This is a genomic window from Rhizobium sp. 01T437, assembly GCF_056398505.1.
In genome coordinates, this window is sequence record NZ_JBFTPM010000016.1 from 57,672 (window position 1) to 113,705 (window position 56,034).

59 protein-coding genes, 1 tRNA gene and 2 pseudogenes (2 of these 62 running past the window's edge) are annotated in these 56,034 nt (G+C 56.1%); 29 read left to right on the forward strand and 33 right to left on the reverse strand.

Annotated elements, in window-relative coordinates; translation table 11 throughout:
* The 12 genes from AC1DM5_RS26765 to AC1DM5_RS26820 form a co-directional block, all read left to right on the forward strand.
* On the forward strand, positions 1–236 hold the end of the coding sequence (locus AC1DM5_RS26765; protein ID WP_477976046.1) for a glycosyltransferase family 4 protein. Its footprint begins 1,006 nt before the window's first position; only the last 236 of its 1,242 coding nucleotides appear in the window; the start codon falls outside the window, past its left edge; the stop codon is at positions 234–236.
* The gene (locus tag AC1DM5_RS26770; protein ID WP_477976048.1) at positions 233–2,428 is read left to right on the forward strand and encodes a glycosyltransferase; all 2,196 of its coding nucleotides are present in this window, start codon (positions 233–235) and stop codon (positions 2,426–2,428) included. Before AC1DM5_RS26765 ends, AC1DM5_RS26770 begins: the two co-directional genes overlap by 4 nt.
* A gap of 5 nt (positions 2,429–2,433) precedes the next feature.
* On the forward strand, positions 2,434–3,252 hold the full coding sequence (locus tag AC1DM5_RS26775; protein WP_477976173.1) for an ABC transporter permease: 819 nt from the start codon (positions 2,434–2,436) through the stop codon (positions 3,250–3,252).
* On the forward strand, positions 3,242–4,630 hold the full coding sequence (locus tag AC1DM5_RS26780; RefSeq protein ID WP_477976050.1) for an ABC transporter ATP-binding protein: 1,389 nt from the start codon (positions 3,242–3,244) through the stop codon (positions 4,628–4,630). Before AC1DM5_RS26775 ends, AC1DM5_RS26780 begins: the two co-directional genes overlap by 11 nt.
* Positions 4,631–4,738: 108 nt before the next feature.
* Positions 4,739–5,791, forward strand: a complete 1,053-nt coding sequence (locus tag AC1DM5_RS26785; protein WP_477976052.1) for a glycosyltransferase — start codon at positions 4,739–4,741, stop codon at positions 5,789–5,791.
* Complete coding sequence (locus AC1DM5_RS26790; RefSeq protein WP_477976054.1) at positions 5,792–7,024, forward strand: glycosyltransferase family 4 protein; 1,233 nt, start codon at positions 5,792–5,794, stop codon at positions 7,022–7,024.
* Positions 7,021–7,911, forward strand: a complete 891-nt coding sequence (locus AC1DM5_RS26795; RefSeq protein WP_477976056.1) for a dTDP-4-dehydrorhamnose reductase family protein — start codon at positions 7,021–7,023, stop codon at positions 7,909–7,911. The genes AC1DM5_RS26790 and AC1DM5_RS26795 overlap by 4 nt, the downstream gene beginning before the upstream one ends.
* Positions 7,904–8,911 (forward strand): polysaccharide biosynthesis protein, encoded by a 1,008-nt coding sequence (locus tag AC1DM5_RS26800; RefSeq protein WP_477976058.1) that lies wholly within the window; start codon positions 7,904–7,906, stop codon positions 8,909–8,911. The genes AC1DM5_RS26795 and AC1DM5_RS26800 overlap by 8 nt, the downstream gene beginning before the upstream one ends.
* Before the next feature lie 44 nt (positions 8,912–8,955).
* On the forward strand, positions 8,956–10,086 hold the full coding sequence (wecB, locus tag AC1DM5_RS26805) for a non-hydrolyzing UDP-N-acetylglucosamine 2-epimerase (RefSeq protein ID WP_477976060.1): 1,131 nt from the start codon (positions 8,956–8,958) through the stop codon (positions 10,084–10,086).
* Between the two features lie 45 nt (positions 10,087–10,131).
* Positions 10,132–11,232, forward strand: a complete 1,101-nt coding sequence (locus AC1DM5_RS26810) for an acyltransferase (protein WP_477976062.1) — start codon at positions 10,132–10,134, stop codon at positions 11,230–11,232.
* Between the two features lie 78 nt (positions 11,233–11,310).
* Positions 11,311–11,571: a hypothetical protein gene (locus AC1DM5_RS26815; protein WP_477976064.1), complete on the forward strand. Its 261-nt coding sequence runs from the start codon at positions 11,311–11,313 to the stop codon at positions 11,569–11,571.
* A gap of 434 nt (positions 11,572–12,005) precedes the next feature.
* The gene (locus tag AC1DM5_RS26820; RefSeq protein ID WP_477976066.1) at positions 12,006–12,959 is read left to right on the forward strand and encodes an NAD-dependent epimerase/dehydratase family protein; all 954 of its coding nucleotides are present in this window, start codon (positions 12,006–12,008) and stop codon (positions 12,957–12,959) included.
* 287 nt (positions 12,960–13,246) lie between these two features.
* Here AC1DM5_RS26820 and AC1DM5_RS26825 read toward each other — a convergent pair.
* The 8 genes and pseudogenes from AC1DM5_RS26825 to AC1DM5_RS26860 form a co-directional block, all read right to left on the reverse strand.
* Positions 13,247–13,423: pseudogene (locus AC1DM5_RS26825) on the reverse strand (transposase); the annotation flags it as partial.
* Between the two features lie 157 nt (positions 13,424–13,580).
* Complete coding sequence (locus AC1DM5_RS26830; RefSeq protein ID WP_477976068.1) at positions 13,581–15,680, reverse strand: hypothetical protein; 2,100 nt, start codon at positions 15,678–15,680, stop codon at positions 13,581–13,583.
* Entirely contained in the window at positions 15,677–16,822 is a 1,146-nt protein-coding gene (gene rffA / locus AC1DM5_RS26835) for a dTDP-4-amino-4,6-dideoxygalactose transaminase (RefSeq protein ID WP_477976070.1), read from the reverse strand. Before rffA ends, AC1DM5_RS26830 begins: the two co-directional genes overlap by 4 nt.
* Entirely contained in the window at positions 16,819–17,709 is an 891-nt protein-coding gene (gene rfbA / locus AC1DM5_RS26840) for a glucose-1-phosphate thymidylyltransferase RfbA (protein ID WP_477976072.1), read from the reverse strand. The genes rffA and rfbA overlap by 4 nt, the downstream gene beginning before the upstream one ends.
* 37 nt (positions 17,710–17,746) lie before the next feature.
* A complete protein-coding gene (locus tag AC1DM5_RS26845; protein WP_477976074.1) occupies positions 17,747–19,387 on the reverse strand; it encodes a hypothetical protein in 1,641 nt (546 codons plus the stop codon).
* Positions 19,388–19,435: 48 nt separating this feature from the next.
* Positions 19,436–19,822, reverse strand: a complete 387-nt coding sequence (locus AC1DM5_RS26850) for an EamA family transporter (RefSeq protein WP_477976075.1) — start codon at positions 19,820–19,822, stop codon at positions 19,436–19,438.
* 7 nt (positions 19,823–19,829) lie between these two features.
* On the reverse strand, positions 19,830–20,609 hold the full coding sequence (locus AC1DM5_RS26855) for a phytanoyl-CoA dioxygenase family protein (RefSeq protein WP_477976077.1): 780 nt from the start codon (positions 20,607–20,609) through the stop codon (positions 19,830–19,832).
* A gap of 2 nt (positions 20,610–20,611) precedes the next feature.
* Positions 20,612–21,439: a class I SAM-dependent methyltransferase gene (locus AC1DM5_RS26860; protein ID WP_477976079.1), complete on the reverse strand. Its 828-nt coding sequence runs from the start codon at positions 21,437–21,439 to the stop codon at positions 20,612–20,614.
* Between the two features lie 619 nt (positions 21,440–22,058).
* Between AC1DM5_RS26860 and rfbB the strand changes: the two genes are divergently transcribed.
* Both rfbB and AC1DM5_RS26870 read left to right on the forward strand, forming a co-directional pair.
* Entirely contained in the window at positions 22,059–23,111 is a 1,053-nt protein-coding gene (gene rfbB, locus AC1DM5_RS26865) for a dTDP-glucose 4,6-dehydratase (RefSeq protein ID WP_477976081.1), read from the forward strand.
* On the forward strand, positions 23,108–23,800 hold the full coding sequence (locus AC1DM5_RS26870) for a WbqC family protein (protein ID WP_477976083.1): 693 nt from the start codon (positions 23,108–23,110) through the stop codon (positions 23,798–23,800). Before rfbB ends, AC1DM5_RS26870 begins: the two co-directional genes overlap by 4 nt.
* A gap of 34 nt (positions 23,801–23,834) precedes the next feature.
* On the opposite strand, the gene AC1DM5_RS26875 is transcribed toward AC1DM5_RS26870, so the two are convergent.
* Positions 23,835–24,344 (reverse strand): GNAT family N-acetyltransferase, encoded by a 510-nt coding sequence (locus AC1DM5_RS26875; protein ID WP_477976085.1) that lies wholly within the window; start codon positions 24,342–24,344, stop codon positions 23,835–23,837.
* A gap of 48 nt (positions 24,345–24,392) precedes the next feature.
* Between AC1DM5_RS26875 and AC1DM5_RS26880 the strand changes: the two genes are divergently transcribed.
* Positions 24,393–25,352 carry a glycosyltransferase family 2 protein gene (locus AC1DM5_RS26880; RefSeq protein WP_477976087.1) on the forward strand — a complete coding sequence of 320 codons (960 nt, stop codon included), beginning with the start codon at positions 24,393–24,395 and terminating at the stop codon, positions 25,350–25,352.
* A 613-nt stretch (positions 25,353–25,965) separates the two neighbouring features.
* Here AC1DM5_RS26880 and AC1DM5_RS26885 read toward each other — a convergent pair.
* Positions 25,966–26,226 (reverse strand): annotated as a pseudogene (locus AC1DM5_RS26885) (integrase core domain-containing protein); the annotation flags it as partial.
* A gap of 139 nt (positions 26,227–26,365) precedes the next feature.
* Between AC1DM5_RS26885 and AC1DM5_RS26890 the strand changes: the two are divergent.
* Complete coding sequence (locus AC1DM5_RS26890; RefSeq protein WP_477976089.1) at positions 26,366–26,746, forward strand: DUF4376 domain-containing protein; 381 nt, start codon at positions 26,366–26,368, stop codon at positions 26,744–26,746.
* Here AC1DM5_RS26890 and AC1DM5_RS26895 read toward each other — a convergent pair.
* Positions 26,697–26,858 (reverse strand): glycosyl hydrolase 108 family protein, encoded by a 162-nt coding sequence (locus AC1DM5_RS26895; protein WP_477976091.1) that lies wholly within the window; start codon positions 26,856–26,858, stop codon positions 26,697–26,699. The two genes, AC1DM5_RS26890 and AC1DM5_RS26895, sit on opposite strands and share 50 nt — an antisense overlap.
* A 131-nt stretch (positions 26,859–26,989) precedes the next feature.
* On the opposite strand from AC1DM5_RS26895, the gene AC1DM5_RS26900 reads away from it, so the two are divergent.
* The 3 genes from AC1DM5_RS26900 to AC1DM5_RS26910 all read left to right on the forward strand — a co-directional run bounded on the left by AC1DM5_RS26900 (position 26,990) and on the right by AC1DM5_RS26910 (position 30,335).
* Complete coding sequence (locus AC1DM5_RS26900) at positions 26,990–28,051, forward strand: acyltransferase family protein (protein WP_477976093.1); 1,062 nt, start codon at positions 26,990–26,992, stop codon at positions 28,049–28,051.
* A gap of 67 nt (positions 28,052–28,118) precedes the next feature.
* The gene (locus AC1DM5_RS26905) at positions 28,119–28,310 is read left to right on the forward strand and encodes a hypothetical protein (RefSeq protein WP_477976095.1); all 192 of its coding nucleotides are present in this window, start codon (positions 28,119–28,121) and stop codon (positions 28,308–28,310) included.
* 210 nt (positions 28,311–28,520) lie between these two features.
* Positions 28,521–30,335 carry a hypothetical protein gene (locus AC1DM5_RS26910; RefSeq protein ID WP_477976097.1) on the forward strand — a complete coding sequence of 605 codons (1,815 nt, stop codon included), beginning with the start codon at positions 28,521–28,523 and terminating at the stop codon, positions 30,333–30,335.
* A 193-nt stretch (positions 30,336–30,528) separates the two neighbouring features.
* Here the strand turns inward: AC1DM5_RS26910 and AC1DM5_RS26915 are convergent, their stop codons facing one another.
* The 10 genes from AC1DM5_RS26915 to AC1DM5_RS26960 form a co-directional block, all read right to left on the reverse strand.
* Positions 30,529–31,485: a hypothetical protein gene (locus AC1DM5_RS26915; RefSeq protein ID WP_477976099.1), complete on the reverse strand. Its 957-nt coding sequence runs from the start codon at positions 31,483–31,485 to the stop codon at positions 30,529–30,531.
* Between the two features lie 101 nt (positions 31,486–31,586).
* Positions 31,587–31,958: a thermonuclease family protein gene (locus tag AC1DM5_RS26920; protein ID WP_477976175.1), complete on the reverse strand. Its 372-nt coding sequence runs from the start codon at positions 31,956–31,958 to the stop codon at positions 31,587–31,589.
* Positions 31,959–32,048: 90 nt separating this feature from the next.
* The gene (locus AC1DM5_RS26925) at positions 32,049–32,243 is read right to left on the reverse strand and encodes a hypothetical protein (RefSeq protein WP_477976101.1); all 195 of its coding nucleotides are present in this window, start codon (positions 32,241–32,243) and stop codon (positions 32,049–32,051) included.
* A gap of 105 nt (positions 32,244–32,348) precedes the next feature.
* Positions 32,349–32,618, reverse strand: coding sequence for a hypothetical protein (locus AC1DM5_RS26930; RefSeq protein ID WP_477976103.1), 270 nt, complete (start codon positions 32,616–32,618; stop codon positions 32,349–32,351).
* A gap of 378 nt (positions 32,619–32,996) precedes the next feature.
* Positions 32,997–33,314, reverse strand: coding sequence for a hypothetical protein (locus tag AC1DM5_RS26935; protein WP_477976105.1), 318 nt, complete (start codon positions 33,312–33,314; stop codon positions 32,997–32,999).
* Entirely contained in the window at positions 33,311–33,745 is a 435-nt protein-coding gene (locus AC1DM5_RS26940; RefSeq protein ID WP_477976107.1) for a hypothetical protein, read from the reverse strand. The genes AC1DM5_RS26935 and AC1DM5_RS26940 overlap by 4 nt, the downstream gene beginning before the upstream one ends.
* 349 nt (positions 33,746–34,094) lie before the next feature.
* Complete coding sequence (locus AC1DM5_RS26945; RefSeq protein ID WP_477976109.1) at positions 34,095–34,694, reverse strand: hypothetical protein; 600 nt, start codon at positions 34,692–34,694, stop codon at positions 34,095–34,097.
* Between the two features lie 61 nt (positions 34,695–34,755).
* Positions 34,756–35,046, reverse strand: coding sequence for a CopG family transcriptional regulator (locus AC1DM5_RS26950; RefSeq protein WP_477976111.1), 291 nt, complete (start codon positions 35,044–35,046; stop codon positions 34,756–34,758).
* A 159-nt stretch (positions 35,047–35,205) separates the two neighbouring features.
* The gene (locus tag AC1DM5_RS26955; RefSeq protein WP_477976113.1) at positions 35,206–35,685 is read right to left on the reverse strand and encodes a hypothetical protein; all 480 of its coding nucleotides are present in this window, start codon (positions 35,683–35,685) and stop codon (positions 35,206–35,208) included.
* 871 nt (positions 35,686–36,556) lie between these two features.
* Positions 36,557–36,632 (reverse strand) — tRNA-Val (locus AC1DM5_RS26960).
* A 159-nt stretch (positions 36,633–36,791) separates the two neighbouring features.
* Between AC1DM5_RS26960 and AC1DM5_RS26965 the strand changes: the two genes are divergently transcribed.
* Positions 36,792–37,409 carry a class I SAM-dependent methyltransferase gene (locus AC1DM5_RS26965; RefSeq protein ID WP_477976115.1) on the forward strand — a complete coding sequence of 206 codons (618 nt, stop codon included), beginning with the start codon at positions 36,792–36,794 and terminating at the stop codon, positions 37,407–37,409.
* An 11-nt stretch (positions 37,410–37,420) separates the two neighbouring features.
* Here AC1DM5_RS26965 and AC1DM5_RS26970 read toward each other — a convergent pair whose 3' ends face one another.
* The 7 genes from AC1DM5_RS26970 to AC1DM5_RS27000 form a co-directional block, all read right to left on the reverse strand.
* Positions 37,421–38,446 carry an NAD-dependent epimerase/dehydratase family protein gene (locus tag AC1DM5_RS26970; RefSeq protein WP_477976117.1) on the reverse strand — a complete coding sequence of 342 codons (1,026 nt, stop codon included), beginning with the start codon at positions 38,444–38,446 and terminating at the stop codon, positions 37,421–37,423.
* Between the two features lie 451 nt (positions 38,447–38,897).
* Positions 38,898–39,254 (reverse strand): hypothetical protein, encoded by a 357-nt coding sequence (locus tag AC1DM5_RS26975; protein ID WP_477976119.1) that lies wholly within the window; start codon positions 39,252–39,254, stop codon positions 38,898–38,900.
* Between the two features lie 301 nt (positions 39,255–39,555).
* Positions 39,556–39,678 (reverse strand): hypothetical protein, encoded by a 123-nt coding sequence (locus AC1DM5_RS26980; protein WP_442207655.1) that lies wholly within the window; start codon positions 39,676–39,678, stop codon positions 39,556–39,558.
* A complete protein-coding gene (locus AC1DM5_RS26985) occupies positions 39,675–39,986 on the reverse strand; it encodes a hypothetical protein (protein ID WP_477976121.1) in 312 nt (103 codons plus the stop codon). Before AC1DM5_RS26985 ends, AC1DM5_RS26980 begins: the two co-directional genes overlap by 4 nt.
* Positions 39,987–40,156: 170 nt before the next feature.
* Entirely contained in the window at positions 40,157–40,402 is a 246-nt protein-coding gene (locus tag AC1DM5_RS26990) for a hypothetical protein (RefSeq protein WP_477976123.1), read from the reverse strand.
* A 438-nt stretch (positions 40,403–40,840) separates the two neighbouring features.
* Positions 40,841–40,984, reverse strand: a complete 144-nt coding sequence (locus tag AC1DM5_RS26995; RefSeq protein ID WP_477976125.1) for a hypothetical protein — start codon at positions 40,982–40,984, stop codon at positions 40,841–40,843.
* Positions 40,985–41,109: 125 nt separating this feature from the next.
* Positions 41,110–41,388: a hypothetical protein gene (locus AC1DM5_RS27000; protein WP_477976127.1), complete on the reverse strand. Its 279-nt coding sequence runs from the start codon at positions 41,386–41,388 to the stop codon at positions 41,110–41,112.
* Positions 41,389–42,083: 695 nt separating this feature from the next.
* Between AC1DM5_RS27000 and AC1DM5_RS27005 the strand changes: the two genes are divergently transcribed.
* From AC1DM5_RS27005 to AC1DM5_RS27015, 3 genes are all read left to right on the forward strand, one after another.
* A complete protein-coding gene (locus AC1DM5_RS27005; RefSeq protein ID WP_477976129.1) occupies positions 42,084–42,545 on the forward strand; it encodes an ATP-binding protein in 462 nt (153 codons plus the stop codon).
* Positions 42,546–42,600: 55 nt separating this feature from the next.
* The gene (locus AC1DM5_RS27010; RefSeq protein ID WP_477976131.1) at positions 42,601–43,479 is read left to right on the forward strand and encodes a DUF3313 domain-containing protein; all 879 of its coding nucleotides are present in this window, start codon (positions 42,601–42,603) and stop codon (positions 43,477–43,479) included.
* 549 nt (positions 43,480–44,028) lie between these two features.
* The gene (locus tag AC1DM5_RS27015) at positions 44,029–44,364 is read left to right on the forward strand and encodes a hypothetical protein (protein ID WP_477976133.1); all 336 of its coding nucleotides are present in this window, start codon (positions 44,029–44,031) and stop codon (positions 44,362–44,364) included.
* A gap of 72 nt (positions 44,365–44,436) precedes the next feature.
* Here the strand turns inward: AC1DM5_RS27015 and AC1DM5_RS27020 are convergent, their stop codons facing one another.
* The 4 genes from AC1DM5_RS27020 to AC1DM5_RS27035 all read right to left on the reverse strand — a co-directional run bounded on the left by AC1DM5_RS27020 (position 44,437) and on the right by AC1DM5_RS27035 (position 48,522).
* Complete coding sequence (locus AC1DM5_RS27020) at positions 44,437–45,198, reverse strand: ABC transporter ATP-binding protein (protein WP_477820378.1); 762 nt, start codon at positions 45,196–45,198, stop codon at positions 44,437–44,439.
* Positions 45,195–46,235, reverse strand: a complete 1,041-nt coding sequence (locus tag AC1DM5_RS27025) for a FecCD family ABC transporter permease (protein WP_477976135.1) — start codon at positions 46,233–46,235, stop codon at positions 45,195–45,197. Before AC1DM5_RS27025 ends, AC1DM5_RS27020 begins: the two co-directional genes overlap by 4 nt.
* The gene (locus AC1DM5_RS27030) at positions 46,232–47,254 is read right to left on the reverse strand and encodes an ABC transporter substrate-binding protein (RefSeq protein ID WP_477976137.1); all 1,023 of its coding nucleotides are present in this window, start codon (positions 47,252–47,254) and stop codon (positions 46,232–46,234) included. The genes AC1DM5_RS27025 and AC1DM5_RS27030 overlap by 4 nt, the downstream gene beginning before the upstream one ends.
* A 221-nt stretch (positions 47,255–47,475) precedes the next feature.
* Positions 47,476–48,522, reverse strand: coding sequence for a LacI family DNA-binding transcriptional regulator (locus tag AC1DM5_RS27035; protein ID WP_477976139.1), 1,047 nt, complete (start codon positions 48,520–48,522; stop codon positions 47,476–47,478).
* Between the two features lie 165 nt (positions 48,523–48,687).
* Here AC1DM5_RS27035 and AC1DM5_RS27040 point away from each other — a divergent pair, with 165 nt between their 5' ends.
* Together AC1DM5_RS27040 and AC1DM5_RS27045 are read left to right on the forward strand one after the other, a co-directional pair.
* Entirely contained in the window at positions 48,688–49,635 is a 948-nt protein-coding gene (locus AC1DM5_RS27040) for a dihydrodipicolinate synthase family protein (RefSeq protein WP_477976141.1), read from the forward strand.
* Positions 49,636–49,870: 235 nt separating this feature from the next.
* The gene (locus AC1DM5_RS27045; protein ID WP_477976143.1) at positions 49,871–51,253 is read left to right on the forward strand and encodes an MFS transporter; all 1,383 of its coding nucleotides are present in this window, start codon (positions 49,871–49,873) and stop codon (positions 51,251–51,253) included.
* Positions 51,254–51,522: 269 nt separating this feature from the next.
* Here the strand turns inward: AC1DM5_RS27045 and AC1DM5_RS27050 are convergent, their stop codons facing one another.
* Complete coding sequence (locus AC1DM5_RS27050) at positions 51,523–52,506, reverse strand: zinc-dependent alcohol dehydrogenase family protein (protein WP_477820373.1); 984 nt, start codon at positions 52,504–52,506, stop codon at positions 51,523–51,525.
* 188 nt (positions 52,507–52,694) lie between these two features.
* On the opposite strand from AC1DM5_RS27050, the gene AC1DM5_RS27055 reads away from it, so the two are divergent.
* The 4 genes from AC1DM5_RS27055 to AC1DM5_RS27070 all read left to right on the forward strand — a co-directional run.
* Complete coding sequence (locus AC1DM5_RS27055) at positions 52,695–53,051, forward strand: SPW repeat protein (protein ID WP_477976145.1); 357 nt, start codon at positions 52,695–52,697, stop codon at positions 53,049–53,051.
* Positions 53,052–53,080: 29 nt separating this feature from the next.
* On the forward strand, positions 53,081–54,343 hold the full coding sequence (locus AC1DM5_RS27060; RefSeq protein WP_477976147.1) for an MgtC/SapB family protein: 1,263 nt from the start codon (positions 53,081–53,083) through the stop codon (positions 54,341–54,343).
* Between the two features lie 112 nt (positions 54,344–54,455).
* Positions 54,456–55,280, forward strand: a complete 825-nt coding sequence (locus AC1DM5_RS27065) for a universal stress protein (RefSeq protein ID WP_477976149.1) — start codon at positions 54,456–54,458, stop codon at positions 55,278–55,280.
* Positions 55,281–55,293: 13 nt separating this feature from the next.
* Positions 55,294–56,034, forward strand: the beginning of a protein-coding gene (locus AC1DM5_RS27070) for an acetyl-CoA hydrolase/transferase family protein (protein ID WP_477976151.1). It continues 750 nt past the right edge of the window; 741 of the gene's 1,491 nt are visible here — the first part of the coding sequence; the start codon lies at positions 55,294–55,296; its stop codon lies off the right edge, out of view.

Here is a 56,034-nt window from a genome sequence, read left to right on the forward strand (position 1 = left end):
GAACGTCGCTTCCGGGAGTAACCTTTGCGCCGGAAGCTGGCATAGCAGTGAGCGATGCCGACGACCGCGTGCTCGCGGACGCTATCGATCATCTTGCGCGAAATCCTGCCATTTGCGAGCAGCGTGGCAAGCGTTCGCGTGAACTGGCCGAGCGTCACTACGATATTCGCGAGCAGGCGCGATTAACGGCCAACCTCTATCATCGAACGCTTGAGCGTGTCGGGAGCATAAAGTGAACTCGACCAATACCATTCTGGAAAGTCGCAAGATGAAAGTGTTGTTGCTTTCAGATATTCCACCATGCAGCAATTTAACCGCTGGCTTGGTCTTATCCGCGATGACGCGATTTCTCCCGCGGGATTCCATATGCTGTTTTGCGGTAGTGAATTCGACCTTGGATATAAAAATTCCTCCGGAGTTCGGGAATATTCCAGTCGAATTTCACGCTAAGCCGAACGAGAACTGGGCGTGGCTACCGCAGCGACGCCTATTTCGTAAGCTCTCGTCACTTATCTCCTTTTTGGGCGAAAGGATCATTGAGACAACATCGGTTAGATCGCTAACAAACAAAGCGGTCAAATTTGGAAAAGAGCAGAACGTCGACCGAGTTTGGGCGGTCCTTCAGGGCCAGACCACGATTAGGATGGCTAAGCAAGTCGCCGACGAACTCCAAGTACCGCTGCACACTCATGTATGGGATCCCTTCAGCTGGTGGGCGGAAGCAAACAAGATTGATGGCATAAGCACGCGCCGAATACAGGCACTCTTCGATGACGCAATCAGCAGCAGTGCCGCGGTGGCAACCGCTTCGGCGTATATGGCAGACAATTATCGCGAACGGTTCAACGTCGATGCCTTGCCGATTATATCCAGCCATCCAAAATCACTGGCCAGAACACCTGACATCGCCAGGGGTGTCGGAGATTCGATCTTAATTGGCATGGCGGGGCAGTTTTATGCTGCCAGCGAGTGGCTACAACTGATCAGAGCGATGGATGCCGCAAACTGGCGCGTGGCTGGAAAAGACGTTCGCATTGTTGTCCTCGGGCCGCAAAAACCACCTCAAGCATCCGCAGATCGCGTTGCTTTTCTTGGCTGGAAGTCGCAGCAGGATGCTGCAGAAATATTGTCTCATTGCGACTTGCTGTACTGTCCCTATCCGTTTGACCCGAAGATGAGAGAAGTTGCTATGTACAGCTTTCCTAGCAAGCTCGTCTTGTATCTTGCAGCGGGCCGACCGATCGTGTTTCACGGCCCGGATTATTCATCTCCTTGCCACTACATTAGGCAAAAGGAATGTGGGGTTGTTGCGGATCGTCTGGTCGCAACCGCCGTTTTCAACGAGATCGAGCGACTTGTGGCCGACGTGGAGCTTTACAAAAAAACAGCCAGGAATGCACAGGCTGCGTTCGTCGAGGATTTCACGCTGGAATCGATGGCGAAGTCCTTTCACCATTTTATTGGAACCCAGTCGAGTTCGAGCGAGATGGGTGGTTTGCTGCATCACCACGGGGTAGCTGCAAGGGATGCAGGCTACCCGACGGGACTTTCAGAACACAGCAAGCATCGTTCGTTTGCCTGGTCTGTCTTGAAATATGGACGACTAGCTCGTGATTGCCGTAACCAAGTTCGAAATCAGCTGACTCATGCCGTTCGTGTGCTGGCGTTGAAGGTTTCGAGGCTAAAGAGCTCACGTCATGAGATTTTGTCCCTCTATGCCGAAAAGGAGAGGCTCACAAAGAATGTCGCAGAACTAAGCCGAGACAATGCTCGCCTTAAGGATATGCTGCGGAACGTGGAGACACCATCGGATATTGCGGCCACTGGCGCGTCTAAAATATTCGAAGAGGTTCTCAATGCAGCTACCGCATGTGAGCGCGTTGCTGACATTCAGCAGCAGGGAAGAAAGCGGACCTTCGTAAGCTCGCTCGAGCGGCTTGTCGGAATTGGAGCCGAACTGGCTGTAAAGTCGGCTGCGCCGAACGAGAATGGATTTGATGCGAGGCTAATGTCGCTGGGAAGCGTAAGTTACATTTGCTTGTCAGAACACGGGACTAGTGGATTGGATGCCGGCCGCGCCACATCTGAGATCGACGCTGTTCTGGATCAAGGTCGTAGAGGTACGCTGTTGCGGTTGATGCTTCAGGACGGTGCTGGTGAGATAGCAGTGTTTGCGGATGATCGCCCCGCAATTGAGGCGGTATTAGCTATTGCCGAACTGATTGGTCTGCCGGTTACGGTTCTCTCGAAGGGAGGTAAGCGTCTTGAAGACGAGGATTTGTTCAAAAAAAGACATGACTTTGTGAAGTTTTTGGAGATATCAGATTTGCCCGAACCAAAATTCGCGCCACCGGAAGCGCCGCCGACCGAAGATCGAGAGATTCCGTTGTCACCGATCGCTAAGAACCACGTCGTGAAGGCTTTGTGATAGAGATGATTTCTCGCCAAAAGATAGTGTTGTCAGCTTTTTCGGCCCTTTGGAAACACAGGGGACTTCTCTTTCAGCTTTGGAAGCGCGATTTTTCTTCGCGTTATAGGTCTGGATTACTTGGAGTTACGTGGGCTCTAATAAATCCGCTGTTGATGCTGGCGCTATATTCATTCGTATTCGTGGGTGTATTTAAGATGCGTTGGGGCTCTGGCCCAAATGTCCAGGGAAATTTTGTAATATTGTTGTTCACAGGTCTAATCGTTCATGGGTTCTTTGCTGAGTTCGTGACCCGGGCACCACTTCTTATATCGTCAAATTCATCTTATGTGAAAAGGGTCATATTTCCGCTGGAACTATTGCCTCTCGTGCCATTGATGGCTGCGATGATCAATATTCTTATCGGTGTCTTCCTTATCGTTTGTCTTTTATTTTATGTCCAAGGCTCTATCCCGGTAACCCTGTTATTGCTACCGTTCGTGTTGGTTCCCTATGCGATCCTCATAGTCGGTTTCAGCTATTTTTTGAGTGCTACCGGTGTGTTTGTACGTGACCTGAATCAGGTGGTCGGAATAGTCACAACTGTCGCAATGTTTGCGTCCCCCGTACTTTTCCCAATTGAAAATGTTCCTGAGAGCTACCGCTGGATCTTGTATGCTAATCCTTTGACGCTTGTCGTTGGACAATTGCGAGAGGTGGTGGTTATTGGGGAGATTCCGGACCCTCGATCATGGCTTCTATATTTTGCAGTCGCCGTTTCTATATTTCTGCTGGGATTTGCTTGGTTCCAGAAAACTCGGAAGGGATTTGCCGATGTTCTCTGAGAATTTAATTGAGGCTCAATCTCTCAGCAAAGTGTATCTTCTTTACAAGAAGCCTGAAGACCGTTTGACGCAAATGCTTGTTCCACGTCTTAAGCGGCTGGTCTCTTGGCCATTTGGCAAAATTTTCCCGCAGTTGCTTATCGATTTACCGCGCTATGAAGAGTTTTGGGCGCTAAGAAATGTCTCTGTCACGCTTGCCCGCGGAGAGACGTTAGGTATCATAGGCCAGAATGGCTCTGGAAAATCAACTTTACTGCAAATTATTTGCGGAACTCTTACGCCGACGAGCGGGAGTCGTAGCACGAGCGGTCGTGTAGCCGCACTCCTCGAACTAGGCGCAGGTTTCAATCCAGATTTTACCGGGCGTGAAAATGTGTATCTCAATGCGGCAATTTATGGCTTGACCGGCGCGGAGATCGAGGCCCGAATGCAAGCGATTGTCGATTTCGCTGAGATTGGTGCGCACATAGACCAGCCAGTCAAGACCTATTCAAGCGGAATGTTTGTCCGATTGGCGTTCAGTGTGATCGCAAATGTCGACGCAGATATCCTTATCATCGATGAAGCGCTAGCGGTAGGGGATGCGTACTTCCAGCAGAAATGTATGCGTTTCCTAAGGAAATTTCAGGAAAACGGCTCGGTTTTTTTCGTAAGTCACGACACGAGTGCAATGATGAATTTCTGTGATCGCGTGATTTGGCTCGATCACGGCGTTGTCCGCGCTGAGGGGGATCCAAGGCTTGTCTGTGAAGAGTACCTTGCGTTTCTCTATCAACAGCACACCGGGGGATCGGCGGAAATTGCTAACACCGATGTCGTCTCATTGGACGCGGAGGCAGTAATACCAAGCAGAGCTGACGCCGTACCTTCAGTCGTAGAAGGTCAAGGTGAGGATGCGCCGTCTTTCAATCTAGCAAGTCGGAGCTTTGGCGATGGGGCAGCGCAAATTACGAGAGTCGAACTGAGCGGTGCCGATGGGGGAAGACTAGCTTCCATCAGAGGCGGGGAGGCCGTCGAACTAAAGATATCGTTTCGTGCACTAAGTGAGATTCGGTCGGTTATTTCTGGTTTTATAGTGAAAGACCGTCTCGGCCAATATCTATTCGGAGATAACACGTTTGCTTCCACCGCGGCGGCACCTTTGCGAATGTCGGCTGGTGAGTTCGGGACTGCTAGGTTTCGCTTCGTGATGCCATTGCTCGCACCTGGAACGTATAGCGTGGCTCCGTCTGTCGCTAGCGGGACGCTACGTGAACATGTTCAGCACCATTGGATGCACGAGGGGCTGATTTTTACGGTACATTCCACGATAGAAACTGGAGTGCTCGTGGGAATCCCCATGGAACAAATTGAGCTTAAGATCGCGTCCGGTGGTTAAGCGGCTTGTAGCCGCATTAAACTAGTTAAGGTCGGGAAGCGGATTGGTGTAATGTCGGGGTACTCTCTGACCACTATGGTACGTGACGCAAGTCGGTTAGGAGGGGGCATGGCGGAAGTCGCGATGGCCGTTCATTCCGGACTTGGTCAAACGTTCGAAAACAGGAATTTCGTTTGTGCCAACAGTCCCGAAGCCGATATTTATAATCTCCTTAATGCGGGAACAGCCGGGCGGGGTCTGAACAATCTAGGGTGCGCCGCTGGAAAGATTGTTCACGTCCATGGCATTTGGACGGGCTTCGAGTGGCGAGCTTACCGCTGGGCGAGGAAGCATCGGGCGAAAGTTGTCATTAGCCCCCATGGCGCGCTCGAACCTTGGGCGCTTGGCCACAAGTTGATAAAGAAGCGTATCGCCTGGTGGGGATATCAAAGATCTATTCTGCAACATGCAGATCTAATTGTCGTAAACTCCGGCCAAGAACTTAACCACCTCAGGAACCTAGGCCTTGGGGGGCGCATCGCTGTTATACCAAATGGCGTAAATCCACCAACGACGCCAAGTACCGCAACTGATCGTAAGAAAAAGGTAGTACTCTTCTTTTCGCGAATTGCTCCGAAGAAGGGGATTCCGGATCTACTGAACGCATGGCGGGATCTGCGTGCCAAGAATGGCTACATCCTGCGGATATCCGGCTTCGGCGAAACTGGCTATATGCAAAAGATATCGAGCCTTATTGCGGAAATGCCGAATAGTGCTGATGTCGAGCTAGTGCCCGCGGCTTTTGGCGAGGAAAAGTGGCATATGTACAATGCCGCTTCGCTCTACGTCCTCCCATCTTATAGCGAGAATTTTGGAATCACCGTTGTTGAGGCGATGATTTCCGGCCTTCCCGTGATAACCACTAGAGCTACGCCTTGGTCGGAACTTGAGGTTGAGAAAGTGGGTTGGATTGTTGATAATAACGTTGATCAATTGAGGCAGGCGCTTCACACCGCTGTGCATTTGGATCAGCGGGATTTGATCCAAATGGGAGAACGGGCAAAAACCTATGCCAAATCCAGATTTATGTGGCCTCAAATTATTAAAATGTACGAAGAGACGTATGCATGGGTTGCCAATCCTAGTTCGCCATTTCCGTCGTGGGTGTCGGTCGAAGCATAAATGAAAATACTTATTGTTTCGCAGTATTTCTTTCCTGAGAGTTTCCTAATCAATGACCTGACCCTCAAACTTGCGGAATTAGGTCATTCAGTAACTGTCGTAACTGGAAAGCCCAATTACCCGACTGGTAAGATCGCGCCGGGCTATCGACGAAAGGGTATCCAGCGCGAGACGTTTGGTGAGAACATCCAGGTCTTTCGCATACCGTTGCGGCCGCGAGGCGCTAGTTCGGCGACGGCTTTGTTCTTGAACTATATGTCATTTGCAATCTCGGGCTTGTTAAGAACACCACTTCTTTTGCGCGGACGTGAATATGACGTGGTGTTCGTATTCTGTACTTCACCAATAACCGTTGCGATTCCGGCGATTTTCATTGGCAGGTTGAAGAACGCTCATGTCGCGCTTTGGATCCAGGACCTCTGGCCCGAAAGTTTGTCATCAACAGGCTTCATTCGAAATCGATTTATATTAGCTTTGATTGGAAAGATGGTACGCCTGATATATCGTTTTTCCGATACTTTGCTCGTACAATCCGAGGCGTTCACCAAGCCGGTGGCTTCCTACGCCGATCAATCCAAGATCCATTATTTCCCAAATTTCTCACCGCCCATGCGCGCTTCGGATGCTGCCGGACTACCCGATGACGTGCGAGAATTGATGTCTAATTGTTTCAGCGTCGTGTTTGCCGGTAACCTCGGAAAAGCTCAAGCTTTGCCAACGATCGTTGAAGCTGCCCAAAGGCTGAAAGCTTACCCGGATATCCGAATAATATTGGTTGGTACGGGAAGCGAAGCGGCGAGATTGGCGAGAAGATTGGAGGAAGAGCATCTTTCGAACGTTAAGCTAACCGGTCTGCTTGATCGCAAACTGATGCCCGCCGTCTTCCAACGTGCTTCCGTTTTGATGATAACTCTTCGCGATGATCCGTCACTCGGAATGACGATACCCAGCAAAATTCAAGCGTATCTGCAGGCTGGGCGGCCCGTAGTTGGTGCTTTGAATGGGGAAGGTGCACGCCTCATATCAGCCTCAGGTGCCGGTCTGACGGTAGCCGCTGAGGATAGCGAGGGACTTGCTAATTCAATCTTGACCTTGCATTCGATGCCAGCCATTACACGGGATAATATGGGAATGTCCGGCAGAAGGTATTTTGACGATCATTTTGAATTGGACAAATCAGCTAGGCAACTGGTTGAGATTCTAAACTCGAGAATGAGGAAGCGGTCACAGTGAGTAAAGCAAAGGTCCTAATCCTCGGTGCGAGCGGGATGCTTGGAAGTGCGATGTTTCGCAGGCTTCATGCGGCCGGCACTTATCATGTGAGAGCCACGACGCGTAGCGCGTCGCAGTTTCACTTCTTTTCGGAAGACGAGAGGCAGTGCCTGCTCGCAAATGTCGATGTGTTAGACAATGATGCGCTGGTTTCCCTCCTCGAGAGCACTAAGCCCGATGTCGTGATTAATTGCATCGGTCTGATCAAGCAGTTGACCTCAGCTAAGGATCCTTTGGTCGCCTTGCCGATAAACGCCCTTTTTCCGCACAGATTGGCTCGGCTTTGCCGTTTGGTGGGCGCGCGGATGATTCATGTCAGCACCGATTGTGTGTTTTCGGGATCGATCGGCAACTACTCGGAACAAAGCAAGGCGGATGCCGATGACCTCTACGGCAAGTCAAAGCTGCTGGGTGAGGTTGTCGAATACGACAACGCTGTCACCTTGCGAACCTCAATTATCGGAAGAGAACTAGCCACGGCAAATTCCCTCGTAGATTGGTTTCTCTCGCAAGAAGGCGAGGTCCGCGGATTCACAAAGGCCATTTTCTCTGGTTTGCCGACCAACGAACTGGCGGATGTTGTTTCAAGGGTGGTTATACCGAATGCTGGTCTGACAGGTCTATTCCATGTCTCGGCAGAACCGATTTCCAAGTATGATCTCCTTCGACTTATTGCCGCCGAATATAAAAAGGATATCAAGATCTTGCCTGACGATCGCGTAGTGATTGACCGGTCTCTGAATTCCTCCAAATTTCTCGCCGCCACCGGTTACAAAGCAGCAAATTGGAGCAAGCTTATCGAACAAATGCGCAATACCGATTTCCGCGGAGGCTACAAAGATGTTTGACAATAGAACGTTGCTTATAACGGGCGGAACCGGTTCCTTTGGCAACGCAGTCCTTCGCCGCTTCCTGAATACTGCCGTTAAGGAGATCCGCATCTTCAGCCGGGACGAGAAGAAGCAAGAAGATATGCGGATTGAGCTGAACAATGAAAAATTGAAATTTTTCATTGGTGATGTGCGCAACTACGACAGCATTCGCGAAGCGATGACCGGTGTCGACTATGTTTTTCACGCTGCTGCTTTGAAGCAGGTTCCATCTTGCGAGTTTTATCCAATGGAAGCGCTTCGTACCAATGTACTTGGCACAGAAAACGTGTTGACCGCCGCAAGCGAGAAGGGCGTGAAGAGGGTTGTCTTTCTGAGCACCGACAAGGCGGTCTACCCCATCAACGCGATGGGAATATCGAAGGCGATGGCAGAGAAGGTTGTCGTCGCAAAATCTAGAATCATGTCGGATGGACCAATTTTTTGTGCGACACGCTACGGCAATGTAATGGCGTCGCGCGGATCAGTCATCCCGCTTTTCGTAAGCCAAATTAAAGCAGGGCTTCCGTTGACTGTTACTGATCCTCACATGACGCGATTCCTCATGTCGCTAGAGGATTCGGTCGATCTGGTCATCCACGCGTATGAGAACGGCAGTCAAGGAGATATCTTTGTCCAAAAAGCGCCTGCTTCAACGTTGGAAGACCTCGCAGCAGCGCTAAAAGATATTTTCAATGCGAGCAATCCAATCAAAATAATCGGTACACGTCACGGTGAGAAGCTCTACGAAACCCTCGTCGCTCGCGAAGAGATGGCGAAGGCTGACGATCTGAATCGCTACTACCGTATTCCGGCAGATAATCGCGATCTGAATTACAACAAGTATTTTGTTGAAGGGGAGCAGAAGATCTCTGAGATTGACGATTATACATCCCATAATACTGAGCGTCTGGATATCGCGGGCGTCAAAGAATTACTGCTGAAGCTTGACTATGTTAAAGACGCACTTCGTTCGTAAGATGAAATTCTGAGATATCTTTAAGTAGAAAGCGGATTTGGCCAATGCTGAAGGTCATGACTCTGGTCGGAACGCGACCCGAACTCATCAAAATGAGCCGCGTCATCGCGGAGTTCGATACGCAGGTGAATCATGTTCTCGTTCATTCGGGCCAGAATTACGATTACGAATTGAACCAGGTATTCTTCGACGACCTGGGCATTCGCAAGCCGGATCACTTCCTGAATGCCGCCGGCGAGACGCCAGCCAGGACAATCGCGGACGTGATCGCAAAGGCCGACGAAGTGTTCGAACGCGAGAAGCCGGATGCACTTATGCTTTACGGCGACACCAACACTTGTCTTGCGGTTATCGCTGCGAAACGAAGGAAAATCCCGGTTTTCCATATGGAGGCCGGTAACCGCTGCTTTGACCAACGGGTTCCCGAGGAATTGAACCGTAAGGTTCTTGACCACCTGAGCGACATCAATTTGGTGCTGACGGAGCACGCGCGGCGATACCTGATCGCTGAAGGGATTCGCCCGGAGACAATCATCAAGAGCGGTTCCCATATGCGGGAAGTGCTGGACTATTACATGCCGAAGATTGCTGCCTCTGAGGTGTTGAAGCAAACCGGGCTGCAAGCTGGAAAATTCTTCGTCGTCAGCATCCACCGGGAGGAAAATGTCGATACCCCGGAAAATCTGCGCGATATATTACAGACACTCAAGGACCTCGCTGACCGGTATGGTTATCCGGTTTTGATATCGACCCATCCGAGGACGCGTAAACGTCTGGATGCGTTGGGTGAGCCGGTCGATCATCCTCTGTTGACCTTCATGAAGCCTTTTGGCTTCATTGATTATATTCATCTGCAGATGTCGGCCTTCTGCGTGCTGTCTGACAGTGGCACCATCACAGAAGAAGCTTCACTTCTCAATCTTCCGGCAATTACACTAAGAAATGCGCATGAACGCCCAGAAGGTATGGACGTGGGAACACTCGTTATGAGCGGGCTGAGCAGCGTGCGTGTGTTGGAAGCTGTGCAGATTGTCACAGCACAGCATGACCGAAAAAGCCGCGTCTTCAAGACGGTTGGCGATTATGAGGCCGGCCCGGTTTCGAAGCAGGTTTTGCGTGTAGTGCTAAGTTACGTTGATTATGTCAATCGAACAGTTTGGCATAAAAGCACCTAGAAATTATTCAGAATCTCCAGCGCGCGGGCATGTAGGTAATCGAAGATGGACGAACTTATTTCTCCGAGCGTCGAAAGATACAAGAGTTCTTCAAAACGCTTCAATGAGATCGATGTCATCCGGGCGATTGCGATTATTCTCGTCGTACTGCTGCACTCGTCGTCGCCCGTAATGTACCAGATAGCGACCACACCGCCTGCGGTGTGGGACGTCCATAACCTCATAGATTCGGCGGCACGCATTTGCGTACCGCTCTTCTTCATGGTCAGCGGATATCTGCTGCTCGGATCAACGGAGGCGACCAAACCGTCAGCTATCCTGTCAGACCTGCCGAAACGGATGGTGAAACTGCTTTTACCGCTTCTCGTTTGGAGCGTCATCTATCGCGTGGGTATGGTATATGTGAACGGAAGCTGGCCGACCGTCCATGACGTGCTGTCCGCTGTCCGGGATATGATGCAGGGAGCGGTCGTTTATCATCTCTGGTTTCTTTATGAACTTGCCGCGCTATACCTGCTACTTCCTTTCCTGAGACGGCTATTCCAGCCCACAGACCTTCCCGCGAAGTATTTTGTCTGCTTGTGGTTTGTATTGTTGTCAGCGCGGCTCATTTCCAGCCTCACAGGGTGGTCGTTTCCGATTGGTAACTACATTAATCTCGGGAGCGCTGGGTATCTGGTAGCCGGTTACCTGATAAGGCGTAACTGCGCAGCCCCAAGCGCTCGTATGGCCGCGATTGCATTAGCCGCGTATCTCATCACCACAATGGTGACGGTCTATCTGACCGACGCTTATAGCGTTGCTGCCCATACCTACGTTGAGAGTTTCCATGTCTACACCACGCCGAATGTCGTTATAATGTCCATATCGGCCTTTGTCGCTCTTCTTTACTTGGGAAGGCGGATATCCCAGCTACCACTTCTTACTGCAGCACTATCACTTATAGGCACCCACAGTTTCGGGATATATCTGGTCCATGTGATCTTTCTCGAACGGACAAACTACAATGTCTTGGGAACGCCGGCGTCAACATCATTCGGTGCCTTAGTCCGGATCATTTCAACCGCAGGGTTTGTGCTGGCGATCAGTTTCGCAATAGCGTGGTGCCTTCGGCGTTTTGCATTGACGCGCTGGATGGCGCCGTGAGCAGGGGTAATCTTCCCCCTGCAAAATAACTGGCTTCAAAAATAGAATTTTCTCGGCAATTTGATCGAGGAGATTTTGATGCCCATGGCACCGACCTCTCGTTTCAAGATTTTCTTAAACGGTGCACGAGCTCTACGTAAGCATACGGTGAAGGCCAACGATCCGGGCCGCAGGGGCGCACTCCAATATAAGGGTCAGTTTTGTGCACCGGTTGACAGACGTGGAGCAGATGGCGGGGACGTCATTCCCGACCCAGAGCAACGCAACCCGAAACCGCTAGGTGAACTGGCTGACATTGATACCGACCACAACAGCAATCGCGGCGGACGCGAACATTAGAACTCAAGGTGGTAGGCACCGGCGCCGCGCTATTCCAACGTCAGTCATCTTCGCTTGGCTTAGAATCTGGTCTGGGCTAAAAACGCTTCGGGCGGCTGAGAAATCCACTGCCATTTTATCGGGAGGTTTTTTCTTGAGTATCTTACTTCGCAAGGGGATGATCGCTTTTTTTCTGGTAATAGCTTACGCGCTCTTTTGCGTCGCAAGCGGAAGGTCAATAAGTCCGCTCCTTGCCGCAATAGCGACACTAGTCTTTATGAGCTTCGATTATATTGTGAGCTTTTTTTGTTTCGCGTATTTACTTTTGGCTGACGAGAAACGTACCGAAGATGGTTCGGATGACTATACCTATTAAAAGGCGCGGATAGCCGCGACTGGAATTTTCGTTGTGATCCTGATCAACTCCTATCCAATGGATTTTTGAGAGCCGCCCAGTGGTGATAGCGAATAGAGTTTTTATAACCGGTGCTAGCGGTTTTGTCGGCCGTTCTACCGTAGAGTATTTTCTAAAAATGGGTTGGCATGTTCGAGCAGCTGTTCGTTCACGATCTGACCTCGCCGCTACAGAGCATGCTTATCTCGAATACGAAGCAATTGGGGATATCGCTCAAATTTCGGATTGGCGCCGCCACCTTAACAAGTGCGGTCTCGTTGTTCACCTGGCGGCAAGAGCGCATAATACCGATGAGGCACCAAACGATTCGGCCGTTGAGTTCGACAAGATAAATGTTCAGGCAAGTACTAGGCTTGCCGCAAATGCGGCTGCGATGGGCGTCAAGCGCTTCGTTTTTATAAGTTCTGCGGGCGTAATGGGGGAAGCTTCCGAAGTGCCATTCACAGAGCTGCATGCTCCGCACCCGGTGAGCGAATATGCCATCAGCAAATACAAGGCGGAGTTAGCAATCGCCGCTATTTGCGAGAAATTCGGCATGGAACTCGTTATTCTGCGACCAACTCTGGTCTATGGTCCCGGCAATCCTGGAAATCTTGAACGTCTATTAAAACTCGTTGAGAGCCGTTTACCCCTTCCATTGGGTCGCATTGATAACAAACGAAGCCTTGTACATGTAGAACATTTGGCCAAAATTATTTACCACGCTTCTATAGCCCCGGAATCAGCGGGGACGACACTTTTGGTGTCCGATGGCGAAGACTTGTCAACATCCGAGCTCACTACGTCTTTAGCCGAAGCAGCCGGTGTGAAGCTGAGGCTATTTTACATCCCGAAGACATTGCTGTTCCTATGTGGTACTGTCACAGGTAAGCGACGAGAAATCGAAAAGTTGCTAAGCTCCTTTCAGGTGGATAGCTCGCTAATGCGCACTCGACTTGGCGTGGAATCCATATCAACCAGAGACGCGATAAGGGAACTTCCCCTCGACGATTAAATTGCGCATGCTGGGGATCCATAAGCAGAGTCAACGTGGCTGAGGGCTAAGTCTCCGCACAGATGAACAATGTTGGCTTTGGTGGGTTTTGAATGGTTTGCCGTGTGTAGCTCATGCTCTGGAGCTCATTAGCAACGTCACGCTAAGGGATAGGTAGGTAATGGAACCGCTCGGCGAATCCGTCCTCAACTCACCGGGCGGATCGCTGTGGAATCTTTACTGCTAGCCAGTACTATAAACAGCGAACTTCTCGGAAAAGAGGGGCTCTTCCGCAATTTCGGTGCAACTCAGGTTCCGATGATGCGTGAGCGCAGGAGGTCCATCCCAGCTCTTCCGTACATAGAACGCTTGATGAGCTTTAGCTTGTTAATCTTCCCCTCGACCGGGCCGGTACTCCAAGGCATCGTCAAGGCCGCTCGAACCGCCTCCACATCGCGACAAATCCCACGGGCGAACGACGACATCGGTAACCGGTGTTCCGCTCCCACATTGTCCCGCCGATCCTGATCTGTGATCGCCTATCCATGGACGAGCAACGGGAGTTTCTCCATGGAGAGTACATTGGAGGTTCTCACGACCAGGAAGCTCCACGAGCTATCTGCCCGGCAAAAACGGCGTGCGCTATGGCGGCGCGTGACCGAAGCCGCCAAACCCGCGTCGCTTCCAGCTGTCGCGCCAGTCCGGCGGGAACCATGCGATAAGATGCGGTGGAAGCGGCGTGTGGCCGATGATCCGTTCGAGCCGCGCATCGCAGCCAGGCGAAAGCGGAGTGACGGTGACGCGCGCGAGGTTCTGCGTTGGCCTATAGAATGCCGGCAGCAGCACCTGTGTCGGGCCGTTGGCGCTGACATCCAACGGAACCGTGTAGTCGAGCGGCTGCCATATCCCAGGTCTTTTTTCATAGGCGGCATTGATCGCATAGGTGCCGGGCGCGCACCCATCCAGAGTCAAAATCAGCCTGTCGGCCTGCGCACGGACATCCCATGCAAGCCCTCGTATCGGTAGCAGGTCGGCGAGTGCGTCCTGCGGAGCTGCGATTATCTCGCGGCGGTTTTCCGGGACGGCGACTGCAAACGAGCCTAGCGGTTTGCCGTCTTCGCCAACCTGCCTGTCGAGGGGCGCCGCGGGCTCTCGGGGGAGGGCGAGCAGGTTCGCGAACGCGACCGGGAGAACTCGGTCCTGATAGGCAATGGACGCGCCATAGATCGATGCGCCCAAAATCAGCACGGCCACGGTGCTACGCGCGAACCAAGGTGTGACACTACGCAGCCGCTCACGAACCGGCCACGTGGAAAACAAGGCGAGCAGCGCGGTGACCCAGAAGAACTCAAGATGAAAAATGTGTCGCACCGAGAATTGCGCGACCGGCATGGCCAAAAGTCCCGCCATCAACAGAAGGGTGCTGACGACCGTGTCTGGACGCAAAGCCGCTTCGCGCCACGCAAATAGGAAGAGGCCAATCAACGTCAGCCCGATCAGCCATGGCTGTCCTATGGCATCATACAAGGAGCCCAGCCATTGCGACGGGTCTTGCCTGGAGCGGACGGGACCGCCGGGGTCCCAGGCTTGGCGCTGCGTAGCGATCAATGTGGGCATAGCTGTCACCCAGCTTGCCGATTTCAATCCCTGCGTCGCGAAATCGGCCGAGAAGTAGGGGAGCCAGCCCAGTACGTGGGGCAGTGAAACCTTCAGCACCTGGCTGACGTCGTAATAACCCTTCGATTCCTTGGCATCCCAATCAGGCGTCCGTTCTCGCTCTACAGCGGCGATCGACGACATGGTCAGTTCATCGAGGTAGGCGTGCCCAAGAATGTAAGATGCACCTTCCATACCGAGAAAACGGCGGAAGGGTTCGCTTAGGCCCTGGCTGATGATTGTCCCGTTGCCACCGGTATCCGGTATGTCGAAGACGGGCTGGGCGACAATCGCGACGGTGGCAACGAACACGGCGGCACGCAACGCCCTGTGCAGAAACGCTTTGAAACCCCAGACCGCGAGCAGCGCGACGACGATCACGGCCGCGAGCACAAGCAGGTCGACGCGGAAACCGGCGCCGATGCCAACGACCACGCCAGCCAGCACGGCCCAGGCAATGCCCGACCAGAAGCTTTTCGCGCGAATCGTCAGCAGGAAAAGGACGATCGCCCAGATCGCAAATGGCGCCTTGGAGAAATCACGAAACGAGGTCAGGATGGAAAGGGCGATCGGCGAGAACGTTAGAATCCCGGCCCCTACCGTCGCAGGCAGCAGCGGAAAAAAGAGCCGCAGCAAAACGAAGATGCCCACGGAATAGATCGCGTAGGCTGCTGCGGTCAGCGGCCATAATCCGGCATAGGTCAGTTGCGGCCCGTGCCATATGAAAGCGATGGTCTGCCCGAGATACATCTGGAGCGTTGCAAACAACGTCGGCGGCTTCAGTGCATCAAGGCCTTGGAGGTCGGCGCAGTTGAAGGTTGGCGTCCGCAGCATCACAAAGTCGATGATCGGCCCCTGCAATTCGCCGGGGTGGCGATAGCCGTGGCCGCATGCCGCATAGATGATTTCCGGCGTTTGGTTTTGATAGAAGAAGAGAAACGGTGCGTTCTTCGTGACGATATAAGCGAGAACGCCACCGACGAAGAAAAGCGCGAACGCGATCGCAACTTCCAGCGGCCAGCCCGCCAAGCAAAGGCTCCGCAGCCGAGTTTGCAGCGGATAGGTCGGGCTATCTTCCGAAATCATCTGTAAAGGACCTTGAGCAGCGCGTCGATAACGCGATCCTGATCGTCGTTGGTCAAGGCGCCGTGCAGCGGCAGACGCAAGAGCCGGTGCGGCAAGTCGTTCGTCACGGTCATTTGCCCCGCAACGCGGGCGTATCGACGGCCGGCAGGCGCATCATGTAGCGGAACGTAGTGGAAGGTCGAACGGATGCCCACCTCCCGCAGCGTCGCCATCGCTTCATCTCTAAGAGCGTTGTCGGGCAACAGGACATAGTAGATATGGCCGTTGTGTGTGCAATCGGCCGGCACGACCGGGCGACGCAGGCGCTCCGCCTTTTCGGCATCGGCAAAGGCTTCGTGATAGCGGTTCCATATATCGAGCCGACGCTTGGTGATGGCCTGTGCCTGATCGAGTTGCGCCGCGAGGAAGGCCGCGAGGATTTCGCTTGGCAGGAACGAGGAGCCGACATCCTGCCAAGTGTACTTGTCCACCTCTCCGCGCAGGAATTGGCTACGATCCGTCCCCTTCTCGCGCAGTATCTCGGCGCGGTGGGCGAGGTGGAGGTCATTGACCAACAGCGCACCCCCTTCACCGGAGACGATATTCTTCGTCTCGTGGAAACTAAGCGCGCCGACGTCACCGATCGTGCCGAGCGAGCGGCCGCGATAAGAGGCCATCAACCCCTGTGCGGCGTCCTCAGCGACGCGCAGGTCGTGACGACGGGCGGTCTCCATGATCGCGTCCATCTCGCACGCAACCCCGGCGTAGTGGACCGGCATTATCGCTTTGGTGCGCTGAGTGATCGCCTGCTCCAGCAGCGTCTCGTCTAGATTAAGTGTGTCGGCGCGAATGTCGATGAAGACCGGAACTCCGCCGCGCAGCACCACCGCGTTCGCCGTCGATACGAACGTGAACGACGGCATGATGACTTCATCACCGGGGGCAAGGTCGAACAGCAAGGCAGCCATTTCCAGCGCAGCCGTGCAGGAATGGGTGAGAAGGGCTCGCTTGGTTCCGGTCTCACGCTCCAGCCATTCGTGGCAACGGTGCGTGAAGGCGCCATCGCCGGAAAGATGTGTTCCCTCCAGAACTTGCCTGACGTAGTCGACCTCCTCGCCAGCCAGATTCGGGCGGGTAAACATGATGTTTCCGATCGCGCTCATATTTTACCACTTTGCTCCAGCAGACGATGCTCGGTAAGAACTGTTTCCAGGTAGTAGCGGTATTCGCAGCCGGGCATCGTCGCGATGAGGCGCTCGAACGCGTCGCCGTTTAGGAACCCCCGCTGCAGCGCAGCCTCTTCCGGGCAGCCAAATTTGATGCCCTGTCTGCGCTCGACGGTCTCGATGAAGGCCGCAGCTTCCTGGAGCGCGCCGCTTGTCCCAGCATCAAGCCATGCGAAACCGCGCGACAGGCGGTGGACGTGAAGTTCGCCGCGTTCCATATATACCCGGTTAATATCGGTGATCTCCAATTCGCCCCGGGCGGACGGCTTCATGCTCTTGGCGATATCGACGACTTGGCCATCGTAGATGTAGAAGCCGGGGACGGCGTAATTCGATTTTGGCCGGGCTGGCTTTTCTTCCAGCGAGATGGCCTTGCCGGCGCCATCGAAAGCGACGACGCCGTACTCGGACGGGTTTTTAACCCTGTAAGCGAATATCATGGCGCCGTGGTCGAAGCGTGCCATAGCATCGGGAACCGCGCTGCCACCGACGAAGATGTTGTCGCCGAGCGCGAGTGTGACCGGATCGCCCCCGACGAAATCGTCCGCAATCAGAAAGGCTTGCCCGATGCCTTCCGGTTTTGGCTGCGGGCGGTATTCTATCGACACGCCCCACTGCTTGCCGTCGCCCATCAGCGCTTCAAAGCGGGGCAGGTCCTCCGGCGTGGAGATCAAGCAGAATTCGCGGACCCCGGCGGCGATGAGCACCGTGAGCGGATAATAGATCATCGGCTTGTCATAGACAGCCTGAAGCTGCTTGGATGTGACAAGTGTGAGCGGATAAAGCCGTGTGCCACGGCCACCAGCAAGAACAATGGCTTTCATCACGACCTCTTAGCTGCCCAGCGGCATTTTTTCAATTCTAACGACAACTGATCTTTTGGATATGGACGAGCATACCCACCTCGTAGTCGGAGCGCTGAAGGTGCGTGCCGAACCTTTCCTGACAGAAGGTGTCGATATGCGTCCAAAGCTCGTCATAGCCGATGAAGGGCGTTTCCAGGCCATTCTTCAGCCGAGAATATAGATCGTTTCCCGTTCCGACGGCTTGGAACGGAACGGCATAGGGCGCAAAGGAGGAGACCCCAAGTGCGTACAGGTTCGATGGTTGTTTTGGCGAAGTCCAGAGCGGGTAGAAACGATCGAACTCCATCGCCGCGCCCCAGATGTAGATCAACTCGCCGTCAAAATATGGCAGATCGCGCCGAGCATAGCTGTCGAGGAGGTTGTTCTGTTTGGCGGTCGGATACAAGATCGCGCAGTTGAGCGCGACGAGTGCTGCCATCAGGCCCGCTTTGACGAACGGTAGGGGTGGCCAGGCTAATGCCGATGGGATCGGTATGATACGTCGTCCGGGAAGAATCAGGGCACAGGCGAGGAGAAGGGCGATAACGGGGTAATAAACTCGGATCGCGCCGGGGCGTCCCGTAAAGCCCAGTGCGAAAATTGCTATTAAAAACAAACTCGTGGACATCAAGACGCGCCAGTTGGGGCGCAGCAGAAGCAGGACGCCGATGGCAATCACCATCCCCACAATTGCCGGGTCCGCCAGCGCCGTCAGGCCCTCCAGCCCATCTTGCATTTTGAAGTCGATGTCGCTGGCCGGCGGAACGGAGGCGGTTAGCGCGTTCAGCCGATCCGGCCGAAGCTGGTCCTGATCGACAAAGAAGAACCGGGAGATCATGTTCACGTCGTTGGTGGAATAGCCGAACTGTTTCAGCAGTTCAGTTTTGCCAGCCAGACGGGTGCCGAGGCGGTTGTCAGTGTAAGGGACGCGTGCGGCATTGGCCGCTTCGAAGGTTCGCCATTGCGGGTTTCCGTAAGCGGTGTCGTCCACATAAGTCGATAGGGCCAGGGTAACGGCAAGTGCGACGAGGCTGGCCTGGACGGCGCGGCGACGCAATAATCCGCCATCGATCAGGATCGGCGCGAAAACGATCAGGATCATCGCACATTCGCGCCAGCGAATCCAGAAACCGGCGCTGACGAACAGGACAAACAAGCATAGCCAAAGTGTCTGTCGGCGGCTATTTCGTGCGTTCAACAATGCCATGATACCGGCTCCGGTGATCAGCCCGGAGACGATGGTGAATTGCGGCAAGAGGAGAGGGCGCACGAAAACGGCGGCGACAAAAAGGGTGGCGACGATAAAAAAAGCGGCCTTGCGCTCCATGACCCACAGATAGGTAACGGCGGCAAGGGTCAATGTTGCTATGGTCAGCCACGAATAGCCTTGTATGCCGAAGAAAGACGGCATGGCTTGTGCCAAATGACCCCAGATTACGCTGGAAAACAGCAGGCGCGGATCAGCGTCTGTTATGAAGCCATAGCCATGGGCGATCATCGCCATCATGACGTCATCGTTCGTTTCCCACTTGGGAATGGCAATGGAATAAAGCAGGGAAACGAAGGCAATGATGGTGAGCGGTGCGCGCAGGTTCCAAGCAACACTTCGCCAGCCGGGTTGCGAAAGACGATCGGTCGATGGTGCGGTCTTTGTCATTCCCGTAGCGTCCATTGCCCTAATCTCGCAATCATCGCTCATGGAAACTTATTCTGTTCCCCAGCCAATCAGCATAATGCCAGCCACGATAGCGAGGTAGCCCAGAGCAACGGTGAAACCGATGCTTTCCTTGAAAGCAAGCCAGCTAACCAAGAAAACGATCGGGTAGCTGAGCGCCGTGAATGCAAATGTAACATTGAGGGGTAATCGCGATAACGCGTAATACCAAAGAAACGAAGCGCTTATGACGCACAGGGCGGCGGCACAAATCCACGGGTCACGCAGGAAACCGATTATATACCGGGACAGGTCGGCAAAACCCGAGGGTACAGGGCCGTGAGCTGTACTCATGCGGTACTTCAAGATGATTTGCACCGACGACATCAGGGTGACTGACGCAGTTAGAAAAAGATAGTGAATGGCGTGGGAAGTCATCTCGCCCTTATCCCTGTCCGGGGAAAGTAAGTCTCTTTTCTGTCGGCACATAATATTGTTCGAGATCCACCGGCGTGCGGACGCGGTAGCCAAGTCGCACGAGGGAACGTTCGTCCAACTGGTCCAGCATATCGGTCCCGAGCATACGCGGATAATCGAAACGCTGGCGCATGTATGCGCGGCAGAAATTCATCGTAATGGCATGGCGGTATGCGCTGGTGGCGTTGCTGCCGCCTGCATGCCACGTGCGGGCGTTGAAAAAGACCGCATCGCCGATCTTTGGGAGTGGTCGCTCGGCATTGGCGAAAAACTCATCCTCGCCCGGCGCGTCACGCCGCTCGAACGAGCCCGGCAGATAGTGCGTCGCTCCGTTGTCGAGCGTGAAGTCGTCAAGGGCGATCACGACACCCAAATTGGTCGGGTAGTTCTCGATCACACGTGGCGAATCCACATGGATGCGCACTGAGTAGTTGCCTCCTTGTGGGGGCATGGATGACGACGTGAAGGCATAGAGGATCGCGTGCGGATCAAGCGCCCGTTCCACGATCTGGTTGAGCCGGTCGTTGGCAAAAAGCTCTAAAAAGATCGGATCATGGATCATGGGGTTGTGGACCATCCCCGCGTCAATGTAGTTCGGGTGCGCGCCCCAGGTTTCGTCCTGAACAGAGATGGCTTTTGTCAACGCGGTGCGCATTCGCTCGGCCGTCGCACGGTCCACCACGTCAGGCACCATCGCAAAACCCTTGGCGCGGTATTGCTCGAGCGCTCGTTCAAACACATCGCTCATGATCAAGCTCCCGCCTTGCGCAGAACGAACCAGACATACTTGAATAGCGGCATGGAGTAGGGAAGGCATTCATGCAGGTAAGCGTCGATGACCCGGGCATCGTCTTCCGACTGCTGATGCAGCACCTTGGCGTTGCCCAGGAACCAATCGAAATGCACCTCGCATTCGGCGAACCCGTTCGCGATGGCTAATGCCTGGAAGGCCAGCGGATCGACACCTTGACCCTCCTTGGCCGGCTCGGCGGCCCGGAATGTCTCGGCGGGAATGCCGTATTCCTCCTCAACGCGCTTGTCATTCTGCGTCACCATCCGATGTTCGCGCATTGCGAATTCAGACATATTGAATGCGCCGTGAAGATCGGATGCGGAAAGCGTCTGCCAGTAATGCCGATTCGGTACGAGGTCGATATACAGTTCGCCGCCCGGTTTCAGCACGCGCGCGGCTTCCCTGACCATTTCAGCCGGATTTTCCAGATGGTCCAGGAAAGAATATGCGGTCGCCGCATCGAATGTGTCGGCCTCGAACGGCAGGTTCTCAACCCGTCCTTCATGCAAATGGATGTCGTAGCCGGACGTGTCGACCTTTGCCAGCATAGCGGGCGTAATATCGACACCGTCAATCCTGCTAAAGTGCGCCTTGGCAAGATTGATGATGAAGCCCGTACCGCATCCCAAATCAAGCAGGCGATCGCCGCCAGTACGGGAACGCAATGCCTCGATCCGGCCTGCGACCTTGCGCTGGTTCTCGGGACGAAAATGCGGCTCGTCAGTGTTGTAGGTGTCCGCAAGCGCAGTGTGCACGGCTACGTTCGCGTCAATAACGTTGTTCATTTTTATTCGATCCCACCCGTTCCGCTTTGATATGCATCATGTCTCCCAGTCGATGGGTCCTCGACATGTCCAACTCGCGTTAACATTGTCAGGCTCTAACGAATTTGCCGAAACATGTCTAGGAGGCCGCTACCAAACCCCTGGTTTTTTGGAGCATGCCTCATTCGATGTGCGATCCTGATTTTCCGGGCGGATGCGGTACACGGCGGGGATTGCCGGTCTGGTCTGCATCTTGCCTGTATCCTATTTGCGGGCGGGCCATCCGTGTCAGCGATGGCGTTGATTGGAACCCGCCGGTTGCGCCCGAGATGCGGTTTGCTCCGCTCTGTGGTTGGATGCGGAAGCGATGGATTGCGTCCGAAGGGGCCATCTGGCAAATGCAAAACGCCCTTTATAATAAGGACGTGACCCGGACTAGGCGCGTGATTTGGTGCGCTCCATTATTTGGTCAAGCGGAGATTATCTTCGCCAGCACTTTCGTGCAAGTTGACCGGTACAAAGGCGACCTGCAACGGAAAAGTTTCGTGCCGAGCCTAGACAATCTATATACTGAACGCTAATAAAACGCCGAACGGGCTGAGGAAAATCTAAGCCGCAGAAGTGTAGGAAAAGTCCGTTTATGACTATTCTAGTGACTGGTGGTGCCGGCTTCATTGGGGCAAATTTCATACTCGACTGGCTGGAACTGAGCGACGAACAGGTCGTTACCCTCGACGCCATGACCTATGCTGGCCACCCCGAAAATCTCTCGTCTCTTGCCGATGACCACCGCCATATCTTCGTCAAAGGCGAAATTGGCGACCTGAGACTTGTTTCGCATCTCCTGGAACAGTATCGCCCGCGCGCCATCGTGCATTTCGCGGCCGAGAGTCACGTCGACCGGTCTATCGAAGGGCCCGCGGCATTCATTCAGACCAATCTGGTCGGCACCTTCACGCTTCTAGAGGTGGCCCGTTTGTTCCATCAACAACTCGATACCGACGCGGCGGCGGCGTTTCGCTTCCTCCATGTTTCCACCGACGAGGTCTATGGAACCCTTGCCGCCGGCGATGCCCCGTTCACTGAAGCTTCCAACTACGCGCCCAACAGCCCTTATTCGGCCTCGAAAGCCGGGTCGGATCACCTGGTGCGCGCATGGTTCCATACGTTTGGCTTGCCCGTGCTGACGACTAATTGCACCAACAATTACGGCCCGCGCCAATTTCCCGAAAAACTTATCCCTGTCGTCATCGAGCGCGCCCTGGCGCATGCGCCGGTTCCTATCTACGGCAACGGCGAGAACGTCCGGGATTGGATTCACGTGGCCGACCATTGCGCCGGGATTCGTGCGGTTTTGGCCAAGGGTCGCCCCGGCGAGACCTATAATCTGTCCTCCGAGTGCCAGCGCAGCAATTTCGAATTGGCCGGAACCATTTGCGATCTTGTCGATGAACTGGTCCCCGCTCCGGCGCGCGCTCCCCGTCGCAAGCTGCTCACCTTCGTGACGGATAGGGCCGGCCACGATTTCCGCTATGCGATGGATGCACGCAAGGCGCGTGAAGAGCTCGGCTGGACCCCCAGCCATACATTCGATGACGGATTGCGGAGCACCGTTCGCTGGTATCTTGACAATTCCGACTGGGTGTCAGCTGCCCGTGGCCGTGTGGAGGGCCGGAAGGGAGACGGGCGATGACTCGGGTCGCGATCGTCCAGTCCAATTATATTCCATGGAAGGGATATTTCGACCTCATCGCGTCCGTCGATACCTTCGTCTTCTACGACGATGTTCAATACACCAAAAACGACTGGCGCAACCGCAACAAGATCAAGACACCCAATGGTGTGCAATGGCTGACGATACCGGTTAGCCAAGGCATTGACCAGCGCATATGCGACGTGCGCGTGACGGACCAGCGCTGGCCGGTGAAGCACTGGAAGGCCATCAAGGCCAATTATGCTCGTGCGCCGCACTTCAAAGCCCATGAAGCGGAGCTAGCCGCGGCTTACGAAGCGGCCGGCTTGAGCACGCTGTCGGAGGTTAATGCCCATTTCGTCACCACACTCTGCCGGATGCTCGGCATCGGGACGCCTATAAAGAGCGTTTTGGACATTGACGTTCATGGGGACCGCAATGAGCGGCTTGTCGATATCTGCGTCAAGCTTGGCGCGGATACCTATATCAGCGGCCCGGCCGCACGGTCCTATCTCGACGAAGCGGCGTTCGCGAAAGCCGGTATCGCAGTGGAATGGTTCGATTATTTGGGCTATCCCAGCTATTCGCAGCTCTGGGGCGACTTCGAGCACGGGGTCAGCATTATCGACACGATCCTCAATTGCGGCGCGTCCGATACGGCCGCGATGCTGGGGCGTCATCGCGCTTAGCGAGGGCGCTGCAAGCGTGATGCAAACGTGGTTTCTAGGACCCTTGGCGCAGCAGGCCCATCATCATGACGTCATGCCATCGTCCATCGGCGAAATAATGCTCGCGCAACACGCCTTCCTCGGTGAATCCTTGCGCGCGATAGCTGCGAATGGCCGGTTCGTTGCCAACGGTAACCTGCAGGAAAATACGCCGTAGGTTGAGATCATCGAATCCGAAGGCGCACAACTCACCGACCGCCGCCGTGCCCAATCCCTGACCCCGCACACGGCTCTCGCCCAGATAAAGGCCGAGCTCGGCGTGCCGGTGGACAAGGTCGATGCCGTTGAGCTGCGCCAGTCCGACCGCCGCGCCTGTCTCGTCCTGGATCGCGAAGACCGCCATTGCCGGCGCGGCCTCCAAAATCGTGCGCCTGTACCACTCGCGATCCATTTCCAGACTGATGGGAAACCGGAACCCGTGCGTCTGCATTGTCAACGCGCGATTGTTGCGCCAGCCGTTGAGTGCTACTAGATCGGAAAGTTCCAGGGGTCTTAATACTGCCATCACACTACCGTTCGCTATCGATCGTCACCTGAAAGGTGCAATTCTGTTATGTCAAGCTTAGAACTGAGCGTCGTTGTTCCTGTCTACAATAATGCTTCCACTCTTCCTGAATTATTGGATCGTATTATCGCAGCATGCGAGCAATGCTGCACCGGTGATTTCGAGTGCCTGTTGGTCAATGATGGTAGCGTCGATGCGAGCTGGGCAATCATTTCGTCCCACCCGGACGAACGGGTACGCGGACTGAATTTTGCGCGTAATTTCGGCCAGCATTCTGCGCTGAAAGCCGGCTTCGCCGCCGCCGCCGGTCAGTACGTCATTATGATGGACGCCGATCTGGAGGAGCGGCCGGAGGTCATCAAGGAGATGCTGCCGATACTGAAGGGTGGCACCGATGTCTGCTTCACCGCCTATTCGGAAAATTACAACCGCAACGGACGCGTCACCTCCCGCATGTTCCATCGGCTGTCATCCTACCTGACGGGCACACGCACCTCCAACAATATGGCCACCATGCGTGGCTTCAACCGCAATGTGCTGGGGGCGATCCTGAGGTACGGCGAACGCCGCCCGGTCTATGGACCGCTGATTGCCGGATTGGGGTTCACGAGCGAAACGCTCCTGGTGGAGTTGCCAAGCCGAAAGGGTCAGGTCTCTTCCTACACTTTCGGCAAGCGCCTTCGCCTGGCTGGCGACTATCTCATCGGATATACGAACATTCCTTCCACATTTTTCATGGCTGCCAGCGCCCTTGCGTTTTTGGCGACGTTTATCTACTCGGCGGTCATCACCTTCCAATACCTCTTTCTGGGAAGTCGGTTCCCGCCTGGTATCTCGTTGATGATCGTGCTGATGCTGCTATTGTTCTCGATCCTCTTCCTCGGCATCGCCATCGTTGGTCTCTACCTGAAGCGATTGCTGGAAGAGACCCTCAGCCGCCCACTCTACGTCGTCGCCGAAACCCACCGTGTCGACCCCTTGCCCGAAGTCGCGCACCGGCCCGACTAGGAGCACCTTATTCGAAATACCCTCTCGCTCGGACAGATTTCACACGGTGCGTTCGAACTTTTCACGGCCGAGTTCAGTCATCCGATTGAGAAAATAAACGTTGATTCTGATTTTCGAAGGTCCTCGCTCTCAGTGCCGGCTCAATGACGGCCCTCCATCGGCCTATTTGCGCCCGCCCTGCTGCGTTGACTGTAGCCGGTGGAGACTTGCCGGCCCATTCGCTTGTGATTCGGCAATTTGCCGGTCGCGAGCTGATGCATCGAATGCGGAGCGGCGGGCGAGCGGCAGCAGTTTTGGGTTGTGAATGACCATTAGGCATTCGCAGCAAGGCGTTCCGCCAGCAGACCATGACTTGGTGATCCATCATGGGCACGATCGGCGACAAACCGGGCAACCGGGATATCAAATAGTCGCGAAGATCCGGCAACGCAATCGGGTCACCAACGTCGTCTGTGTTCGAGAGCCGCGCAGATTACTTACCGCTGCACCAAACTTCGCGCGATCCGTGGAATGACCTGCCACAGAACTTTCATCCAGCTGTGTTTAAAGCATCGGCAGTTTTGAACCGCCCCAAAACGTTGGGCCAGCAGTGGCTGGAGTTTTCCGGCTTCAGTCAGGGAAGCGGGCTGGTTACGTTTCCCGGATTCATCAGCGCGATCGGGACCTTGTTACCCGTCGCGCCGTGTGGCCGAACCTCATTGTAGTCTCTACGCCAATCTTCCAACTTTTCGCGCGCGTCAGCAAGGGTCAGGATCCAGTGTTGGTTCAGGCATTCCGCTCGAAAGCGGCCGTTGAACGCCTCGATGAAGGCGTTATCATTCGGTTTGCCAGGGCGTGAAAAGTCCAGCGTGACGCCCTTCGCATAGGCCCAGAGAGGGGCCGGAACAAGAGCAGTGCGAAATCGTACGCTGAGGAGGAACGGATTGAGAACTTATGCGACCCGCTGCCGCCCAGCTGGAAGACGGAGCGAGCGAAATCCGTTCGGCATCTGATGTTCGGCATCCCAGGTGTAGATGCCGGTAAGGTTGGACGGCCTCGACATCAAAGATTGCTTCCACGCCGATATCGTAGGTGCGCTTGTCGTCTGCGATGAAAGTGTTGTTGAAGGTAGCAGCTACACAAACGGCGAATTTACACCGCCATCCATTCCTGCCGTCGATCTCGTAGCTTACGCCGCTGCCAAACGATATTCAATCGAGACCGGCGGCTTCAGTTATCAAGGTCACGAAGTCGCGACAGACTCCGATAGTCAGTCGAAGATTGGCAACGGAGCGTTGGCAGCAACAGTGATTGGATCGACCTTCACCACAAAGTGGAAAGGCTCTGACGGCAGATTCTTCACCCTCAATCAGCAAGCCATGATCGCGATGGCAACCGCTGGACACGCTGGGTAACGCCGCGCATGGTGGGGCCGCCCGGATCATCCTTTTGATCACTATAGCCGCCCTCGCTCTGCAGCACCTTGGCGAGAGAACGCGAGAATTCGTTTGCAGGATTGACCGGCATTGAAGGCTCCGAATTGTTTGAAAATGGTGAGAGAGGAACTGCTTAAAGCTTCGACGCAGCGTTATAGGGTTGTGAACTTGCTTCCTGTGAGGCAGAACAACCCGTGTTAGGCAACCTCAAGAGGTAGGCAGTTGGAGCGGCAACACTTCCTAGATGGGCTGAGAGGTTGGGGCGCCGTTGTTGTGCTGCTGTACCATTTATTCTGCGCCGGCTTCCCGACGAGCGATTTCAGCCGCGACTACTTGAAGTTTTTTCTGCCGTTCAATGCCACGAATGCGGTGTTCGTGTTCTTCATTGTGTCCGGGTTTGCTTTGTCTATGCCATTCTTCGCCAGCGGAGACCGCAGGGTGCTACTAAGGATGGCAGTCGGGCGGTACCCTCGGCTCGTTATTCCTATTTTTCCAGTGTGTCTGCTCGTGCATCTCGCCTCCGTGAGCGGGATATTGGCCCCGGCCGCTGAGAGATACCCTCCGTTTGGGGGAGTGGTATCTACGGTCCCTACATGGTTTCACCTGTTTCGTTTCTCGCTCTTTGATGTGTTCTTCAACTTCAGTTACGCAGCGAGCTACGCCGGGCCCCTATGGACGATGAGCATCGAACTAATCGGATCGTTCGTTGTTCTGGCTCTTTCATGGCTGATACCAGCGCGCATGAGGCTGCCGTCTCTAGCGCTGATGTCGATGATACTCGTTTTAGCCGGAAGCTATTATTCTCTTTTCGTGATCGGAAGCCTGATGGCCGATCTGTGGTCAAGAGGTCATCTGCGGGTTCTACCCACGAAGGTAGCGGCGATCCTTCTCATTTTCAGCTGCGCCGCTCCGTTTGTATTCCCGTGGACCGTAAATGTTGGCATAATATTAGGCGCTGTCGCATTTGTGACTGCGATCGCTTCGACGCCACAACTGCGAAGCCTTGTGTCTTCGCGTTTGTCCCTTGAACTAGGGCGCATCTCTTTTCCTCTATACCTCGTCCACGAATCCGTGATGATGATCGTTGGTTCGCCCTTGATGCTGCGATATGGATCGAGCCATGGGTTTTCCGTACAGATGCTTGTCCTGCTTATTGCCTTCGCAGCAGCCTATGCGCTCTCTCCGGTGAACACTCTTGCTATAGACGTGTCCCGCCGCGTCGCAAGGACACTCAGTTTACAGGTTTGGCCAGATCCCGATCAACGCGGGCTGAAGAAAGCGTAACTCCCGCAAATTCGGCTCTCATGTCTCCGGGGCTAGGAGTTCATCAGCTCGAGTGGATGAGTTGAGCGTGGCTGCGATCATGTCGTGGAGGGTGAGTGCCTCCAGCATTGACGGCGCACTCGCAGCCTTTCGTCAGGCGCTTGCTGAGGAAACCTGCGGCGGCAGCGATCGGACTTTGACCGTCGCGTTGCTCGAAATGGGCTTGGCGTTCTTCGACGCGCAACCTGTCGATAACTCAGTGGATAACGGGGAAAACTAGGCGATGGAGACAGAAAGCCCCCTCATTGCCTTCGTGAAGGCCCTCGCAAGGCGTCAGGCGCGTCTTGACGCTGCCCTTCCCCCACCGGCTAATCAGAACAGTAAAGACAAAGAGCCTGCGAGGAAGCCGTAATGCGTGCCGCAATTTATGCCCGATACTCATCCGACCTGCAGAACGACAAGTCGGTTGAAGATCAGATCCGGCTGTGCCGTGAGCAGTGCACTTGCAACCGCACTTTCGGGTAACACCGAACTGAGAACACGCATTGCCTATGACCAATACGGCTCCCTGAATTTGCAGCCGACCTCTTCGACCGGTGGGCCGCGCATGTTTCGCGCGGCGAATGCGAACGCAGGCAAGCGGCCGGCCTTCAAGCCGACGGGGAACCTGCAGGGCCTGACTACCAACACCGCTGATGCTACCGGCCCGTTCAACATCGGCGGTACTGGCGATAAATTGTCAGTCATCATGGCCTTTACGGTGCTCGGATTCGGCGGCGCGGCCTTTGCGACCTCACCGACCGTACCTTCAGCTGGCACCAACACGAACGGCACCATGCTCGGCTTCGGTTCGGCAAATACCGAATTCCTGTCGATCGCTGAGACCGAGAACACGATTTCCAACGATCTGACCTACGGCGGTCTTTGCGTCCTCAATGATGATATGAAGATGCTCTTTGAGCGCTCCACGGACTTCAGTGGTGCACGTCGCCGCGTAGTCGGCCTCAAGTTTGACGGCACGAGGGTTTCTGGCTTCCTTGGCTCGAAGAAGATGTTCGAGAGCGATTTCACCACGACAGAACTCGATGCTGTCAGAATGTGGGTCGGCTCCTATAACAACGGCGGCAATACGGCGAATGTCGAATGGTATGAGCAGGATGTCTGGAACAACGTTCTGATTCCTGATGCCGATTTCCTCAATCTCATGAAGAACGTTGGCGATGCCTGGGATTGCTACTACGAAGCAGTCGAAACCGTTCAGGGAAGCACCGTCACCGAAGGACAATCCAACGCCGGCACAACGCTCAATGGTTCGAATGAGTATCGCGTGCGCCTCAAGCAGCTCCTCGGCAGCAACTCCTACCACGGTCAGATGCCGTCCACGGCTCTCAATGTGACCGCGATGGGCGGTTCTGCGGTTCAGAAGGCTGCCTGCGCGATGGGCTCGCCGACGAACTACTGGCTGGAGCAGGATCTGTCCGTCGGTCCGAACATGCAAACAGCCAAGACTGCGATCGCTGCTCATCCTCGCAAGCATCTTCCTTATGTCCTGCAAATTGTCATCGGTGAGCAGGAAAGCGTCGGTCTCGAACATGGCGCTTCGACGTTCTCGGGAACGGTCGGCGATCCCCTCTATCATTCGACGACCATCCAAAAATACAAGGACGGTATCAAACGCATGATCGCAGAGACCACTGCATCAGCGGGGCACGCTCCTGTAAAATCCGTGGTCATTTCGCTCCATAAGACCACCGTGAATAGTTATGATATCGGTTGGGATATGGTGCGCCAGGCGCAGATCGAGCTCAGTGAGGAGGATCCGTCCATTCAGTTCGTTTCCGCCTCCCTAGACCTGGTTCTCGTCGATACCGTACATTGGGCGACCGATCAGGTTCAGGCGAAGTTGTCACCGCGCCTGGCAAACATTACTGCCATGGCTCTAAAACCGTCGCTGAACCTGAATATCCGTGGGCCGAGGATCACAGGCTATCAGTTCACTGACGGCAGCAGAACTGTGATCCGCGCGACAGTGGAGCACGCCCCCAATGGTGGTAACGACTTCACACCCGCGACCGGAATTTCGGGCTTCTACGTGGCGGATAGCGGTGGGGCGAAGACGATCACTTCGGCAGTTCGCGTTGATGCAACGCATATTGATATCACGGTTCCGGCCTGCGTCGGCGCGACCACTGCCCAGTACATCAAGGGCGGCATCTACGATGAGACGAAGACTATTGTCGATAACGCAACGCAGCCATTCCCCTGCGAGGCGGGCAAGCCAATGACGGTTGCTGCTGCAGCCTGATCCACGGCAACCCATCATCGGATTTCTTAACAGCGAGTTGAAAAGGGTATCTCCCGGTCAGGGGAAGACACCCTTTTCTTGCCGACTCTGGCGCGCCAGCAGGAAGAAAATTAGCGGACGCACCACGGTCTGCAATCGGACCAAAGTCCGACTTCCCGCCGCGCCGCTCATCACAACGCTTTTTGCGGTATCCTTATCTCTCAAAACGCTCCGAAATTTGCTGAAGGTAAGCAAGTTCGCTTGAGGGGCCGTAAGCTATATCGGCCTTGCGAATACGACGTTCGGATAGCATCGCAACAATATCTCCACCCAGTGAGACCCCGCCAAACAACAGAGCGCCGATAACGGCCAATAACGGCGCGTTTGATAAGCCGAGCGCCACTCCTGTTGTGCCCCCTAAACCAAAGCCTGCGCTAAAAGCGCCGACACGAGAAGGAAGAGTCGTAATCAGTTTGGCAGTGTCTCTTGTCGTTACCAACCCGTGCTTCCGAATGGCGAGCTCGTACTCGTGCAATTTCTTCCCAATAAGGTCGACAGCTTCACGCTCAGAGCGTGGCTTAAAGTCATTGAGCCACAAGTGAAACGCGCGGTATGCGTTCGATGATATGCTATCTGACTTAAATTCTAGAATTTGCCGCCAACTTAAAGTCTCAGAATCAACCACAGGAATGTTCTTTATTAAGGCGGCTATTACGAAATCATCACCTTCGGGAAGCGCATGATATTCTGATGATCGCTCGCCGAATATGGTAAAACAACGATATCCGGCGCTCCGGATCGCAGAGCTCTGCAACTGAAGAGTCCTCGTGGTGGTTTGCGGGTCTTGAACCTGCTCGTCCGTCGGTGTTTGAAAGGCGGCTTCCCCATAAATTTCGCGTATAGCCTCCAGGGCAGTCATAAAGAAATGGTGGGAACTGAGTCCAATCTCGCCAACGTCAAAGCAGATTTCTGGAGGAGGGGCTCTGTCGAATGACAGATGATTTTCTAGACCTTCAAGGTATAAAGGAGAGGGGACGTATATTCGATCCACGAGCAAGGCGGCCGCTTGGGGTCGCCAGGTGTCGACCACAGCAAGCAAGTCTCCGGTTCTAACCGGCTCGCGCTTTTGATCAGTCATCGACGCAACTGTTTCAATCTTTGGTTCAAACATTTCCCGCTAGGATCGACATCTTATACTATCGGCTCGGTCCGGCTAATAGATAAAAACATACATCGATAGCTGTAGCGGGCGTCATACTATGGATTAACCCATCAATTACACCAATCGTTTCTATGGTGCGGGCGCCATTCGCGGGCAAAACCCTCATCGAGCAACTTGGCCCCGATCTCTTCCCCATTCGTTCGGTAGATGTTGATGAGCGGCCGACGCTTCGGCGTGTTGTCGTAGCCCTTGATTTCAATCCGCAGGCCGCGCTCATCCAAAAGCTCTTTCAGCCTTCCCTTGGCGATTAGCGCCAGCTTCCGTTCCTTGACGCACTTCGCGTGCGATCCGATCTCCGGGGTGTCTATGCCCCATTGGAACGGAACTCCTCCTCCCAGCAATCTCATGAGCTGCCCGTCACAGCGCACGGTGTCGCCGTCGACGGCAACCAGGCTCGCACACATCATCGCTGACGCAATCATCATGCTTTTTTCATCTCCCCGTTCGCCCCTCAACCTATAGAACTGGCTGTGCAGTCCGCTCCAGCCCCGAAAGGGCTCCCCAAGCCGCGACTAACCGGTCGGAGCTTCTGCGTGCTGGGCAACGAAGGCGGCAAGGTCTTTGCGCTTCTGCCGGTCTTCAATTCTAATTATTCCCTGCGCAACTAAACAACCGGCCGCACCGTCTTTGGTGTATCCCACGGTGCAAAGTTGCATGATGGCGTCCTCGATGATCGCTCGGATCTTGTCGTTCTCGTCTGCCTTCATGCCGTGCTCCTCGTCATGGCTTCCACTCGCACGACACACGCCGTGGTTATCGGCTGGATTATTTTCTCGGCGCTATCGTCCGCAACCATGCAAAGCTCAATGCTTTCAAATCAGACGCAGAATTATGAACATCAATAGGAAGGACGTCAGCAGCAGCACGATCGGCATAGCGACGAAGAACTTTACCTTCGGCGACGCTAGGAAGCGCTCATGCGCGAACCGTGACAGATAGATATCAGGCCCGAAATCTTTGCTGAAATCGAAACCGTTCTTGCGGTAGAAAATGATGGATCTGATGTACCAGTACCAGCTGTAGGCGCAAAAGCCGCCCACAACGCACAGGCCGAGCCAGAGCTGATCACGGTCTTCGCTCAATGAAGCTTCTCCATCAACCGCTGCTGCTAATCATGGCGAGCCCACCACAAGGAGACTTCGTGGCGCCCTTTTCCGTAGTCGAAATAATTCAACGGCAAACCGGCCGCGAGTCTAGCATCCAACTCTGCCTTTCGTTCCGTCATGCATGAGTTATCAAGCATTGAGGCGACTTTTTCTGCATCTTTGTTTGAAACTAGATACGATTTTGTCGTCCGCTCCAAGCATTTCCCCAATGCATTTGCGGCCGACGAATGGCGGCGAAGTTCTGGCGTGTTATAGGGTGAAGTTGTACTACACGACACTAAAGCAGTCACAACGGTCAGGATAGCGGCTGAATATCGCAATGCTGCGGCCTTTCATATTCGCGGTGACGCCCATTCATCCCCCGCTTGCGCGGCGATTGAAGGCTTCAACTGCATCGTTAAAATCTGACGTAGCGCTCTGATTGTCGTTGCGAGCCTTTTCCAGGGCCTCTTCCGCTTCATCGTTGTTGCAGCGCATGAAGCTCTCAACATCATCCTTGTAAGATTCCATCTCGCTTTTACAGCTGTCGAACTCCCACTGTTCAAACGCGCCGTAACCGCTTGCGCAAGATGGCGCGCTCGGTTCCGAACAATAGGCATAAGCCCGCGAAACTGGCAGAACCGACATCGCCCCGAAGAAGGTTGCGGAAGCCAGAAATCCGAAACGCCTCATTGCCATCCTCCCGGACGCGAATAGGCACTGCGATGGCCGCAGCGATTTCCTGCGGCATCATATTGCCAATCGTACTGGCAGTTTCCTGGATACCGTCTGTAAGGCGTATAGCCACCACCGCCGCAGTTGCCGTTCGCGCATACCGCAACAGCCGTTCCGACCAATGCAAGCCCGACCAGCGCCGCCGCTGCTTCTTTCTGTTGCGCAACCATCTGCTGACATTCCAGCATGCTCATCCCGCGCCGATTCACTTCTGAAACGAGCTGGAATTGGAACGCCGGATCTGTCGTTTCCAATGCCGTCTTGCAGAGTGCAGCTTTACTTACGGCCGATGGCTTCGCATTAAATTCAGCAGGCGTGGTAGTGCAGCTCGATATTGCGAGCGAAAGTACAGCGGCGCCTGCAGTGCGCGCCAAAAATCCGATTTTCAAAATATCCCCCGACCAGCAGCTTTGTGCTGCACCCTTAACCCGCGTGCATCTAATTGCAAATTTCGCGCGGGAGTCGAGACTTTGTTTTGACTTTTTCTGGCTTCTCTACAGTCTTTAGGTCCAGGTCACCTTGCCAGCGGGTGAAACTTCTTCGGCTTGCAGCGGATGTGCAGAAGGCATTCGGTGAAACGAGCAGGGGTCATGGCGGGCTCCAGTTCGTGTTGCTCGACACAGTGGCAGCGCTTGCGAGCAGGTCAATCAAACTGGTGCTGGTTTGCGACTTATCACTTCCTCGCAAAATGGCCACGTCTCCTGCCAACTTTCGTGCCGACAACCGGATCAAGACCAATCAGTTGCTCCAGCCAATTTCAAATCGATCAAATCGAACCTCGCTCATCGGTTGATTGGAGGGGTTTAGCCTTACCGAACGAAGAACGAGACGAAGCTCAGGGGAATAATATTGTTCGAAAATTATCGGAGGCAATCCGGTCAATTCCAGACGGCTATTGATGGCCCAAACTTTGTACGAACAAACAGCAATAGTTTCCTCTCCCCAGCCGTCGAACCTAATAAAGGTAGTACCCGAAACGGACTCTTTGCCATTGAGGAAAAGCGTAGTGTCGGATTTCCAATTCTTCTTCTGTGGTAGATCGTCCAACGCAATCGCATTCGCATATTTCAGTTCTTGCGTTGTGGCACCAACTCTCTTTTCGACGAGCAAGGGATGCAGATATACAGCCGACACCGGCTGCAGCGAATGATTACTCTCCATCAGTCGTTGTTCGGTGAGGCCTGGACCGTTCGGCTTGTAGAATACGGAATAGAAAGGCACTCCTCTGGTCAGCAGGACGCCCTGTTTGGTCTCATTGGCGGTTAAGCATTTGCTAAAGGCTGGCGCTGCCAATGTTATTCCAACCAGTAGCGACAAACTTCTTAACAAGATCGACATTCCTGACGCCCCTCATCCAAATCCGCTACCATGGTGCTCGGGCGAAATTACTCCATCTTCGTCAAGCGGTCCCATCAACTTCGCCGTCTTCGTCGAGCTCATGAACCGGCAGATAGGTGTTCTTCTCCATCCACTCACGGACGATGAGCCGAACGGTATCATTGCGCGTCTTGCCGAACTCGTCAGACAGATCCCGAAGAGCTTCTTCCATGTCATCATCGAAGGCGATCGACCCGGAGTTGCGCAATAGCAACGCGGCGCGGCGGAGCAAGATCTGCAGGTCAGCCCTGGAAATGTCGGCGATCCGATCAGCGGCATCTTCGAGACGGGTGGCGGTGTCGGATGTGATCATGGTATCTCGGCCGACTGTGGTTCTTTGGTGCAATCGCCGCAGCTAGAATCGTACTCGATCACTGCATGCTTTATGGGAGGCGCGGGGTAAAAATAATAGGCGCAGCCGCCGAGAAGGGAAGCTATCAGAGACAGGCAAATGAAACGGCACACCATCAGCTTACCCGGGTCCCCGCCCGCGGAATGTCTGAGACTCGTCCAACAGCTTGTGATGTTGCTCGTGCATTTCCTTCGACCGTTTATGATGATTCAAAATCTGTTCAGTCGTGTCGCGCCATGGATCGTCACCAGTTTTGGTCTGGTGCCTTAGGCGGCCGGCCTCGATTGCTTCGATCTCAGCTTCGTGAAATGCAATCGCTTCATCGATTTGTTTTCGAGCTCTCTCCGGAGATGGATCGTCCATAGGGTTTCCCCCCTTCATCGATCGCGCTGCCTTCGATTTTTTGGCGCGCTCGCGGACCTCGTTCATTTTCTGCTCGCGCGCTTGATAGTCAGCCAGCTCCCTTTCAAGTCGTTCGTAACCCGGCAGGAGCTGTTCGCCCTCTTTCCCAAGCGTCACGATAATCTCTGCCATACGGTTGAGCGCCCGCTCGATGCGCTTTGCTGTGATGGGCTTGTCCAGCCGGTCCTTGAGGGTCATGGCGTTTCAGGAAGTTTGAGCCTAACGAGCCTCAGACGTAGATCGAACCCTTTTCGAAAGCCGCGAATTCGCCCATTCGTCCAGGTCCGCTATGTTGTAGAGTGGGATGCGACCACTGTACTGCATGACCGGGCCGCCACCGACTGTCGCCCATTTCGCAAGCGTTGAGACCGCGACATCAATCCCGTGAGTTGAGGCTAGGTAGGCGGGGACATCGCTTCGACGAAGACGCGGGCGGGTCGAGGTGGCCGCTGCAGGGTTCTGAATCGTCATATCCATTTCCTGATGCCTCATCTCGCTAATTTGCGCCCTAAGACGCATGGCCAAGAAATATACGCTTCATTCGCATCGAGCATATCAGTCTAGGGGCTTTGGATGACGCGTCCGTGGCGCGCCATCTGCATAGATGTGGCAGAGGCTACATCCACGGTGAGCCGATTTGTGTTCGAAATGTGCTGGCGAAACACCGTCGAGGCTTGCTCTATGTGCTCGCACCGCGCCGTGGCACTCTACGCATCTCAATTTCCGCTCAGACCATTTTTCCAGAACGTCGATAACTGAGACCAATTGCCATCGATCGTTGGCCCAAAGCTCACAAGTGTCAGCTGACACTGCCATAGAAACTCCCTTTTCCGCATCGGTACTGTATCAAATCCGTGAAGCGCGAAAAGTGCCGCGGTCTCAAGAACAAGGGGAGATGGAGTTTTCGGCTACACCGTCCAAACGAGCGCGATGGGTGAGGGGCTCGTTTCGGGTTTCCCTTTAGAATCAAAGGGTGTTTTGGGAGGTTAGGTGAGGGAATTTGCGACAGCGAAGTCAGACATAAGGAATTGATATTGCGATGTAAAAAGCCGATTTTTAATGAGAAAAATGGTGGGCGATGAGAGACTCGAACTCCCGACATCCTCGGTGTAAACGAGGCGCTCTACCAACTGAGCTAATCGCCCTCGATGCTCTGTATCATCGTTCGGTGCAGCGTCTCTAACGATATTGAGAAAGAACCGCAAGCCTCTTTTTGAGTTTCTGTGCAATTTGCTTGTGGGCGCCGCTCTTCCCCCTAGCGGGCATTCTCTGTAGAGGTGCGGTTGAAAACATTCGGAGCAAAAATGACGACGCGAGAGCAGCGGCTGGCCCTTCGGCAGAGCACCCCCCGGACATTTCTGGATTACGCCCACACAGATGAAGCAAAGTTGCTTCCCGATCGTGGCAAGCTTCTCGACAAGCTGCCGAAAGGCGGGATCGTTGCTGAGTTGGGAGTTGCAGAGGGCGCCTTTAGCGAGGAGATCGTTGCACGCAACCAGCCGCAGCGGCTCTACCTCATCGATCCCTGGAATATGGACCGATACTCAGAAGGTCTTCAAATCATCAACGGCAAATTCGGACAGGAGATCGCCGAGGGCAGCGTTGTCATTCGCCAGGGTACGTCGCTCGATATGCTGTCCCAGTTCGACGACGGCACGTTCGATTGGGTCTATATCGACACCGATCATTCCTTCGCGCTTACATGGCAGGAGCTCCTGCTGGCGGACCGCAAAGTGAAGCCGGATGGCAGAATCGCAGGTCACGATTTCTGCACGGGTAACACGGTCAAACCCGTCGTCTATGGGGTTGTCGAGGCGGTCAACAAGTTCTGCGTGGCGTACGGCTGGCGCTTCGAATTTCTGACGCTCGAGCCGGATGCTCACTTTTCCTATTGCCTCAAGCGTATCGGCGCATCGCGATAGCCGTCAGGAGCTTACATATCGATCGTGCCGAGTTCCTGCCTGGCTTCCAGATACCACTCGACGAAGGCCTTGGCGCCTATTTCTAGAGGGGTGTTCGGCTGGTAGCCTGTCAGGGCGAGGAGAAGGTCAGGGCTTGCAAAGGTGCGGGGCACGTCGCCCCTTTGCATGGGAAGCATGACGTGCTTTGCTCCATGCCCCATTACATTCTCGACCTTCTCGATGAAGTCCATGAGGCTGACCGGTTGCCCGCCGCCGATATTGACGATGCGGAAGGGGGCCTGATGCGAAAGCGTTTCAATTCCTGCATCGGCAACACGGTTGGTTTCCGAGGGGATGACGTCTGACAGCCTGACCACGGCTTCGACGAGATCGTCGATATAGGTGAAATCGCGGCTCATATTGCCCTTGCCATATATCTCGATCGGCTTGTCCTCGATCATGTTCTTGACGAACTTGAAGAGCGCCATGTCGGGCCGGCCCCACGGGCCGTAGACGGTGAAGAAGCGGAAGGCCGTGGTCGGAATCTTGTAGAGATGCGAATAGCTGTGCGCCATCAGCTCCATCGACTTCTTGCTGGCGGCATAGAAGCTCAGTGGCTCGTCGGCGCGGTCGGTCTCGCGGAAGGGGACGGTCGCATTGGCGCCGTAGATCGAGGAGGTCGAGGCAAGCATGAGATGGCGAAGCTCAATGCGGCTTGCCAGCTCCAGAATGTTCCAGGAGCCCTCGATGTTCGAACGCAGATAGGCTTGCGGGTTTTCGATGCTGTAACGCACGCCGGCTTGTGCTGCCAGATGAATGAGAACTTCTGGCTTTGCAGCTGAAACGGCGGCTTCCAGCGTTGCCTTGTCTTCGAGCATGGCAACGACTGGATGGAAGGCAGGATATTGGGTCAGCGCGGCATGGCGCATCTCCTTCAGCCTGACATTATAATAGGGCGTCAGTCCGTCGAAGCCTGTTACCTCATGCCCGTCCTGCAACAGCCGGCGGGCTAGATGAAAGCCAATGAAGCCTGCTGTTCCCGTAATGAAGTAGCGCATTTCTACCTTTTTCTCGGGTCTCCTGCCGATGGCAAGTAGCCGAATCCGTATTTGATCGCTTCACTTATCGGATAGATGCTCCCAAGATCAACAATCACCTGGATTTTCGGGGCTTTTAAGCGGTCCAAGGCGAGCGCACAGACGGCGCTACGTCGATTACAGGGGCTGATGTCGGTAGCAATCTCTTGAGATCGTCGTGTGAACAATCGGCTCGAACACATATAGCTCTATTTCTATGGCAATATCTTGCCACCTGTGCCCGAGGAACCTCTGAGAAGGCGTTTCCTCACAGAGTGATGTGACCGATATTTGTGGGATCGCCGACGCGATGGCGCAGAGGCCGAGCGGCCCTTCCCACAACAGGACGAGGTCGGATTCAGGGAACAGAGCGTCCATGGCTATATGCTCCCTCCCGCCGCCAACTCCGAAAACGTGATTGCATGAGTGTGCTTCATCGCTTGAGCACCCAAACGGTCCTGCCGTTCTGCGACGCTTCGATGCCGGCTTTCGTCCGGGTCAGTTGAAGGCATTTTTCGGCATCCCCCGGCCGCGGCCTTATGCAAATCCCGTCCGGAGCGGCCCTCCAGGTCGGACTTATGCTCACCAGGCTGTCGCTGATCGTTCCACCGCCATCCGGACGAAACACAAGGATGTTTGAGGCTTTTCGTTTGACGACGACCATCTCCCACGGCTTGCCGTCGGCGATCACGCCGGCAAGAGGTTCTTCGGCTCGCGCCGGTGCGCCGGCAAAAATTGCAAGGACGAGCAATGGCATGAAAACTCGGCAAGAAGAGCGGTCGCTTGGCAAGCGAACTGTGCGCATTACGTGTTCCTTTGCGTGAATATGACCCTCTGATGGTAGGTCGTGATCGAGGGATAGAATTGAGCGAGCGGAACGTGGCCATGCCCTTCCGCCGGTGGTGATGTTGTCGCGATATTCTCCAACGCGCTCGGCAATGTCATCACGAGAGATATTTTGATTTGTTTAGCGCTCCGGGCCGTCTATCTCCGCATAGCCGTCACCCGATGGGATCATGCGGCATGTCTGCATCAACGCAAGTTTGCACGATGCCGCGCACCGGAATATCCTAGCTGTCGTTTCGGCATCGTCACAGCGCAAGCCGCTCCGAAATCAAAATGAGCATCACGATGGGACCTCCGAGAAGCGCACCGAACAGGATCGTCGCGAAGAACAGGTTTGCGAGCAGGTGAAGCATGGTCTTGCGTGTCATGGCTGCACGCCGATCCGTCTTGGGGATCCAAATCGCATGGGACCCAGTTTCATCTCGGCCATCCGCACCTTGCCTGTCCAGACATCGACGATCCTTCCGTCCCTTCTGAGGACGAGGATGATCAGCCATTGCCCGGTGCCGGGCTTGCCGCATGCCGCCTCAAGGATCATGATGGCAAGTTGGATGGATCCGATAACCAGCAGCGCCGCAGCTCGTCTTGCTGTCCGTTTTGACGCCATAGCTCTGTTCCAAAAGATGAGGTCGGATGTGGTCATGCCCTGCCGTTTCCCAGTTGCATGGCTTTCCATTTGGGCTTCGACAATTGCAGGAACATGACTGGGTTTGCTTTTCTGCGTGTAATGCTGCTGCAATGCGAAAGGAACAGATGGGGTCGTATGGAGCGCATGGACAGGTCATGAGACTGCCGAGCGCATCGACCTCTCCATAATGGGAAACTACCAGCCGGAGATTCCGGCACTCAGTCGAAGCTGAGATGTTGAATAGCGATCGAAACGAGAACTGCCAAAATAGTCGACAGTAAAAGAATGCCCGATGTCGCGAAGAGCGAGCCTGTCACACTCAGTTCGTGGGAGAACCCCGCAACGTGACCGATTGCAGACACAACTGCTGCAGCCAGCGCAATCAGGGTTGCCAAACCGAAGAAAAGCACGACGGCCACAAAGCCATCGATCACAGCTTCTATCAGGGAGTTCCCATCGTTCATGATTGAAATCTCCACGCTTGCCGCGTGTCCCCGGGCGCATTTCACTAAAATGCATATAATGGATAACTAAAATAAAAACAGTGTCTCCGAAACGTTATACGTGGTGCCCAGCAATACCGCGCCGGCAACCCGCGAAACGAGATTCGTAGATTGTCACAGATTTCGCCATTTGCAGGAGGCCAGATCCCTCGTGTTGACCGGCCTCACCTTTTGCTACCTCGTCAGGGCTGAGTGTGCGGACGTAGGTCAGTTCCCGCCATCCCTACGATCGGCGGCGCCCTGTCGGATTTCTTGACGGCGAATTGAAAAGGGTGCCTCCCGGTCAGGGAAAGACACCCTTTTCGTGCCGACTCTGAAGGCGCCAGCAGGACAGAAATTAGCGGAAGGAGCGCGGTCTGCAATCGGACCAAAGTCCCATACTTCCATCGTTCATTCGGGTCAGTGACCGACCTGTGTTTCGGTGGTTATCAAGTTGATGAAATCGTCCCTATCCATCACCCTTGAAACGATGCCATTTTCATGGATGAAAATGACGAGCCAATGTTCGCTGTCGATCTGCACTGCCGTTTGGATTGATCTCATGGTTGCCTCCTGTTTGTGAGGAGAACAACACGGTCCTGGCGGGAGTTCTAACCCTCGGATCTGAGGGGACCCCAATCCTCTTCCGCGGCACGAATAACCTGCTCATTTCCAGCTGGCCGACAAATTCAGTCGAACAGTGCAATTATCTTTACGGCGTGCGCTTCTGAGAACTCTCCGTCGATGATCAACTCTTGATGGAGCTCGTTAGAGTTTGGAGCATGAATTTCGATTTTTTCGCCGGCGAGAATTGGGCCTGCGATTGTTATGGATGAATCGTCCTTGATTACGTCGCCGAAATAGTCCGTCTTTTGAACAGTTACTACCTTCAGATCGCCCTCTTCGTACCTGAAGCCCTCGACCCTTCGTCCGTCGATCTCAGTTTCGAATATATGCGTCCATGCCATTGATCATACCTCCAAAACGCGCGGTGCAGTTCTACCCGGTGCAACACGACGCCGCAACGGGCATGAACTCAACGCTAATTACAATCCGGGTTCCGGTGAAAGCGACATTGCGCCGATGTGCTTGGAATACTAAAGCAGCGAGATGAGGAAAAAACCGAGCCATCGATTCGTATCAGAGAACATCGCCATCGCGTTAGGCGTGACGGTGATTTTTATTGCCCTCGGGCTGTGGCCGAGAAGCAGCGCCGAAACATGGTCTCTGGTAACTTTATCATTCATGTGCAAGACGGTTATCGGCACATGTCTGATCATTGCCGGCTTGGTGGATAAGCGAGATACAGCCCGCAAAACCGCATAGCACTACCCGGCACGTACCCGTAGTGGCACCGGCGACCCGTTCCAAGGGAGATCGCCAGTGCCTTCGCCGTGAGTAACCAGCCCCATGCTCGGCGCAACGGAAGACTGCAGCGGTCGGTGGCCGAAAGATATCCTTAAAATGTCGGAGATTTCGCAAAAGGCAGAGGCGCGGTCCCTCGTGCTGACCGGGCCTTCCCCGTTGCCACCTCGTCAGGGCTGAGCATGGCGGCGGGTCGATTACGCGCATCACTGTTTATCGTCAATCCGGGCCGATCTTTGGGCGGCCTTTTCATTATCCGCATGCCGGAGCAGGCGCGCCGCACGATCAGGCTGTCGACATGGACGAAACCGTTGATCTCGTCGACCTCGCACGGTCGGCGGTCGCAGATCTTGCGGCTTTGGCGCTCGGCACGGCCTATCTGATTCCCTTCGATAGCGACGTGGAGAGCCTTCAACGCAAGGGCAACGCCCCGTCCTTGGACAGAGCGATCAGGAACTTCATCTGCAATGCTATCGACCACGACAACGGCAAAGGAATGATCGAGGTCGTGGTCCTGTCGGGCGGCAAAGTGATCGTCGCCGACGAAGGCCCGGGCATCGCCCCGGAATATCAGGACCTTGTTTTCGAACCGTTTTACCCGCGTGGTTCCGAAGAGCTGGGGGCGCGGGTCTGGGGCTCAGCCTTGTCAAGCAGATCGCCGAAAACCATGGCGAAAGTCGGCATCGAAAGCGGTCCGTCGGGAAAAAACGATCGATCCAGCTCTAAGATGCTGCAAGTGGTGGGCCTTGTAATTGTGTAGCAATTGTTCGCACCGAATGTCCGGTCATCGTCATGACCGGAGGCCAACGAGATACATGCCCAGCAATTCGCATTCACGTCGTGAGTTTTTCAATCAGCCATCCAGGGCACCGCTCCTGGGATTTATTGCCTTGCTGATAACGGCAACCGTTTCCGGATGCGCTGCCGTACCGCTCAAGGAAGCGGGAACGCTTGCCTCCTACGGGAACCTTGGTCCGTCGAAGGGAGCGCTCGCCAAGAAACGGCTCTATGTCGACGGGCAGCAGCTGGCACGGGTAAAGACCGTCGCTATCGTCCCGACCGTCTTTTCCTTCAGCGCTGCGTCCAAAATCAAGTCCGAGGCCGACCGGTCTCTGGTTTCCAATGCTCTCGACCGGGCGCTGTGCGTGGCACTGAGTGACAAATACCAGATGGTCCCGGCCGGCCAGCCGGCGGATCTGACTGTTCGCTCGGTCGTCGCCGACATCGTTCCGACCAACAAGGCAGTTGCCGGGGTCGCGACCGTCGTCAGCGTCGGTTCGGGCTTTGCCCTGCCTGTGAGCATCCCGCGCCTCCCCTTCGGCCTTGGCGGCCTGGCGATCGAAGCCGAAGCTATCGACGCCATGGGAATGCAAAATGCCGCAATGCTATGGGCGCGTGGCGCAAACTCCATTCAGGACAATCCCCGCGTTTCCGAGGTCGGGGACGCCTATGGTCTTGCAACGAAATTTGCCGGCGACTTCTCACGGGTGCTGATCGCCGGAAAGGAACCGAAGGGACTGAACCTTTCGCTTCCGTCGAGGCAGCGCGCCCGGTCCTGGCTCGGCGGAAAGCCGAAATATGCTGCCTGTGATGCGTTCGGCCGCGCACCCGGACTGCTTGGCGTGCTCGCTTCGAAGTATGGCGCTCCGCCGCAGTGGACGGAAAGGAAGCCAAAGCCTGCCATAACGCATTGACGGAGGGCCAACCGAGCGGCCATCCAGCCGCTCTGCGAAGGTTCGGAAGAGGCGCCAAGGAGATCGACCAGCCTCGCTGGTCGAGGACGGGCGGAGACAGTGCCGGAACCCCGCGGCATTGCTCTGCCCGCCTGCACTTTGCCTGCCGGGAGCGTCAGATCCTGATGATCTGCCCGCATGGCGACTTGCCTCCGTTGACAAGTGCTCGATCCATCCTGGAAGACGTCGCAGGGGACGACCTGATGCGACATTCTTTCATTTGCACAGAGACATTGTATTCTGATGTCGCAGACACACTTCGACTTGAGGAAAAGTATGCGTGTCGACCATTTTGAAATTCGTTCGAAGACGGGATCTAGCCCGGCCGGCGACATGAAGCGTCAGGTCGTGATTTGCCGGAACGGTCGGCGCCATCTGAGGTGCATGGCGCTCAGCGTGATCATTGTTGCCGCATCATCTTTGAGCTCGCCGGCATCCGCCGCCAATGTTCTCGAACGGGCGATCGAGACCGCTCAGCCCTGCAAGCCTTTGAAGGTCAGGCAGCAGGTTTTGGGCGTCAAGGTCGAACTGGGCATCGACGAGCTCGACTTCGTTAAGATCGACACGATCGAAATCAGAGTGAACGGGGATTTGGCGGAAGCAAGCGCACTCGGCACGCTCGCATGCAAAACGTCGGACGACGCCCCTCTCAAGGGCGGCTTTTCAGCAAAGGCTCGAATTCACCTGCAGGCAAATCTTGCCACCTGCATAATGAACGCAAGTTCGATCGATATCATCGAGGTAGGGGGAGAGTTTGGTGACGTTGTCACGACGTTCGAACCCGAGATTTCGGCCGCCCTTCGCAAAGGCATGGAGAAGGCGCTGAAGAAGCTCTGCGCGAGCTGAAATCGGGGGATACGTGAAACGAGGTGATCGGTCTGCAAGCAGGCAGCTCCGTGCCTCAGCCACGCTGCCTCGTCAGCGGAGATAGTGGATGTGCGGCCGGGCGTGATAGGGCGAGGCTTCGACGCGCGCATTCACCGAGAAAACGTCCCTGAGGACCTCTTCGGTCACTACTTCGGCCGGTGTGCCGGACGCAACGATCTTCCCGCTTTGCAGAACGATTAGTTCGTCGCAAAACATGGCCGCATGGTTGAGGTCGTGCAGCGCAATGATGCTGGTGACCGGCAGACCGGAGACGAGACGCATGAGGCTGATCTGGTGCTGGATATCGAGATGGTTGGTCGGCTCATCGAGGATCAATTCTTTCGGCGACTGGGCCAGAGCTCTTGCGATATGGGCGCGCTGCTTCTCCCCACCGGACAGGCTCTGCCAGCGGTCATGGCGCTTGTCGGTCATGCCGGCCCGCTTCAATGCTTCCTCAACAGCCTGGTCGTCGGCGAGTGTCCAGCCGGAAAACATCGAACGGTGCGGAAAGCGTCCGAGCTTGACGACATCCACGACCTTTAGATCGGCGTTTGTTGTCGAATTCTGTTCGACGAAGGCGACGCGCTGCGCGATCGTGCGGCGTCCGATGGTGCTTATGTCCTTCAAATCGAGCGAGATGCGCCCGGAATTGGGTCGCTTCAGGCCGGCCAGAAGCCGCAGCAGCGAAGTCTTTCCGGAGCCGTTCGGGCCAAGAAGGCCGAGCATCTTTCCCGGTGGCGCTTCAAAGGAGACGCCATCAACTATGGTCTTCTTGCCAATTTTCCAGACGAGGTTTTCGGCTTTGATGCTCATGATGCGCGTTGGAACCGGTAAAGAATGACAGAGAAGAAGGGGACGCCAACCAGCGCCGTGACGACCCCGATCGGCAGGACCTGCTGCGGGATGAGCGCGCGCGAGGCGATGTCGGCAAGCACCATGAAGATTGCGCCAACGATGGCGCAGGCCGGGAGAAGCCGAATATGGAGCGGCCCGACGACGAAGCGCGCCGCATGCGGCACGACAAGGCCGACGAAGCCGATCGAGCCGACCATGCTGACGATCGTGGCCGTCATCATTGCGGTAAGCGCAAACAGCACGATGCGGACCCTGCCGACGTTGACACCGAGAGATGCGGCCGCTTCGTCACCGAAGGCAAAAGCATCCAGAACCCTGGCATAGAGCAGGCAGACGACAAGCCCGAAGCCGACGATGCCAGAAACCAGCATGAACTCCGGCCAGCGCACGCCGCCGAAGCTTCCGAGCAGCCAGAACATGACGTCGCGAGCCTGCTGCGCATTGCCCGAAGTCGTGACCACGTAGGATGTGGCGGCGTTGAAGAGCTGCGACGCGGCAACACCGGCGAGAATTGTCCGGTCAGCGCCGCCACGCGTACCGTTGGACAGCAGCGCCACGAAAAAAAAGGCCGCAAATGCGCCGGCAAAAGCCCCGGCCGACAACGAAACCGCACCTGCACCAACGCCGAGAATGACGATGGCGACCGCGCCGGTGGACGCGCCGGCGGAGATACCAAGCACATAGGGTTCGGCCAGCGGATTGCGAAGCAGCGATTGCATGATCGCACCCGACAGAGCCAGTCCCGCGCCGCAGAAAGCGGCCACGAGCGCGCGGCTGAGACGATAATCCCAGATCACGGTCTCGTGGATGCGGTTGAGTTCCACCGCCGTCCATCCCAGCCTGTTCGTGACGGCAGCAAAGGTCGTGGTAAGCGGGATCGGCAGGTCGCCGATCCCGACACTGATGCCGACGACCAGGCCGACCGCCACAAGGGAGGCCAACAGGAGGACGCCGAAGGGGGCAGCCCGCTGGAAGGGGCGGTTCGAGGCGGTCACTTGATCAGGCCGAGTGCTTTCAGTTGTTCGGCCACCTGTTCGGCGCCGTAGATGGTGCGGATCGTCGGGTTCATGGCCTGGCCGTCCATGACGACGATTGCCTTGTTTTTCACTGCCGGCATCTGGCTGACGGCCGGGTCGCTGTTCAGGAACTTGATCTTGGCCTCCGGCTTGTCGAGTTCCCAGCGGTTGCGGTCGAGATTGGCCACGACGATGACATCCGGATTGGCGGCTATGATGCTTTCCCATCCGAGTGTCGGCCATTCGGCTTCGGCGGTGACGGCATTCTTGCCGCCGAGGAGATCGGCGATGAAGCCGGATGCAGCGTTCTTGCCCCCGAGATAGGCGTCTGCGGAAGGCGATTGGCTGGAGAACCAAAAGACGTAGGAAAGCTGCTTGCCATCCTTGGACACGCTGGCGCGCAATGCCGCCTCACGCTTCTTGAAGTCGGCAATCAGCGCCCGACCACGATCGGCGACGTCAAAAATCTGCGAAAGCTCGTCGATCTCCTTGTACAGCAGATCCATATTCCAGAGCTGGTCGCGGCTGCCGTACTCGTTCTTGACCTTTTCGGTGCTGAGGCAGGTACTGGGCGAGATGTAGCTTGGTATGCCGACCTTGTCGAAGTCCTCGCGCTTGGCGACCTTGCTCGTCGGTCCGATCAGGCTTGGCAAGGCCGCTGCCACGAAATCCGGGTTCTGCGCCAGAATCGACTCGAAGGTCGGAAACTCGACAGACAGAAGCTTGACCTTCGCATTGGCTTCGGCGAGCTGCGGCAGAACCTTGCTCGGCCAGAATGCGGTGCCGGCCATTTTGTCTTCCAGACCGAGAAGCAGCATGATCTCCGCGCTGTTCTGGCCAAGTCCGATGGCTCGCGCTGGAGCCCTGGCGACGGTGACCTTCGCGCCGCAATTGTCGAGCGTCAGCGGATACTTGGTCGGTGCGGACAATGCCGGCGTCGCGATCAGGCCGAGTACGGCGAGCAGTCCGGGAACCGTAAGGGACTTGAAAATTTTCATGAAAACTTCCTGTTCTTCGAGCCCCCAACATGGGGATTCTAAGGGCGCGGGCGGTATAACCTGCTTGCCCAAGGAAAAACAAGAGTAACGTAGTCACCTTTGATAGTGGCAGATGCTGGCTCCCGTTCCCCCGGCGGCTAAGCTGCTTGAGAAAACGAGGAACCGGTTCGTTCGTGGCGGCTCCTAAACGTAGCACTGGAACTGCCGGCCGATCAGCGACTTCATTGCGTTGCGATCGAAGCGGGGGGCTTGGCGGAGGACTTTCGGGGTATGAGGGTCGGCGCCGAAACGCGGATCCGGTCCTCTGCCGAAACAGCGCCACCTGTGAGCAGATCCAACGCGTTTGATGCAATCTGCTCAAAGGGGACGCGCAGTGTCGTCAGCGGGGTCGCAAGATGGCTGACGATAGGGATATCGTTATATCCGACGACCGAAACATCGTTGGGTACGGAAATCCCAAGGCGCGAAAGACCGGAAAGAGCGCCGATCGCCGTGTTGTCGTTCACGGCAAAAATCGCCGTAGGACGATCTTCCAAGCGCATGAGCTGCTCGGCCGCATCTGCTCCAGTGTCGATTCCGAAGGTCGACGGAACAATGCAGTCCGGACGGAGCAAAACCCCTGCCTCTTCCAATGCCTGCCTGTAGCCTTCGACGCGTCCGAGCGCACTGGAGGCGTATGAAGGACCGGCGATCACGCCGATACGACGGTGACCAAGGTCCAGGAGGTGGCGCGTCGCCAAATAACCACCCAGCCGGTCGTCGCCAATCGAAGAAAGGCTCCGTCCGTCGGTCCGCAGAGCCAGGACAAGAGGCACGCCCCGGGCCACCAGCTCATCAGGGAAGTCATCGTCCTCGCGCGCGGTCGAGAGGATCAATCCGTCAACGCCACGCTTTAGAAGTGACTCGGCGGCAAGTCGATCGGCTTTGGGCTTGTCATCGGTCGTCGCGACAATGGCAAAGCGACCGCTTTTGCTGCACGCCTTCGCCAGGGCCTCGTAGAGCATCGCCATGACCGTATCGGTTAGCCGGGGAACAATCACGCCGACTGTCATCGTGTTGCCGCGTCTCAGGCTCGCAGCTGAGACATCTCGGACATAACCCATGTCTTCCGCGATCTTGCGAACGCGGCGCGAGGTTTCGTTGTCGGACCGGGGAAGCCGCTCGTCGAGGATGCGTGATACCGTGGATTTGGAAACGCCTGCGGCCGACGCAACATCCAGGATGGTCACGCGTGTCTGGCGGTTGCCTTCTTCGGCCTTTGAATCCATTTCACCTTTTCCCATCTGCAGCGTTCTCGCGATTGAGGCCTCAAGCATGCATTAAAAAAAATGTTGACTCCAGCAAAATCGGAAACGATAGTGGGAACGTTCCCATTAACGATCCCATCGCTGATCGCATAGGCGGACAGCGGCTATCTAGGAGGAGATACCCCGATGCAAGCAATGGATTTGAGAGGCCTGAGCCCGGCACCCGTCACCGCATTCACCCGCGACGGAGAGGTCGATTACGCGGCCAATGCCCGTATCGCCAAGTGGCTTGCCGGCATGGACGGCGTGAAGAGCCTCGTCATTCTTGGCCATGCCGGCGAAGGTACGTTCCTGACCGAGGAAGAGCGCCTGAAGCTCATCCGCACCTATGTTGAAGCGGTCAATGGTCAACTTCCCATCGTTGCAGGTATCACCGGTGAGGGCACCAAGGTCGCCGCGGAAGAAGCCAAGAAGTGCAAGGCTGCCGGCGCGACCGGCGCGCTGGTCTACCCGAACCACGGCTGGCTGCGTTTCGGGTTTCAAAAAGGCGCGCCGCAGGATCGCTACAAGGCGATTTGGCAGGAATCAGGCCTGCAGTGCATCCTGTTCCAGTATCCGGATGCCACCAAGGCTTCCTACGATATTGACACGCAGCTTGCGATTGCGACCCAGGACGGGGTCGTTGCCACCAAGAACGGCGTCCGCAACATGAAGCGCTGGTACGTCGAGATTCCGGAACTCAAGAAGGCCAACCCGAACCTGCAGATCCTGAGCTGCCATGACGAATGGCTGCTGCCGACCATGTTCGACGTTGACGGCCTGCTTGTCGGCTACGGCAATATTGCACCGGAGCTGCTGATCGACCTGATCAAGGCAGGAAAGGCGCAAAACTATCCGCAAGCCCGCCAGATCTTCGAACGTCTCCTTCCGGTCACCCGTGCCGTCTATCACCGTGGCTCCCATATGGAAGGAACCGTGGCCCTGAAGCTCGGGCTCGTCCATCGTGGTGTACTTGACCATGCCACCATCCGCGAGCCGCTGAAGAATCTGGGCGAAAAGGCAGAGGCCGAAATCTTCGCCGCCTTCGAGGCCGCGGGCATCGGCCGGGTCGACCAGTTAATCGCAGCGGAGTGACTAAGAAAGCCCCCGTCGTTCAAACGGGGGCGTCTTCTTAAGGGAGGAAAATTGCGGTCGCATCGGGAGTGACGCGCCGCCGCAGTCGCACGGTCTGTTACGCCGTGCATACCTCGCCGACGAGAGAGCCGTTCCTTCCGGATCCATGGCCGTACCCAAAAGGATCCCGAAGTGAGCCATCCAACGTGTAGGTTTGAAGCCAGGCCGGGAGAGGGCCTGGCACAGGGAGGAAAACATGAATATGGAACAGCGAATAACCGGACCGTCACCGGTTGTCGATCCGCAAGCAGAAATCAGCGCCCGCCTTGAACGGTTGCCAGTGACCCGGGAGGTGTTCTGGGCCCGAAACATCGTTGGCGCCGCGACATTCTTTGACGGTTATACCGTGATCGCTATCGCCTATGCGATGCCGGTTCTTGTCCGCGAATGGGGTTTGACGCCGGGACAGACGGGAATGATCCTGTCGATGGGCTACCTCGGACAATTGATCGGCGCTGTCTGCTTTGGCTGGCTCGCTGAGCGGATCGGCCGCCTGAAAGTGTTGCTATTCACGATCCTGCTATTCGTCAGCATGGACGTCGCATGCCTCTTCGCAGCCGGCGCCGGCATGATGATGGCATTCCGCTTCGTTCAAGGCATCGGGACCGGCGGCGAAGTTCCGGTCGCGAGTGCCTATATCAACGAACTGATCGGCTCGAAGGGGCGGGGCCGCTTTTTCCTGCTGTATGAGGTCATGTTCCTTCTCGGCCTCGTCGGCGCGGGCCTGATCGGCTACTTCATGGTCCCAGTCTACGGCTGGAAGGCGATGTTTGTCGTCGGTCTGATCCCTGCAATCCTCATGATCCCCCTGCGCTGGTTCCTCCATGAATCACCCCGCTGGCTGGTCGCCAACGGCCGTTATGAGGAAGCCGATCGTATTGTCGCCAGGTTGGAGAACAGCGCCTGTGCTGGCGGCAAGGAATTGCCGGAGCCGAAGGTCGTGGCCGCTCCTGCCCGGCGCAAATCCGACTGGCACGAGCTTTTCCAGGGTATTTACCTGAAGCGCACCCTGTCGATCTGGGCCATGTGGTTCTGCGCCTATATGGTCGCCAATGGCACGATCACCTGGCTTCCGACCCTCTATCGCCAGACGTTCAACCTGCCTCTTGAAACCAGCATTTTCTACGGCTTCGTCACCTCGGTCGGTGGCGTAATTGCGGCCGTTATCTGCGCACTGCTCATCGACAAAGTCGGCCGTAAGCGCTGGTATACAGGCGCCCTTTTGATCGCACCGATCCCGCTCGTCATCCTCGCCTGGCTGGGTGCGACGTCGGCGATCCAGGTTCTCATCTTCGCCGGTCTCGCCTACGCCATCGTCCAGACCGTAACGTTCTCGCTCTACCTCTATTCGGCGGAGATCTACCCGACCCGCCTTCGTGCCATTGGCACGGGCACAGGCAGCGCCTGGTTGCGTCTCGGGTCCTCTGCCGGTCCTATCGCGGTAGGCTGGGTCATGTCATCGATGGGCATCCAGTATGTCTTCGGCGCCTTTGCCGCAATCCTGCTGGTCGGCGCCCTGGTGACGGCCCTCTTCGCGGTCGAAACCAAGGGACGCGTTCTGGAGGAATTGTCGCCGTAATATCTACCATCCGCATTCGAGGGACCCGAGAAGGCTTGGCGGGTGACCACCAGGCCTTCTCGCATATGTGGACCCGCAGAATCTCCGGCATCCGTTTGGTACTTTCGCTTGATTGATCTGGGGTTCGATCCCGCTCAAGGCGACCGGCCGGGCTCGTTAAAGGCACGACGCGACTTCTCTTCGGTGCAGTTCTTCGCCTGTCTCAGGTCGGAGAGCATCGAGCGAATTCGGACTATGCGGCGATTGCCGTTCCGCGATAGCGGTGCCCTTCAAGGTATCAGGACAGCCGCTCCGCTCAGGCGGCCGGCGCGCAAATCGTCAAGCGCCGCATTGGCATCTACTAGCCGATAGGTTTTCGTATGGGTGCGCACATCTGCCTGGCGGGCGACGGGGAAGAATTCCTCGGCGTCTTTCCGCGTCAGATTGGCGACCGAAACCACGCTTCGCTCGCCCCAGATCAGCGCATAGGGCATTGCGGGCAGATCACTCATGTGGATACCGCCACAGACAACCCGGCCCCCCTTACGCACCACCTTCAACGCTGCCGGCACGAGTTCGCCAACCGGTGCAAAAATGATCGCCGCATCGAGCGCGACGGGTGGGCGCTCGTCCGAGCCTCCCGCCCAGACGGCGCCGAGACCGAGTGCGAAGCGTTGCGCCGCCACATCGCCGGGGCGCGAGAACGCATAGACGTCGCGGCCCTGCCACCGACAGATCTGCGCGATGATATGCGCGGCCGCGCCGAACCCGTAGAGCCCGATCCCCTTGCCGTCGCCGGCCTTCTTCAGCGAACGCCAGCCGATCAGGCCGGCACAGAGGAGCGGGGCAAGGGCGACGGGATCGGCCTGGCTGTTGAGCACAAAGGCATAATCGGCATCCGCAACGACATGAGTGGCAAAGCCTCCGTCGCGGGTATAGCCGGTAAATTGCGGCTCATCGCAAAGATTTTCCTCTCCGCTCCTGCAAAACGAGCAGCAGCCGCATGTATGACCGAGCCAGGGCACGCCGACCCTTTGCCCCACGCGCGACGGCGCTATTCCTTCCCCGACAGCCTCGACGATGCCGACGATCTCATGGCCGGGAACGAGCGGCAGTTTCGGGTTCGGAAGATCGCCGTCGCAGACATGAAGATCGGTCCTGCACACCGCGCAGGCCTCGACCCTCAACATCAATTGTCCTTTTCCGGGCGCGGGATCCGGCCGGTCGACCGGACGCAAGGGCATCCCGATTGCCTCAAGGATCATAGCTTTCATGAACCGTTCCTCATCTTCATGATGCCATGATCCTGAAATCGCGGCAAACCGGCATTGACGGTTGTCAAAGACGGCTCGCGCCCGTTCTTCGCTCTTATGGAGACTTCCCCTCACGGGAGATGTTGATCCAGCTCAATGAGCCGAGCCGCGTGTCGTGATTGGCTTTGCAGGAGCAGGGAGACCTAGAAATGGATCGTCGTCACTGGCAAGACCACGCCGCCTTTATCGTCGGGATATGGCTCATCGCCGCCCCCTGGGCACTCGGAAGCTTCAGCCCGGATTCCGTTCCTCTCGGGGCTGCGGCCTGGAATTTCCTGGTCTGCGGAGTTGCCGTCGCCATCCTGGGCGCGACGGCACTCGCATCCTACCGCTTATGGGAGGAATGGGTTAACCTCCTGATCGGTATCTGGCTTATCGCTTCGCCATGGATGCTCCATGACGCCGGAAAGCCGCCCTTTGTTTGGAATGCATTGATCTGCGGCATTCTTCTCGTTGTCCTCGGCATATCGGCACTTTACGGCACGAAACCGTCCGAGCGCCGCTGAAGAACAGGCCGCGGCGACTGGACCAGCCAATGATGACATTGCTGATGACAACGGAAGCCTTCCAGCGCCTCAGCCTGGCGCTTGCGATTGGCGTCCTCGTCGGCATCGAGCGCGGCTGGCAGGAGCGAGAGGCGGCACCGGGCGGAAGGGTCGCAGGCATTCGCACCTATGGCCTTTCAAGTTTCCTTGGCGGCCTGTGCGGCTTCCTTCAGCCCGCAACAGGACCGATCCTGCCGACGACCGTCTTTGTGTTCTTTTGCATCACAATTCTCGTTTTCAGCTCCATGCAGGCGGCGCGCGACGAGGATTACAGCGCGACCGCTGCCATTGCCGCGATATCGGTTTTCGTGCTTGGTTTCAGCGCCGTGGTTGCCGACATGACGACGACTGCAGCGAGTGCCGTTGCAATAACGGTGCTTCTGGCGGCGCGCGAACCGTTGCATGGGTTTCTTCGGCGGCTGACCTGGCTCGAACTCAGGGCCGCCTTGATCCTGCTGACGATGACGGTCGTCATCTTGCCCATCCTGCCCGACAAGGCGATCGATCCCTGGCAGGCGATCAATCCCTTCGAGCTCTGGATGATGACGATCCTCGTGGGCGCCGTCTCTTTTTTTGGTTACATCCTGATCAAGATCAGCGGCGCACGCGCCGGAATTCTGATGACCGGCGCAAGCGGCGGCATCGTTTCCTCGACGGCGTTGACACTTTCCTTTGCCCGCCAGTCAATCCAGGTGCCTGCGCTCTCGTCCCTGCTTTCGGCAGGGGCGATGCTGGCTGGAGCGGTATCCCTCACCCGGGCGCTTCTGATCTGCGGCGTGATTGCGCCGGCGGTTCTGTGGGAGCTTGCGCCATTGCTCGCTCCAGCGGCTGCAGCCTTTGCTATCGGTGGCGGCCTCGTCGGAGCACTGCGGCGTCCGGAAGACAGTCCCAACTTCTCGCCGCGAAACCCGCTCGAGGTTATGGTGGCGCTGCGTTTTGCTCTAGTTCTCGCCGTCGTGACAATCCTGACGCGGGCGACCCTGGTCGTCTTCGGAACAAGATCGCTGCCCGTCCTCGCCTTCGTGACAGGACTGGGCGATCTCGACGCGATAACGCTTTCGGTTGCGAAACTGGCGTTGATCCAGCTCTCAGCGGATGCGGCCGCCCGTGCCATAGCGGTCGCGGCTTTCGCCAATCTTCTCGCAAAAGCTGTGCTGGCGGCAATCATGGGGAGCCTCGCCTACGCAGTTCGTCTGGCGATCGCAACCGCTGCAGCGGCTCTTGCCGGACTTGCGGGTTTTCTTCTGACATGAGTGCTCGCCGTGACGACTGCCTCCGAGAATTGAGACATGTCAATGCGAGGCTTCGAACGGATGCGAGAGTGATGAGGATCTGGTCTCATTATTTTCCGTTCGGAGTCTCCCAATGAAACAACACCTCTTTCTTCCACTCCTCACCTATCCGGATATGACTTCCGAGTTCATGATCGCCAATGCGGTCGCACTTGCTCACCACATGCAGGCGACACTCACCGTCTGTGCGGTGGAGATCACGATTCCCGATATTTCCAATGCGCTATCGTCGCTGATCATCGACGCCGCGAAGATGGCGCGGGATGCCGAGGCTCTGAGCCGTCAGCGCGCCTCGGTACTGACCCAAAAGGCGCTCGATCAGGCGAAGGCCGCCTCCGTCGATGTGCGTCTACGCGAGATCAAGGCGGGTGAGCCTTTCGTCGCTGAAGCGCTTGCGGAAGCATCGCGTGCCTACGATCTCGTGCTTCTGGAATCGGCGGGTGTCTCCCGCCCGATCGTTGAGGCAGTCCTGTTTTCCTCCGGCAGGCCGCTCATCCTTTATCCCGCCGCGCCGTTCGGCGGGAGGCTGGATCACGTCGCTATCGCCTGGGACGGCAGCAGGGCCGCCGCGCGTGCTGCCCATGACGCCTCGCCCTTCCTGGAGCGGGCGTCCAAGGTCTGCCTGCTCTCCGTCATCGACGAGAAGCCGGTCAAATTCGATACGGGCGACCATCTTGTCGAGAATCTGCTCAAGAGCGGGGTGATGGCGGAAACGGTGCGAGCGCATGCAGGCAGCGAGCCGGTTGGCGAAGTCCTGCAGACAAAGGCTTTCGAGTGGCGTGCCGATCTGCTCGTCATGGGCGGCTTCGGCCATTCGCGCCTGCGTGAATTCGTGCTCGGCGGCGCAACCGAGGCCGTGCTGACCAATATCACGCTGCCCATCCTGTTGTCGCATTAAGGACTGACCGGCCATGTTCAAGGATCGTCTTCGGAGCAAGACCCTCTGGGATCGCATCGTCAATGCCGACGAGGCCGCGAAGCTGATCACCGACGGCATGACCGTCGGCATGAGCGGCTTCACGCGAGCCGGCGAGGCCAAGGCGGTGCCGCTGGCATTGGCGGAAAGGGCAAAGCGCGATCCGCTGAAGATTACGCTGATGACCGGCGCATCGCTCGGCAACAATCTCGACAGGACGCTTGTCGAAGCCCACGCTATTGCCCGCCGCATGCCTTTCCAGTCAGATGCCATCATGCGCAAGGCGATCAACGCCGGCGAGGTGATGTTCATCGACCAGCACCTGTCGGAAACGGTCGAGTTCCTGCGCAGCGGCCAGTTGGCACCCGTCGACGTCGCCGTCATCGAGGCGACTGCGATCACCGAGGACGGCGGCATCGTGCCGACCACCTCTGTCGGCAATTCGGCGAGTTTCGCCATCCTGGCGCCGAAGGTGATCGTCGAGATCAACCTGTCGCAGCTGGAAGCGCTCGAAGGGCTGCACGATATCTATATCCCCACCAGGCGGCCAAGCCGCGAGGCGATCCCGGTCGTGGCACCCGACAGCCGCATCGGCGTGCCCTTCATTCCAATCCCGCCGGAAAAGATCGCGGCGATCGTCCTCACGCAGAGCAGCGACAGCGCGTCCACGGTGGAGGCGCCGGATGCGGAGACGAATGCGATTGCCGGTCATCTCACCGAATTCCTGCTCAACGAG

Coding starts and splice junctions, on each gene's coding strand:
- AC1DM5_RS26775 (WP_477976173.1), top strand. CDS start 2,434: ATGATTTCTCGCCAAAAGATAGTGTTGTCAGCTTTTTCGGCCCTTTGG.
- AC1DM5_RS26780 (WP_477976050.1), top strand. CDS start 3,242: ATGTTCTCTGAGAATTTAATTGAGGCTCAATCTCTCAGCAAAGTGTAT.
- AC1DM5_RS26785 (WP_477976052.1), top strand. CDS start 4,739: ATGGCGGAAGTCGCGATGGCCGTTCATTCCGGACTTGGTCAAACGTTC.
- AC1DM5_RS26790 (WP_477976054.1), top strand. CDS start 5,792: ATGAAAATACTTATTGTTTCGCAGTATTTCTTTCCTGAGAGTTTCCTA.
- AC1DM5_RS26800 (WP_477976058.1), top strand. CDS start 7,904: ATGTTTGACAATAGAACGTTGCTTATAACGGGCGGAACCGGTTCCTTT.
- wecB (WP_477976060.1), top strand. CDS start 8,956: ATGCTGAAGGTCATGACTCTGGTCGGAACGCGACCCGAACTCATCAAA.
- AC1DM5_RS26810 (WP_477976062.1), top strand. CDS start 10,132: ATGGACGAACTTATTTCTCCGAGCGTCGAAAGATACAAGAGTTCTTCA.
- AC1DM5_RS26815 (WP_477976064.1), top strand. CDS start 11,311: ATGCCCATGGCACCGACCTCTCGTTTCAAGATTTTCTTAAACGGTGCA.
- AC1DM5_RS26830 (WP_477976068.1), bottom strand. CDS start 15,680: ATGATTTCGGAAGATAGCCCGACCTATCCGCTGCAAACTCGGCTGCGG.
- rffA (WP_477976070.1), bottom strand. CDS start 16,822: ATGAGCGCGATCGGAAACATCATGTTTACCCGCCCGAATCTGGCTGGC.
- rfbA (WP_477976072.1), bottom strand. CDS start 17,709: ATGAAAGCCATTGTTCTTGCTGGTGGCCGTGGCACACGGCTTTATCCG.
- AC1DM5_RS26845 (WP_477976074.1), bottom strand. CDS start 19,387: ATGACAAAGACCGCACCATCGACCGATCGTCTTTCGCAACCCGGCTGG.
- AC1DM5_RS26850 (WP_477976075.1), bottom strand. CDS start 19,822: ATGACTTCCCACGCCATTCACTATCTTTTTCTAACTGCGTCAGTCACC.
- AC1DM5_RS26855 (WP_477976077.1), bottom strand. CDS start 20,609: ATGAGCGATGTGTTTGAACGAGCGCTCGAGCAATACCGCGCCAAGGGT.
- AC1DM5_RS26860 (WP_477976079.1), bottom strand. CDS start 21,439: ATGAACAACGTTATTGACGCGAACGTAGCCGTGCACACTGCGCTTGCG.
- rfbB (WP_477976081.1), top strand. CDS start 22,059: ATGACTATTCTAGTGACTGGTGGTGCCGGCTTCATTGGGGCAAATTTC.
- AC1DM5_RS26870 (WP_477976083.1), top strand. CDS start 23,108: ATGACTCGGGTCGCGATCGTCCAGTCCAATTATATTCCATGGAAGGGA.
- AC1DM5_RS26875 (WP_477976085.1), bottom strand. CDS start 24,344: ATGGCAGTATTAAGACCCCTGGAACTTTCCGATCTAGTAGCACTCAAC.
- AC1DM5_RS26880 (WP_477976087.1), top strand. CDS start 24,393: ATGTCAAGCTTAGAACTGAGCGTCGTTGTTCCTGTCTACAATAATGCT.
- AC1DM5_RS26890 (WP_477976089.1), top strand. CDS start 26,366: ATGCCGGTAAGGTTGGACGGCCTCGACATCAAAGATTGCTTCCACGCC.
- AC1DM5_RS26895 (WP_477976091.1), bottom strand. CDS start 26,858: ATGCCGGTCAATCCTGCAAACGAATTCTCGCGTTCTCTCGCCAAGGTG.
- AC1DM5_RS26915 (WP_477976099.1), bottom strand. CDS start 31,485: ATGTTTGAACCAAAGATTGAAACAGTTGCGTCGATGACTGATCAAAAG.
- AC1DM5_RS26920 (WP_477976175.1), bottom strand. CDS start 31,958: ATGATTGCGTCAGCGATGATGTGTGCGAGCCTGGTTGCCGTCGACGGC.
- AC1DM5_RS26925 (WP_477976101.1), bottom strand. CDS start 32,243: ATGAAGGCAGACGAGAACGACAAGATCCGAGCGATCATCGAGGACGCC.
- AC1DM5_RS26935 (WP_477976105.1), bottom strand. CDS start 33,314: ATGAGGCGTTTCGGATTTCTGGCTTCCGCAACCTTCTTCGGGGCGATG.
- AC1DM5_RS26945 (WP_477976109.1), bottom strand. CDS start 34,694: ATGTCGATCTTGTTAAGAAGTTTGTCGCTACTGGTTGGAATAACATTG.
- AC1DM5_RS26950 (WP_477976111.1), bottom strand. CDS start 35,046: ATGATCACATCCGACACCGCCACCCGTCTCGAAGATGCCGCTGATCGG.
- AC1DM5_RS26955 (WP_477976113.1), bottom strand. CDS start 35,685: ATGACCCTCAAGGACCGGCTGGACAAGCCCATCACAGCAAAGCGCATC.
- AC1DM5_RS26965 (WP_477976115.1), top strand. CDS start 36,792: ATGACGACGCGAGAGCAGCGGCTGGCCCTTCGGCAGAGCACCCCCCGG.
- AC1DM5_RS26970 (WP_477976117.1), bottom strand. CDS start 38,446: ATGCGCTACTTCATTACGGGAACAGCAGGCTTCATTGGCTTTCATCTA.
- AC1DM5_RS26980 (WP_442207655.1), bottom strand. CDS start 39,678: ATGACACGCAAGACCATGCTTCACCTGCTCGCAAACCTGTTCTTCGCG.
- AC1DM5_RS26985 (WP_477976121.1), bottom strand. CDS start 39,986: ATGGAAAGCCATGCAACTGGGAAACGGCAGGGCATGACCACATCCGAC.
- AC1DM5_RS26990 (WP_477976123.1), bottom strand. CDS start 40,402: ATGAACGATGGGAACTCCCTGATAGAAGCTGTGATCGATGGCTTTGTG.
- AC1DM5_RS26995 (WP_477976125.1), bottom strand. CDS start 40,984: ATGAGATCAATCCAAACGGCAGTGCAGATCGACAGCGAACATTGGCTC.
- AC1DM5_RS27000 (WP_477976127.1), bottom strand. CDS start 41,388: ATGGCATGGACGCATATATTCGAAACTGAGATCGACGGACGAAGGGTC.
- AC1DM5_RS27005 (WP_477976129.1), top strand. CDS start 42,084: ATGGACGAAACCGTTGATCTCGTCGACCTCGCACGGTCGGCGGTCGCA.
- AC1DM5_RS27010 (WP_477976131.1), top strand. CDS start 42,601: ATGCCCAGCAATTCGCATTCACGTCGTGAGTTTTTCAATCAGCCATCC.
- AC1DM5_RS27020 (WP_477820378.1), bottom strand. CDS start 45,198: ATGAGCATCAAAGCCGAAAACCTCGTCTGGAAAATTGGCAAGAAGACC.
- AC1DM5_RS27030 (WP_477976137.1), bottom strand. CDS start 47,254: ATGAAAATTTTCAAGTCCCTTACGGTTCCCGGACTGCTCGCCGTACTC.
- AC1DM5_RS27035 (WP_477976139.1), bottom strand. CDS start 48,522: ATGGATTCAAAGGCCGAAGAAGGCAACCGCCAGACACGCGTGACCATC.
- AC1DM5_RS27040 (WP_477976141.1), top strand. CDS start 48,688: ATGCAAGCAATGGATTTGAGAGGCCTGAGCCCGGCACCCGTCACCGCA.
- AC1DM5_RS27045 (WP_477976143.1), top strand. CDS start 49,871: ATGAATATGGAACAGCGAATAACCGGACCGTCACCGGTTGTCGATCCG.
- AC1DM5_RS27050 (WP_477820373.1), bottom strand. CDS start 52,506: ATGAAAGCTATGATCCTTGAGGCAATCGGGATGCCCTTGCGTCCGGTC.
- AC1DM5_RS27055 (WP_477976145.1), top strand. CDS start 52,695: ATGGATCGTCGTCACTGGCAAGACCACGCCGCCTTTATCGTCGGGATA.
- AC1DM5_RS27060 (WP_477976147.1), top strand. CDS start 53,081: ATGATGACATTGCTGATGACAACGGAAGCCTTCCAGCGCCTCAGCCTG.
- AC1DM5_RS27065 (WP_477976149.1), top strand. CDS start 54,456: ATGAAACAACACCTCTTTCTTCCACTCCTCACCTATCCGGATATGACT.